The following is a 50,926-nucleotide window of genomic DNA, read 5'->3' as shown; positions in this document are numbered from 1 at the left end:
ATATTATATAGAAGCATGTAAGCTGTGGATCTTTTTCTTTTGAAAAAAAACGAATGGCCATTCATTTTACCTCTATCGCATTTGAAAACGTTAAAATTGATAGTGGAGGGATACTATGTCAGCATTTTTAGGAGAGTTAATAGGGACTGCGTTGTTAATCTTACTTGGTGGCGGTGTTTGCGCTGGTGTAAGTTTAAAGAAATCGTTTGCGAAAGATTCTGGTTGGATTGTAATTACAATGGGCTGGGGCTTAGCGGTAGCGATGGCAGCGTATGCAGTTGGATCAATTAGTGGGGCACATTTGAATCCGGCTTTAACGATAGGACTTGCTTTTAAGGGAGCGTTCCCATGGAGTGACGTACCTATGTATATCGCAGCACAAATGATTGGGGCAATTATCGGGGCAGTTCTCGTATATTTACATTACTTACCACACTGGAAAGAAACAGAAGATCCAGGAACAAAGTTAGGCGTATTTGCAACAGGTCCAGCAATTCCGAACACATTTACAAACCTTTTAAGTGAAATGATTGGAACATTCGTTTTAGTATTTGGTATATTAGCAATTGGAGCAAATAAATTTGCAGATGGTTTAAATCCATTTATCGTAGGTTTCTTAATTGTAAGTATTGGTTTATCATTAGGTGGAACAACAGGATACGCAATCAACCCGGCTCGTGATTTAGGCCCGCGTATTGCACACTTCTTCCTTCCGATTGCAGGAAAGGGCGGTTCAAACTGGAAGTATGCATGGATTCCAGTAGTTGGTCCGATTCTAGGTGGATCACTTGCAGGATTATTCCATCAAGTTGTATTTGAAGGAAAACAAAATTCAGCACTTATTTATGTGATTATTGCAACTGTGATTGTACTAGCAATCTCTTATATGACAAGTAAAAAAAGTGAAACTACTACAAATAGTAGAAAAGTAGCATAGGGGGAAACTGATATGAAAAAATATATTCTTTCATTAGACCAAGGAACAACAAGCTCACGCGCAATTCTTTTCAATAAAGAAGGAAAAATCGTTCATTCAGCTCAAAAAGAGTTTACGCAACATTTTCCAAAGCCAGGCTGGGTTGAGCATAATGCACAAGAAATTTGGGGATCTATTTTAGCAGTTATCGCAACTTGCTTAAGCGAAGCAGATGTGAAGCCAGAACAAATCGCTGGTATCGGTATTACGAACCAACGTGAAACAGCGGTTGTATGGGATAAAACGACTGGAAAACCAATTTATAACGCAATCGTATGGCAATCTCGTCAAACAGTTGAAATTTGTGATGAGTTAAAAGAAAAAGGTTATAGCGAGATGGTTCGCGAAAAAACAGGTCTTTTAATTGACGCATACTTCTCTGGTACGAAAGTAAAATGGATTTTAGACAACGTTGAAGGTGCAAGAGAAAAAGCGGAAAACGGCGAGTTATTATTCGGAACAATTGATACATGGCTTGTATGGAAATTGTCTGGCGGGAAAGCGCACGTAACAGATTACTCAAATGCATCACGTACATTAATGTTTAACATTCACGACTTACAGTGGGATGATAAACTTCTAGACATGTTAACAGTACCAAAGAGCATGCTTCCAGAAGTACGTCAATCATCTGAAATATATGGAGAAACAATTGATTACCACTTCTTCGGTCAAAATGTACCGATTGCAGGTGTAGCTGGTGACCAGCAAGCAGCATTATTTGGACAAGCTTGTTTCGGTGAAGGTATGGCGAAGAATACTTATGGGACTGGTTGCTTCATGTTAATGAACACAGGCGAAAAAGCAGTAGCTTCTGAGCATGGCCTATTAACAACAATTGCATGGGGTTTAGATGGTAAAGTGAATTACGCATTAGAAGGAAGTATTTTCGTAGCAGGTTCTGCAATTCAGTGGTTACGTGACGGAATGCGCATGTTTAAAGATGCGAGTGAGAGTGAAGTGTATGCTAGCCGTGTTGAATCAACTGAAGGTGTATACATAGTACCAGCATTCGTAGGATTAGGTACACCGTACTGGGATAGTGAAGTACGCGGCGCTATGTTTGGTGTAACGCGCGGTACGACGAAGGAGCATTTCATTCGTGCAACGCTAGAATCTTTAGCATACCAAACGAAAGATGTACTATGCGCGATGGAAGCAGATTCAGGTATTGAACTGAATACATTACGCGTTGATGGCGGGGCAGTTAAGAATAACTTCTTAATGCAGTTCCAAAGCGATATGTTAGACGTTCCTGTAGAGCGTCCAGTGATCAGTGAAACGACAGCTTTAGGTGCAGCATACTTAGCTGGTCTTGCGGTTGGGTATTGGAAAAACCAAGATGAAATTAAAGCGCAGTGGAATATGGATAAACGCTTTACACCGGCAATGGAAGCGGAAACAAGCGAAGAGCTATATGCTGGATGGAAAAAGGCAATTGAAGCAACTAAAGCTTTCAAATAATCATAAACAGTGTTATAATGATGACAAGTTAATAATTCGGTAGGAGATTTGGAGAGACCACAACACGCTATAGAGGCGAAATCTATAGCGGAGTTCGTGGTCTCTTTTTTCGTTATCAAAGGGAGGAATTACCATGAAATTTTCAAGTAAACAACGTAAAGACGTATTAAACGGAGTAAATAAACAAGAGTTAGATGTGATCGTAATTGGTGGAGGTATTACTGGTTCTGGTATTGCATTAGATGGGGCAACACGCGGTTTATCAACAATTGTGTTTGAAATGCAGGACTTTGCAGCAGGTACATCAAGTCGTTCAACGAAACTTGTACACGGCGGTTTACGTTATTTAAAACAACTTGAAGTGAAAATGGTAGCAGAGGTGGGGAAAGAGCGTGCGATCGTATATGAGAACGGTCCCCATGTAACAACACCGGAGTGGATGTTACTTCCGTTCCATACAGGCGGCACGTTCGGGTCATTTAGTACATCAATTGGTCTTCGTGTATACGACTTCTTAGCAGGTGTAAAACGAAGCGAGCGCAGAAAGATGTTTAACCGTGAAGAAACGCTAAATAAAGAGCCTCTTGTAAAACAAGAAGGATTAAAAGGCGGCGGTTACTACGTAGAATATCGTACAGACGATGCGCGTCTTACAATTGAAGTAATGAAAGAAGCGATTGAACACGGTGCGAAAGCTGTTAACTACGCAAAAGTAGACAGTTTCTTATATAAAGATGGAAAAGTATGCGGTGTACGTGTAATCGATTTACTAGACGGAGAAGTGTACGAAGTTTACGGTAAGAAAATTGTAAACGCAGCTGGTCCTTGGGTAGATACACTTCGTGAAAAAGATAACTCTAAAAAAGGGAAAGTACTTCAATTATCAAAAGGTGTGCATTTAGTAATTGACCAAAAACGTTTCCCATTAGGGCAAGCGATTTACTTTGATACACCAGATAAACGTATGGTGTTCGCGATTCCTCGCGAAGGAAAAACGTACGTAGGTACAACAGATACGTTCTATGATAAAGACGCAGCTGTACCGCACATGACAACAGAAGATCGCACATACATCATTAATGCGATTAACTACATGTTCCCAAGCGTGAAAATTACGGAAAAAGATGTGGAATCAAGCTGGGCTGGTGTACGTCCGTTAATTTACGAAGAAGGTAAAAACGCATCTGAAATTTCTCGTAAAGATGAAATTTGGACTTCTGAATCTGGTTTAATTACAATCGCAGGTGGTAAATTAACAGGATACCGCAAAATGGCTGAAATGGTAGTAGACTACGTAACGAATCTATTACAAAAAGAAGGACATAGCGCATATCCGAAGAGCGATACGAAACATATGCCAATCTCTGGTGGTCATGTAAGTGGTTCACACGGATTCTCAGCATTTATCGCGAAAAAAGCAGGAGAAGGTACGAAATATGGTTTAACGACAGCTCAAGCTGAAGAATTTGCGAAATTCTACGGCTCTAACGTTGACGTACTGTTCGACTTAGCGAAAAAACATAAAGACGAAGCGAAAGAATACAACATGCCGTTAGATGTTCTTATCCCGCTTGTATACGCAATGGATTACGAAATGACAGCAAAACCAGTTGACTTCTTCGTACGCCGCAGAGGCGCTGTATTCTTCAACATCCACTGGGTATACGAGTGGAAAGAAGCAGTAATCAACTACATGGCTGCAAAACTAGGCTGGAGCAAAGAAGAGCAAATGAAATACACAGCTGAACTAGAAAAAGCATTAACAGACGCTGTAATTCCTGTAGATCAACAAGAACAAGCAGCTGCGTTAGCATAAAATAGAAAACCACCTGAAGGGGAGCCTTTAGGTGGTTTTTTTATGGGTTATTTTTCTAACTATGTTGCATAACGACATATGTTGTTATACGATGTATATAAGGGGGTGGTATTGTTGGACAAAGAAATCTTGAAGGGAAGTATAGATATTTTATTACTTTCTATCATTGCAAAACGTGATACATATGGATATGAAATAGCTCAAAGTTTAAAGGATGCAAGTGAAGATTTGTATAGTATGGGGCAGGGAACTTTGTATCCAGCTTTAAAGCGATTAGAAAAAAAGGAATTTCTTGAATCTTATTGGAATCAATCTGAGAATGGGATGAAAAGGAAATTTTATACTATTACAAGTAAAGGGAAAAAAGAATTGCAGAAGAAAGTGAACTCTTGGGAGCGTGTAACATCATTAATTCAAGCTTGTCAGAAAGGAGTTATTTATGAGTGAATTTGATGAGTATATTAAGTCCATTTTAGCTTATTCAGAACTTAGTAATATTGAGCAGGATGAGCTATTTCTAGAAATGTATGATCACTTGAACAGCTTGAAAGAAGAATATATGGAACAAGGTATGAACGAAAAAGAAGCGGTGTATAAAGCGATTCAAAGTTTTGGTGAATCAAAAGTTATTGGTTTAGGGATTAATCAATCGGTATACGAAGTTCCTAGGCCATTAAAGGTAGTATCAAAAATTTTATGTATTCCTTATATAATGATTTGTTTTATTGTCTTTTTAGGAGCGTTTATTTCAACTTCTACATTTGACTCTATTCGTAGTTTGACAGGTGGAACTGTCTATCGTCCTATTGAATTTTGGCAGCAATTTTTACATATATCTGATTTAGAAACGCTGTTACAACTTTTTGGAATAACACTTTGGCAAATTAAAGATTTTATTGCGCATCCGGGTCTATGGGGAAACTCAACTTATTGGTTAATCGTTTTACAACATATAATATTGTTAGTTCCATTTGGATTTTTCGTTCCAGTGTTGATTAATAAAGTGACTAACTATAAGAAAGCTTGTAAGTGGTATGTTATGGCCTTTCTTGCTTGGGAGTTATTACATTTACTAACTTTATCTGATGTTTTTGATGTGTGGCGGATTGCTATAAATATGATCGGTGCATCGATAGGATATCTTTTATTTATAAGCATGATACAAATGGATAATAAATTTAGGGTTATGCGCAAGAAGATATTTGAAAATTAACTTGCTATCATGTAGTTAAAATTATATAAATTTAGTTCGGTGGTAATAGAGTATCATTGAAAACATAGGTATTATGTAGTGAGCCGATTTTTTATACTCGTAATAGGTGTTGGTAGTTGTTTATTCATACTGTTATGAAATTGTTGTATAATCTGTCTTTATTGGCGCCATAAATGATGATAGCGTCGAAATGAAATACACAGCTGAACTAGAAAAAGCATTAACAGACGCTGTAATTCCTGTAGATCAACAAGAACAAGCAGCTGCGTTAGCGTAAAATAGAGAACCACCTGAAGGAGGAGCCTTTAGGTGGTTTTTTTATGGGCTATTCAGATGTTTGTGGATTCATTATATGACGTTTCTAGGGTGGGGCGTTTGAATCATAGCCATCTTTATAAGGGTGAAATTATTAAGAACGTAGAGATTGAATTGGATGATTATATGTGGGAATGTATCAATCCTAATATGGGCGGATGAAAATCAAACAAAAGTGTTAGTTAAATTAAAAAAGCAGTTAGCTTTTGCTAGCTGCTTCACTCCCTAGAGAGTGTCCGTTATATAATTTAGATAAAGATACTAGCTATTAAAAATATAGCTCCTATCAAAATTAGAGAATCAAATAAAATCAGGAACTGGCTTCTCTGTGGCTTTCGAAATTCCTTTATTAAGCTAAAAACTGCACTCATTCCGAAACAGATGTATAACAAAATCATTATTGTTTCTGACACACTTAACACTCCTAATATATTGATAATTTAATTATACAACGAAAAACAGATGCATGTAAGTTTTTGACAAAATTCTTATTTGGAGTGATTTTATAAATAGAATTTAATAAAAAAACCCCTATCCTTAATAAGGATAGGGAAATGGTATAACAGCTTTTAGGAAGCTTATATTTAATATACTAAAAGAGTAAAAAAATGTATTTATGTAAAATTTGGTAATTATTGTTGGTGAAATGAAAACAAAATTGTTGTTTGAGAGGAAGGTAGAATAATGGGATATTCCACGAGGCAAATTCGATGTAATTGCGGAAGCGATGGCAAATGACCTGCAATTTATAGATAATCTACTTAATTTTACGGATGATCACTTTGAAACATTTGCAGACAACTACTGGGACGGATTTTAAAACAAAAATGCTATTTTAGTAGGAAGAGGAGAATATGAAGCCGAGAGTTAGACTATAATGGCGTGTATAAAACTTGAAATAAAGGTTTAACAAAACGGTATGAACATTACTATCCGTATTTTTTTATGTATTTATAAAACTTTTCCATACAGTGCGTCGTCTAATATATGGGAAGGAGGAAATGATGTGGATGAATTAACGGTAGAAGCGTTTGAAATAGAAGATAAGGAGGACCTTATCGACGAAATAATGAACAAGTATGGACAAGAAGTCTTACAGCTTGTGTACTCATATGTGAATAATAAAGAAGTTGCGGAGGATTTAACGCAAGATATATTTGTGAAATGCTATAAATCTCTGCATACATATAAAGGAAAATCGAATGTGAAAACGTGGTTGTGGAGAATCGCGATTAATCATTGTAAAGACTACATAAAAAGTTGGTATAACAAAAAGGTAATCGTGACAGAGGATGAGTCTACGTATATTGGGAGTCAAAAAGAAAGTGTTGAACAAACTGTTATTCAAAATGCAGAGGACCGTAGGCTGGCTTCTGCAGTAATGAATTTACCGATAAAATATCGAGAAGTCATTTATCTATTTTATTATGAAGAATTATCAATTAAAGAGATTGCGATTGTAATAGAAGTGAAGGAAAATACGATAAAAACTAGACTGAAAAAAGCGAAGGAGCTTTTGAAGAAAGGATTGGAGGAATAATCAAATGGAAGATCGATTAAAAGGCTTGCGAAAATCAATGGAGAACACAACTTTTAAACATTTGAGTTTTTCTGATCAGCATCGAAAGCGGGTACGTGAAAAAATCAATCAATCGTCCGAAAAGGAAGAAGATATCCTTTTAGCAGTGTTGCAACTTCTTATGAATGAAAAAACGGGTTATGAATTGATGCAGTTACTGAGGGGGAGAGGGATTCAAAAATTCGAAGGCGATGAAGGGTCTCTATACACTTTATTACATCGTCTAGAACAGAATCGCTTTATCCAATCTAGCTGGGATCACGCGGGAGCTAAATATTATCAATTAAATGATAAAGGAAACAAGATGCTGCGAAAGGCAGAGAAGAATGCTACGAAGGCACGATTTATATTAAAAGGCTTAGTACAGGAGTGAGGCGGAATTGAATAAAAAAGGGGAGCGTTTTTTAACGGAAGTTACCAATCATATTAAATCAAAAGAAGCAAAGAGCTTTGTGGCAACTGAACTAGATTTTCACATGAAACAGGCGAAGAATATGTGGATTGAAAAAGGGTTAAGTGAGGAAGTCGCTGAAAATAAAGCTGTGGAACAAATGGGAAGTCCGATTAAACTTGGCCGGGAACTTAACAAACTGCATAAGCCAAAGGTTGATTGGTTCCTTATTATTTTATTAGTAGCTGCTATGGGGCTAGGATTTTTGCCGGTTATAGCTTTTGGATATATGAATGATCTACTAATGAATAAGGTGATATCTGTTATTCTCGGTATTGCAACAGCTGTAGGGATGATGCTGATCGATTATCGGAAGTTAGAGAGATTTGGATGGTTGTTTTATACAATTGGGGTACTGATCTTGTTAATGCTATATTGTTTTCCGAACGCTTGGATAACTGGGGAACCAATAATAAAAATTGGTCCTATTGCAATTGATCGTTTAATGGCAGTACCGTTCTTTTTTCTAGCTTGGGCTTCTTTTTTCAATAACAATAGATTGAAAGTTAGGTATCTTGTAGTGCTGTATTTATTTTCTTTGTATTTATTCTTAATTGGCGCAGCTTTTTCAGTGATTTTTATTTATATCACGATGTTATTCGTTATGCTTTGGTGGAGTAAGTTAGGAAAGAAAACGGCATTAATTATTACAATTGTACCAATTTGTTTATTGATTATAAGGGCGTCTTTTTCCTGGCCCTCAGTAAAAGGATATCATTTGGATAGATTTTTAGGGTATTTGAATCCAGAGCGTGATGCACATGGCGCAGGATTTATGTATATACGTTTAAAAGAGGTAATGTCGTCAGCAGGTTGGTTTGGTACATATGGAGATGTAAAGCTCATCCCTAATCCAGATACTGATTTTGTATTTGCAAGTTTGACTTATTATTATGGATATGTGCTTGCACTGGTCCTTGTCTTAATTCTTTCTCTTTTTGTAGCAAGATTAATGGTCATATCTTATAAAATAAATGATCGATATGGTAAATTGCTTCTCGTGGGAGGAATGACTCTTTTTGTAGTTCAGTTCATTTATAACGTGGGCATGATTCTAGGCCTATTACCGATTGCTGCTATATCCTTACCTTTTATTAGTTATGGATTAACACCAACTGTATTTCATGCACTATTAATAGGAGTCGTGTTAAGTGTTTATCGACGTAAAGATCTTTCATTTAGAAGAAAAGAAACACCTTGATGATTATATAAGTTGTTTGTAAAAGAATTCAGTAGTATGTAGAGGGTTATGAAAAATAACCCTCTTTTTATGTTGAAATAAGTGAACTCGCTTCAATAGAGGTACATAATTCAGAACGAGAAAGTGTTTCGGCTAATTGTTGTAAATATAAGTGCTCTTCCGCGTCTTTTTCGGAAGTGTTAGGATCTAATAAAGGTGAAGATAGAAGTACATCAAGCGTAAGTATGTCTGCATCATGAGAAGTGATGTTATAACCCGCAAAAACAGGTCGTTTTAAGTCTTTTACTTTTTGAATCATCTTATGGAAATTCGTAACACTTATATTGATATGGGCTAATGGAAAGCATTTTTGGTTAGGATTCTCGATGGTTTTTCTAATTTTATAGTCATAAACGTAATAGTACTTTTCTTGTTCTTCTAGTTCTTGTAACTTTCTCGTTAATAAGTGGTATTCGTCTGTAAGTCCAGTTGTGAGAGCATCGTGTTCTGTGCCAACTAATAAAGTGAATGGTCTTGGTGATGAAATTGAAATGGTGCGGACGTTTAGGTCGATAAAAGTGGGATTAGATTGTAAAATGGTATGTAATTTTTGGGCAGGAAACACGCCATCATAAATAGCGATAAAATAATGATTCATCTTTTCACTCCTTAATTTTTTCTAAAATGATATATTCTATTTTTAAGTTGTAAGTCCTGCATAAAAAAGAAACACCTTGATTTATATCAAGGTGTAATAAGTTCAAAACTTTCCAAATCAGCCCCGGTTACAAAAGGACTAACCTCACCAACGCTATAAAGCTGCAATTCATGCATCGCGCGCGTACAAGCAGTGTAGAACAATCTACGAAGGCTTGCATCACTGTACACATCTTTAGAGGCATTGTAAATAATAACAGCATCAAATTCGATACCCTTCGCTAAATAAGCAGGAATAACGACAATGCCTTGCTCATACTCAGCAGAGTTACTTTTCACAAGTTTAATATTCTCGATATGGCTGAGTGCTTCGTAGGCAACGGCACTCTCGGCTGCGGATTTACATATAATTGCGATCGTATTGTGCTGTTGTTTTTGTAATTCAGCGACTTTGGCAGTAATATGTTCATGCAGTTCGTTGTAATCAGAAACTTTCGTTACTGTAGGTTTCTCGCCGTCACGTTCAAAGGCGTTAATGTTCTTTCCTTCCGGTACGAGATAGCGTGTAAATTCAATAATCGGTTTTGTTGAGCGATAGCTACGAGTTAAGTTGATGCCGTTTGTTTCGTCTGGCCCGTATAAGCTAGTAAGTGTATTGAAATTAACCGTTTCCCTCGCATGAGCGAATATCGCTTGGTTAAAGTCTCCGAGTACCGTCATTTTTGCTGCAGGGAAGAGACGTTTTAAAAACTCGAATTGAAACGGAGAATAATCTTGTGCTTCGTCTACGAGTACGTGTTTAATGGATCTGTTTGTTTGGAAGCCTTCAATTAATTCTTTTAAAAGTAAAAATGGAGTCGCATCCTCGTAATATAGCTTTCCTTCATCAAGCATGTTTACTGTTGATGAGCAAATGTCGTCCCATTCTTTAGGTTTTTCTTCAGTAACCCATGATGAATTTGTGAAGAGTTGTTTATATATTCCTGTGAAATTGATGAAGCGTAGCGTTTGAACGCCTTTACGCAATGGCTTTAATTTTTTGCGGACAATCATACGTCCGAGTACTTTCGTTTCTTTCTCATAATCATTAAAGGAATTGTCGTCAAACTCTCCTTTTTTCTGTAAGTATTTATAAGCCTTTTGATATTCATCTTTACTAAGTAATTCAATTTCTTCTTCTACCCAAGGTTTTTTCAGTTCTGTTTTTTCGATTGTATCTATTTGTTTATTTAGCCAATCCGTTAACTTCTCGATTCTATTATGGAAGCGGAGGGAGGAATCAGTATTATAAAATTGCTCTTTAATTTCTTTAGCAGAGGCAATCAGTTTTCCTCTAAATTTCATTCCTCTAAATAACATGCCTGAAGATTCAAGAGATTGTCTGTACGTTCTAATCATATCGAAAAATTGAGTAGATGCTTTAAATCGAATGCTCGCATTTCTAGTTTTATAGGCAGGGCTATTCGTTTCAGTTAGCATATATTCTAGTTGCTCATAAGGATCTTCAACGTCAAATGACTTGCTTAGTCTATGGTTTAAATATTCCTGGAATGTAACTTGCTGCATATTCTCTTCACCGAGTTCTGGCAATACGTTAGACACGTAGCTGTTGAACATGGAGTTAGGGGAGAAGAGAATGATTTGATCCGCTTTTAGCCATTCGCGATATTTATATAGTAAGTAGGCGATTCGCTGCAATGCAGCTGATGTTTTACCACTACCAGCAGCGCCTTGAACGATAAGTAGTCGCCCTTCATCGTGACGGATAATTTCATTTTGCTCGCGCTGGATAGTAGCAACAATACTTTGCATATGTTTGTTTGTACCTTTTCCGAGCGCTTGTTGCAGGATTTCATCTCCAATTGTGAGGCTCGTATCGAACATGGAATCAATCTCGCCATTTTGAATAATATATTGTAATTTTTTCTCCACATTGCCGTGGATTACGCCTCCTGGTGTACTGTACTCAGCTGGTCCTGGTGGATAATCGTAGTAGACACTTGAAATGGGTGCGCGCCAATCGTATATAAGAAAGTTTTCTCCGCTTGCATCGGTAAGGGTAGCCACCCCGATATAAATTTGTTCTGCACCAACTTCTCCTTCTTCTTTGAAATCGATTCGTCCGAAGTAAGGTGCTTTATGCATACGGCGTAGTGCGGCAAGTCGATTAAAGGTGTGCTTATGGGTAATTTGTGTTACGGCTAGTGACTGAGCTTGTTGTCTTAAGTTGATAACTGTTTCAAGATAATCGTCAAAAGTATCAGTGTTAACTTTTACATCATCCCAGAAGTGTTTGCGAATGTTGATTACTTCTGCCCGGCGTCTGCCAGTTTCGCTTTCCAGTTTATCAATTTGCTCCGTAATCGTTTCTATTACGGTATCCAAGCGTTTTTGCTCTTGATCAAGTTTTTTGTTCATACGGTAAGCACTCCTTTAAAAGTGAAAAATAGAGGTTGACTGAAAATAGATTTTGTTGTACAATTAAGATACGGATAAATACATTCTCTTATTTTTTAAGAATGCGTTTCTGTACTAATTTAACATAGTTCTTGAATTTAATCAATGATAATAAGATAAACCTTGGTTCCGCATGTGGTGGAATCGAGGTTTTTTGTTGTCTTTTAAGAGGGAAGAGCGATCATTGTCAGTTTTTGTCGGTAAGTCGATATAATTGAAAAATCGCTGATATAATTAGATCCGCAGCTGATTGATCCGGAGAACGGATCATATAATTTCATTTACCGAATCTGAACGTAATGTAACGCAAGGAGAGGGCATACAAAAAAAGCTCGGGCTTAGCCCGAGCTTTTCATTATTTCTTTTCGTCTTTTTTAGCGTCAGCTTTTGGTTCTTCGAAAAGATCTTTCAAATCTTTATCGTCAACTTTTACGTCAGCTTTTTTGATTTCTTTCATCATAAGATCGTTCATGAATTGAGCATCTTGTGCTTTCTTTTGAACTAGTTCTTTTTTGATGTCGCCTTTTACTTCATCAAATGGTTTTTGTTCTTTAATATCTGTTACTTTAATGATGTGGTAACCGAATTGTGATTTTACAGGTTCGCTTACTTCATCTTTTTTCATTTTATAAGCTGCGTCTTCGAATTCTTTAACCATTTTACCAGCTGTAAAGTAGCCAAGGTCTCCGCCTTTTTCTTTTGAACCAGTATCTTCAGAGTATTGTTTCGCTAACTCTTCGAAAGATTTACCTTGTCCAAGCTCTTCTTTAACCTTTTTCGCAGTAGCTTCATCTTTTACAAGAATGTGGCTTGCTTTAATTTCAGGCTTGTAGTTTTCTTTTAGTTCTTTATCAGTGATTGTTTTTTCAATCGCTTGTTCTTGAGCTAATGAAGCGCGAACGCCATTTTTAACTGTTTCTTCTTTAAGACCTTGTTGTTTCATTAGTGTATCGAATTGGTCACCGACTTGCTTTTTCATTTCATCGTACTTTTTGTCCACTTCTTTGTCATCGACTTTGTAGTTTTTAATAAGTACTTTTTCCATAACCATGTTATTTAGTACTTGTTTACCAGCTGTTTGTTTCATTTGAGTGTAGAACTCTTCTTTAGTGATGTCACCAGCTTTAGATGTAACAACTTTGTCTGATGATGATGTTCCACATGCTGATAATGCGATTACACTTGTTGCGGCTAAGGCAAGCATAGCTTTCTTCATTCAATAAACACTCCTACTATTATGTATTTTTAATTTATCCCGTACAAATGAAGAAACGCCTTATGATAGGTTATTTTCGTTCATAAGAACCTGATTAAGTCTCACTGATGTCCTTTGCTTTTTTAATATGTAAAAGCACGCTTAACAGGGCTTACCTAGGCTTTAGGATAAAGTTTAGATGCGTGTCGTTTATTTCATAGTATAAGCAATATGTACAAAATTTAATATATCATATTTCGACGAGTTTTCCTATTGATAAAGAAATTTTAACCAGTTTGTGTCAGATTTTGAAAGGGTACCATATTGGGCGAATGCCGCATATATAGAAAAGAGGAGGGGATGGGGGATGAATTCTCAACTTATTTTATTACTTGTACTGTTTATTTTATTGGTTATAGTAGGTATAATTTGCTTATAGAGGAAAAAAATGAGGAAGGGGCTTTCCTTCCTCACTTTCCATGAAATATAATTTCTATATAACTAGAAATTAATAGAATGGTAATACATACATTAATAACTCGAAAGACACCGGGCTGGCGGCTCGCAGATATTTGTTTTCGCTCACACAGTGTATGTGTCATGAAATTCGTGTAAAATATAACAAGAAGTGCGAATGCAACAAAAACAACGGTTATAAGAGTCATGAGGCGAGACCTCCTTTTGGCTAAAATACATATACTTTATATATTGTATCATACGATATTTTGTTCGTGTTACAAAATTCAGAAATAGAAGACTTTGTGTTAGGAAGCGAGGGAGAAAATGGACGTTGTAAGAAGACTAGAACAAGCTGAATATTACGTAGACCTACTATTTAAAATGATTGATGAAGAAAAGTGTCCATTTTATTCTTTAATCATAAAGAAAAAAGCTCGTAAAAAAGACATTGAACGTATACTAAAACTTTGTGAAAAACTGAACGAACAATATGTAGTGGAGAAAGCAGAAGGCCTTCTATTGTTTGATGCGCTATTAGATCAATTTGAAAAAGCGCTTCCACATCAGCTCGAAGTACACGAAACTGCGGAAGCGCTAGCAAAACAAGGTTTATTTAAGCCACTTATGAATGAATTCTTACGCATGATTGCGAAAAAATAAATAGATTATTTCTTAACTAACTTTTGATCGGATTCCGTAAAGTTCTCCTCGATATCTTCTAATGATTTCTCAAAAATATCGATGAAGTCTTGTCCGTAAATATTACGAAGGATTGCAATCAGTTCGATATTTTCTGGGAACTTACCGTAAAAATTACGAAGTTCAAGTGCCCCATTAAAAACAGAATTATTTTCAGGATCATACTCCTCCATTAAGCAAAGTAGTAATTCTTCCCCTTTGTCTGTAATTTCAATGTACGTATTTCGTTTATCATCTTCTTTTTTTGAGAATACAAGATAGCCGCGTTCTTCAAGTTTTTTAGAGAAGTTAAACGCTGTTGAGACGTGCATAACTCCAAATTTAGCAATCTCAGAAATAGAAGCCCCTTTTAAATGATAAGCGATGGTTAAAATGTGATGCTCATTAATGTTTAAATCGTAAGGTTTAATCCACTGTTGCCAATCTTTCTCTACGCATTTCCATAACGCTTTCGATAATTGAGCAATACGTTGGCTGAAAATCATCGCTTCTTTTACCGAGTAATTTTTTTCTCCACTTTTCATTTACTCACCCACTTTAACATTCTTTTTTCATTATTATCTATTATGCCAGTAAAATAAAAATTAATAAAGTCTTTTTGTGAGAATTGTGAAAATTTTTCGGAAAAACAACATTCTATACAAATCATGCATAACTATGGAAGCGTTTTATGAGTCAAGAATACATGTGTTTTCTTTACATGTTAAGAGATAACATATATTGTAAATGCATAAAAACACGGCATATCTATGTGATATGCCGTGTTAAGGTCAATTCGTGTGAAAAATATTTGTTATATGCAAAAAACTAAGCAGGAATATGTTTACGCTTTTTCTGGAACGGCTTCTTGTAGTTTCTCAATTGACTTTTGAATGTCTAAAATTTCTTTTTCAATATGTCGTTTGTTTTGAGAAATATCTTGTTTCCAGTTAGAAAGCGTGTCTTGCATATCGTCTTTTAGTTCTTGAAATACTTCTTTACCTTCTGAAGCAGTTTCAACGATTTGGCGCTTTAATAATTTTGTATCAGCTGTAATATCAGCTAAAGTCTTTTTAATATCAGTTCCTTTTTCTTTCAGCTTACCGCGCATAGCTTTACCAGAAGAAGGAGTTGAGAAAAGAACGGCTATTCCAGCAACTGCTCCGCCGCAAAGTACACCTGTAATAAAGGATTTAGCTTTTGACATAAAAGGAAACCTCCTTATTTTTCGTTCGTATTCATGATGTATAAAAGTGTGCATATCTTTAAGACAAGGGGAAGAAAAGTGAGTTTTCTCTCTTGTACATGCTATGCACAAAAAATCATACCTCCGGCATTCTTTGTGAAGAAACAAGCCATACAATAAATGCCAGAGGAATCGGCTTGTTATGTATTACTTCTTATTATAGTGGCACTATTTCACACTATTTGCAATTGTGCTTGCGATGTTTTGTAAATTTTCCATTGTATATTCATTTTGGTGTGATTTCCAAACAGCACCGAAACCATCGTTTTCACCGTAGCGTGGAATTAAATGAAGGTGGAAGTGGAATACAGTTTGTCCAGCTTTCTCGCCGTTATTGTTAAGTAGGTTGAAGCCAACTGGATTAAATTCTGCTTTCATTGCATTTGCGATTTTTGGAACGACAGCAAAAATATGTGATGCGATTTCTGGCGTTAACGCAAAAATGTCTTGTTTGTGAACTTTCGGAATAACAAGAGTATGTCCTTTTGTTACTTGACTAATATCTAAAAATGCAAGTACATGTTCATCTTCGTATACTTTTGAGCAAGGGATTTGCCCGTCAATGATTTTACAAAAAATACAATTGTCCGCTGTATGATTCATCGATCTCATCCTTTCAAATAGTCTTAGCCGTATTTTACCATAATTACATAGGAGAACAAACACGAAAAACAGGAAGCTGACTCAGCTTCCTGTTTTCTGAAGAGGGATTGAAAAAGCATTTTTTTATAATTTACGGTTCGCAGACACCTCATTTATATAAGAAATGCACGGTAAATCGGCTAAAGTTTCTGCCGTAGACACCCCATTTTCAAGTGAAATGAATTGCAATCTTTTTAAAAATGAAATTGTTTATTTTTTAAAACAGTATATGCTCTTTCGGAGACACCCCGTTTCGAAAATGAAACAAATTATCTGGTTATGTGTAAATTTCATTGTCCAATTTGGACACCCCATTTCATGATGACTTCACTATGTTGTTGTACTCATCAATTGGTGGTTGCTTTTTCAAGTGTGTTCCTTCTTCACTAATTATGATGTCCGCTTTCGTAAAAATATATGCGAAGAAATTTAAATTTTTTTTTAAGACATCGATACTATGTAGTACAGCGCCATTTTTGGTAAGATGAATGTAGAATGAATACTAATGAAGAAAGTGGTGTCGTATGAGCGAGTTATTGCGTGTAGAAAATGTTACAGGAGGATATACGAAACGACCTGTACTGCAAAATGTTTCGTTTTCTGTTAATAAAGGCGAACTTGTCGGCTTAATCGGTTTAAATGGAGCCGGGAAGAGTACGACAATTAAACATATCATCGGTTTAATGGAGCCGAAAAAAGGAACTGTCACAATTAACGGGAAAACAATTCGTGATGATATGACAGCGTACCGTTCTAGTTTTTCTTTCATTCCAGAAACGCCAGTATTATATGATGAGTTAACGTTAGAAGAGCATTTGAAATTAACAGCGATGGCGTACGGTGTAGATGAAAAACAGTACGAAGAACGTGTAGGACAACTATTACAAGAATTTCGCATGAAAAATCGCTTGAAATGGTTTCCGTCTCATTTCTCAAAAGGGATGAAACAAAAAGTGATGATTATGAGTGCATTTTTAGTTGAACCATCACTTTACATTGTGGACGAACCTTTCGTTGGGCTTGATCCGTTAGCGATTCAATCACTCCTTCAAATGATGGATCAAATGAAAAAGAGTGGTGCGGGCATCTTAATGAGTACACATATTTTAGCGACAGCAGAGCGCTATTGCGATTCATTCATTATTTTGCATCAAGGTGAAGTGAGAGCGAAAGGAACGTTGGCTGAATTGCAATCACAATTTAACATGCCTGGTGCAACGTTAGATGATATTTACATTGCATTAACAAAGGAAGAAGATTATGAATAGCACAGCGTTATGGAAAGAACGATTTCGGCACTTTCTAAAAGAAGTTCGTACATATAGTAAATACGTATTTAATGATCATTTGAAATTTATTTTCGTATTTATCATCGGCGCAGGAGCGTATTATTACCAGCAATGGTTACAAACGTTAACACCATCGTTTCCGACAGCGGTCGTTATGGCAGTTTTACTTGGCCTCGTATTAACAGCCGGATCCATACAAACGCTATTAAAAGAAGCGGACCTTGTGTACTTGCTGCCAGTTGAAGAAAAGTTAAAGCCTTACTTTACAAAGGCATTTCTCTTTACGTTTATGATTCAGTTATACATAATCGCAATGGTAGCCGCTGCGCTTGCCCCGTTATACTTCCAGCAAATGAAGCAAACAGGAGCGGCTTACATATGGATTGTAATCGCGTTCGTCATTGTAAAAGCGTGGAATTTATTCGTAGCGTGGGAAAAATCATTTTTAACAGATCAAAGCGTTCAAAAAGCAGATTGGTTCATTCGCTTTATCTTAAACGGCTTATTTGTGTACGTCCTTGTAGAACGTACTTCAGTCATTTTTACCGGTGTAATTGTTTTTCTTATGGCGCTATACCTTGCTGTTATGCATCAAAAGGTGAAGGGAAAGCCGCTAAACTGGGAGTATTTAATTTCTGAAGAAGGTAAAAAAATGATGCTGCTGTACCGCATTGCGAATATGTTCGTTGATGTACCAGCGTTAAAAGAGAGAGTATCACGTAGGAAATGGCTTGATTTCATTCTTTCGATAATTGGTGAGAACCGTACATATTTATACTTATATACGAGAACGTTTTTAAGATCAGGTAACTATTTCGGCTTATATATGCGTTTACTCGTTCTTGGAGGAGTCATTCTTTACTTCATCCCATTTTTATATGGACGTTTTATCGTAAGTCTTATTTTCTTATACTTAATCGGCTATCAGCTATTAACCCTTTGGAAACATCACCGCATGAAAATTTGGCTTGATTTATATCCAGTAGGGGTAGACGAGAAGAAGAACGATTTTCTTACTTTATTAAATGCGATTCTCATCATCGGTAGCGTTGTATTTACAGTTATATTTGCACTTGCGACGAAAGATTTCATAATGACCGGCATTTTATTTGTCGTAAGCATATTATTTAGTATTGGTTTCGTTTATCAATACGGTGCGAAACGCATTGAACGTTTAAACTGAAGGGAATGAACCTATGATTACATATGAAGAGAAGGTTATAAAAGAATTGGAGCAGTGGAAAGCTACATTCATGAAAGATTCTTCTATGATGACACGGTTCTCTAAAAAAGTGCAGGTAAAAGTGCAACAACTAGTGCCGGCGAAAGTGCAAAAGGTACTAACAGAAACGATTCGGATGATGGTACAAACAATTAGTGCTGGATCAAACTTCATAAAACCGAAGCTAAAAGAAACGAACTGGTCACTGCAAAGACGAGACGATGAAGTACGTAAAAAAATGGATGAGTACAAAAAAGTCGCAGCGGCAGAAGGAGCAGGAACGGGAGCAGGTGGTATTCTCCTCGGTCTTGCTGATTTTCCGCTTCTACTTACCATTAAAATAAAATTTTTATTTGATGCAGCAACATTGTACGGATTTGATACGAGTAAAAAAGAAGAGCGCCTTTTTATTCTTCACGTTTTCCAACTTGCTTTTTCGAGTGATGACCATAGAAAAGAAGTATGGAAAGCAATTGAAACGTGGGATACAGAAGAAGAAAATCATATGGACTGGGAAAAGTTCCAAACAGAATACCGAGACTATATTGATTTAGCAAAAATGCTTCAGCTTGTCCCGATCATCGGTGCCCCGGTCGGCGCGTATGCGAACTATCAATTATTGCAAAGGCTTGGGGAAGTGACGATGAATTGTTATCGTATGCGCTTGCTTAATAGAAATTAATTTGCTTTATAAAAAAGAAGGCATCCTAACTTACACATTTAGGATGCCTTCTTTTTTATTTATATTTATTATTCCCTGACGAATGAAGGAATGGAGCGCAATCCCTATAATATATTTACGGAAATCTTATTAAACCATAACAATATCTTTACCACCTCTAATCAATTACTTATAAGTGGGGTCTCGCCACATCGCCATCAACTTAAGAAATTGGCATTTCCCCATATCGAAAAAAATGAGCTGAATTATTATAAATAACTCTGGAAAGATAAAATTTTCATTTTGGGGATACTTCAAAATATTAGCTTGGTGGACATAGGTATCACCACATGTCCATGGATTAAAGAAAAGAGCCTATTATTAAACTGTACCCTACTCTTTGGGTCGGAAGAGGTGCTATAGATGAATGTAAAGACATATAGGGCTCAAGTGTTTTCTTGGTCTAAGGAGACCAAGGTAGAAATAGTAGAACTCATTTCCGCCGGCATAGGTATGGCCGGACCTGTTCTGTTCGCCACAGTTCTAGGCTATCCCGCTCTGGGTTTTGCTGCATCGGTCGGCAGTTTGGCAGTCAGTAGCGTGAAAGTCGGTTCGAGTTTTATAAATCACGGGAAAAAGTTGGCATCAGCGCTGCTATCAGTAGTGCTCGCTGCGATTGCTGCTGTTCTCTCTTTCGGACATGGCTATCTGACATTTGGAGTCTTGATCCTGCTGGTAAGCCTTGCTGCGTTAATTGGCGGATATAGTCGTACCTTGGCGGTGGCAACAACACGCTTTGTCGTATTCCTGATCATCATCCTCAACATGGTCGACCAGACGGAGTACCGGATGGAACTAATTTTTTCAATCTTAGCAGGGGCGATTTGGACCGTCAGTATCAGCTTGGTGCTAGGCATCTGGGTACACCGTTGTTATAAATCATCGCTGGATGGAGATGTGAAAGGGCCAACATCGAAAAAAATCATTCTATGGCGGAATTCTCTTGCACACCTATCCGGTTGGCAATTCCCAATCAGGCTCGCATTATGTCTAGGTATAGCTGAGGGATTGCGAATACTTTGGCCCGAGCACCACTTCTATTGGATTGCAATTACCGTAGCGATCCTTACTCAGCGGAAAATAGAACTCTTTCCAATCAAAACAACACAACGAGTGCTTGGTACAGTAATCGGCGTGATTGTTGCGAGCTTGCTTCTCGCAACTAGTCTACCAATTTGGGGGTTAGTTATAAGTATCGGGCTATTCGCAGGTGTTCGACCTCTTCTAAAGGTTCGAAATTATCTTGTATACTCTGCAACCATGATCCCGCTCATTATTTTGATCATGGAAGCCGGCAAGCCGTTCCAGTTTATCATTCTGTTCGACCGTGTATTTGCAACCCTTATCGGTGCAGTCATCGTGATTGCAGTGAACTTGATATTCAGTAGAGCGATGGCGAAATCAGTGTAAAGGTGGTTATCTAGCCAAAGATGCTTTACTTGGAATATAGTTTGATTAAATTAACTTAATAAACCTTGATAAAAGAGCAAATAAAAAAAGCGTGGTTCGAAAAAAGATTGTTCAAAACACGCTTTTTCTATATTCAATTAAATCATCCTTTTATTAAACTTTGTTTCATGGCCACAAAATGACATCTAAAAGTTAGACACGTTATTTCATTAGGAAGCTTCTTGGGCATGGGTCCGGTATTGTACGAGGGCTCATGCCTTTTAGTTTTGCCTTTGCTGTTGTGTATTTTATATTGTGGATCCATTGACAGTTCCTTTTGCGTCTATAGTAAATCCTAATCTTGCATCTACAGATGCCTACAACATTATTATCCTGCCAATATGGAGAATCATAGAAACATAGGTTGTCCACTTTAGACACAACACGTTTTCCTACATTTAAATTGTTTCGTTCCAATCGACTGCAAAATGAACGAATACGTTTCTCCTTGTCTCACCAGATTTCTTGGATTTAAAGCCATTTTCCCTTTTAGGGTGATATAGTCCTTAAGTCTTGTTAAACCTGTGCAATTACGGTTGGAATTTCATGCTGTTTGACACATATCCCCAGGCTATCTGGAAATGATAAAAGATGAGGTGACTGACATGAAGGATAAAATATTAGAATTAGTACCAGGATCGGTAAAAAAATTACTCCAGAAAAAAGTTAAAGATGAAAACCGATGCATCATTGATTTGGTTGTGGATGATGCAACTGCTTATGGATTTGAACCGGAGCAAGTAGTCCCCTGTATCATGGCGGGTTATTATGTTTATGAATCCACCACCTATCCCAGTGAAATGGAGGAAGAATGGAAGCTGAACTTGGTTTTTCATGCGGCCAATCGCTCGGCAATGAAGCTTCTGTCTTATGGGAAGTATAAAGCGAAACAATCTGAAAGTGGATGGATGAGATATACAAATCCATAAGGTTTACTTAACATACACTAACTAGCTTGGTGAGCATGAGGCACCGTCACATGCCCATCAACCTGAGATTTTGAAATAGCACCAAGTATTTTGGTGAAAAAAAGAAACATTTAAGTTCCTAATGACATTTTTCTAATGTAAGTTATAACATTGCCTAAACAACAACTACCTTGTGGATTGTTTACTTCACAACCACATCGGTTTTCTCTTATGTTTTCGCGAATAAGCTCTACTGGATTAGGAGTAAGTCCATTTTTCACATATTGTTTAATTTTTTTTAGTTCTTGAATTTTACGTTGGATGTCCTCTAATTTAAGAACAGTGAAATCATATATGTCACCGCATTTTGCTTCATTGCGATCGACCATTTGTATCGAATGGTCTCCGTGTTAACGCCACACTTTTCAGCCAGTCCTCCAATAAGATATTGCATCTATCGCACCTCATATAAAGTATAAACCCTGTACCATAGTACAGGGTCAAGGAAAGTATTATTTACTATATTATCGATCTACTTTCTTAAAATAAACTGTCATTATTCAATAAGTCTTATTCAACAATATGGTCCGATTGCGAAATTCTAAAACTACATTTAGAGCGATTAACCTTTATCACCACGTAACTCTTTACTACAACGTTTTACAAAAAACGCTGTTATTAAAATAATAATTCCTATACTCAAAACAAGTAATTGATCGAGTGCAATCACATCACGAAAAATCCAACGAGAAACAAAACCGAAGCTAGACATGCACACACATATAAAACCAAAATAATTTAACCATCTATGTACATTTTTCATTCTTTCCCCTCCTAAAACTACATTTTATCATTCCCTCCTGTTTTTGGGTGTGAGTGCTGGCTAGTCGTGTGGCGATACCCCATGCCCATCAAGATAAGGTCTTTAAGTACCCCCTAAACAAAATTTTTAATTTTTTTACAGTTATTTATGTGAATTCAACTCGTTTTAGGAACAATGCATTTTTTAAGTTGATGGCTATGCTCAAATTTGAGAGTCTTTTTTTTGCTATTTCTATTCATATTTTTTTGTTTTTTACCAATAATATACAGATAAGGTGAATTTGTTTATAAAGCTACTTGAGCTTACTTTACTGTATTTAGGGGTGCAAATATGAAAGTATCAATATTTATTACTTGTGTTGCAGATGTTTTTTATCCAGAAGTAGGAAGAGATGTTGTGGAAATTCTTGAAGATTTAGGGTGTGAAGTGGATTTTCCTAAAACTCAAACTTGCTGCGGACAACCAGCTTATAATAGCGGGTATGTTAAAGAAACAAAAACAGCTGCAAAACATATGATTGAAGCCTTTGCTAGTTCAGAATATGTTGTGGCACCATCGGGCTCTTGCGCTATGATGGTTCACGAGTTTTCTAGCTTATTTTCTGAAAGTGAAGCGGAGTGGAAGAAAAAAGCTACTGAACTTGGAAATAAAACATATGAGTTCACACAATTTCTTGTGGAAGTATTAGGGAAAGAAGACTTAGGTGCGGAGCTTCATAAAAAAGCAACGGTTCATACATCTTGTCATATGAGCCGATTAATGGGGATTAAGGAACCACCGCAAAAATTATTAAAATGTGTAAAGGGACTGGAAGTTGTTTCACTGCCGCATAATTATGATTGCTGCGGATTTGGGGGTACATTCTCAGTGAAAATGCCAGAAATTTCTGAGCAAATGGTTGAGGAAAAAGTAAAGCATATTATGGAAACCGGTGCGGAAGTGTTAATTGGGATGGATTGTAGCTGCTTAATGAATATAAAAGGACGTTTAACACGCAATGGTTATCCAATTGATGTAAAACATATTGCTCAAGTATTAAATGAAGATCGAAAACAAGGGGGGATATAGAGATGGGAATGAAAATTGGGAACGATCCCTTTCATAAGCGTACTAAAACAGGCATTGGGGATCCATTTATGCGACAGGCTGTCAGGAAAGCGCAAGATGGTCTTAGAATCAAGAAATTAAAAGCTACTGAGAGTCTTGGAAACTGGGAAGAATGGCGAGCTTTAGGAGAAGAAATTCGAAAGCATACATTAGAAAACCTTGATTATTATTTATATGAGCTGAGTGAAAATATCGAGAAAAACGGTGGTTTTGTTTATTTCGCAAAGACTGCAGAAGACGCAAGGGAATATGTAAAAGGGATTGTAAAAAAGAAAAACGCGAAAAAAATTGTGAAATCAAAATCGATGGTAACGGAAGAAATCAGTTTAAATGAAGCGATTGAAGAAGCTGGAGCGGAAGTGTTAGAAACAGATCTTGCTGAATTTATTCTACAAGTGAACGACCACGATCCGCCGTCACATATTGTTGTTCCGTGTCTTCACAAGGATAAAGAACACATTTGTGAAATATTTAAAACAAAGTTAGATTATACGGGAACATCTGATCCGACGGAAATGGCGAGGTTTGTAAGATCGTATATACGTGATGATTTTTTTGCAGCGGATATAGGGGTGACTGGATGTAACTTTGCTGTTGCAGAGTCTGGGTCAATTTCTATCGTAGCGAACGAAGGAAATGCAAGGCTTACTACGACACTTCCGAAAACGTTGATTACAGTTATGGGGATGGAACGTATTGTTCCGACATGGGAAGAGCTTGATGTTTTAGTAACACTACTCTGCCGAAGTTCTGTAGGACAAAAGTTAACAAGTTATATTACAGGGTTAACTGAGCCTGGCGGGACAGATGGACCTGAGGAATTTCATTTAGTCATTGTTGATAATGGTCGTTCCGATATTGTAGGAACAGAATTCCAAAGTGTCCTTCAGTGCATTCGTTGCGCGGCATGTATTAATGTGTGTCCTGTATACAGGCATATTGGTGGACATGCATATGGCTCTATTTATCCAGGACCAATCGGAGCTGTGTTAACACCGCTTTTAGGGGGATATGATGAATATAAGGATTTGCCTTATGCATCTAGCCTTTGTGGTGCTTGTACAGAAGCGTGTCCAGTGAAAATCCCGTTACATGACTTATTAATTAAACACCGCAGCCGCATTGTAGAAGAAAAACAATCACCTGTAGCTTGGAACGTGGCTATGAAAGGTTTTGAAAAAGCGGTGAAGAGTCCTAGACTATTTTCTTTTGCAGCGAAGAGCGCTCCGTATGCATTAAAACCTCTCGCAAAAGGAGATAAGATTGAGCGCGGCATTGGACCGTTAAAAGCTTGGACGGACGCGAGAGATTTTCCAGTTCCGAAAAAACAACCGTTTCGAGAGTGGTTTGAAAAACACGTAAAGGAGAACGATGATGGCCATCCAAAATCGTGAGGAATTTTTACTCCAATTATCAGAAAAGCTTGGTAGAAAACGTCCAGAAGCAGTGAAGAAACCGAAATGGTCTTTTTCCCCGCAGTGGAATGTTTTTGACGGACTTTCGCAAGACGAACTTGTATTAAAGTTAATAGAGCACTGCGAAGTAATTCATACAGAAGTAAAGCGAACAACAACGGAAAATCTTGTTGAAACATTGGGGTCTTGTATAAAAGAATGGAATATCAAATCTGTTATATGTTCGAATGATGAGCGCTTTAATGAGTATGGTCTTACGCCATGTTTCAGCAATGAAGGTACAACACATTTTCGTACATGGGGATTAGATCATAAAGAAGAGGACATAGAATTTGCGAAAGCTGCCGACCTTGGCATTACGTTCAGTGATATGACTCTGGCAGAATCTGGAACCGTTGTGCTATTTAATGATGGGTTAAAAGGAAGACATGTTAGTCTGCTTCCAGAGTCATATATTGCAATCGTTCCTAAAAGTACGATTGTACCAAGATTAACCCATGCTACAAAACTGATTCATGATCAAAATAAAGCGGGAGAAAAACTGCCCGCTTGTGTGAATTTCGTTTCTGGTCCGTCAAATAGCGCGGATATTGAAATGAACCTTGTCGTAGGTGTACATGGGCCAATTAGAACAGCCTATATTATTGTGGATGATCAATAATGATTTACATGTGCGACAGAGCACGAAATATAGCTGAAGCATTATAAGAATACTGAAAATAGAAAGCGCTGGCTGTTAAATATAACCGGGGCTTTTTATTTTGTGTGCCCTTATTGGTGAAGAAACCTTAAGAAGGAAAATTTTAATCTGTTTCAGTTTTCTACGCTACTATAACTAATTGAATTGTGTCTTTTCTTAGAAGCTAAGCACACTATAACTAGCTCCAATTATAATGAATACGATAAAGAGCAGAATGAGTAATAAAAGCCCACTACTACCGCTCTTACCATCTTCACCATCGCCGCTACCACCTTTACCGCCAGATCCCATATGAAAATCCTCCTTATCGTTATACATTGTTTTTACTTTATATTTTTCTAGGTTCATCAAGAAGTTCCTTTTAAAACTCTAATTAACTTGCAAATCATTCCTTTTCATTTTACAATTTACTTACCGACCGGTAAGTAAAAATAAAAGAGGTATAGTATGACAAAAAATTTACAAACATCGCAGCACATTGTAGATGCATCATTTAAACTAATGGCAGAGCACGGCATTGAGAAGATGAGTCTTTCAATGATTGCGAAAGAAGTAGGCATATCAAAGCCAGCTATTTATTATCATTTTCCGTCTAAAGAAGCGTTAGTTGATTTTTTATTTGAAAAAATTTTTTCTGGGTATCATTTCGCAAATTACTTCGTTATAGAACAATATACGAAAGAAAACTTTGCAGAAAAGTTAATTGCGGATGGTTTACATATGTTGTCGGAGTATAGAGGTCAAGAAGGTATATTACGCGTTATAAATGAATTCATCGTAACTGCGACGCGAAATGAAAAGTACCAGAAACGCTTATTTGAAATACAAGAAGATTTCTTAAATGGATTTCACGATTTATTGAAGCAAGGTGTGGAACTTGGTGTTGTGTCACAACATGCAACTGAAGAAAATGCGCATACGTTAGCGCTCGTTATTGATAATATGAGTAATTACATATTAATAGGATTTCAGTTAAAGTATAAAGAAATTTGGATTCAAAATGTGAAAAATGTAATGATAATGAAGGAGGAATAAATAATAAATTTTCAATTTTATGTAAAGTTATGTAAAATATAGATTGAGACAATTCATATATTAGATTAATAGATTTGGAGTGGTTACATGGATCCATTGAAAAATGAAATTCATCCTGACATGGTCAAGGTGTGGAAAATTCGTGCTGTAATTGAAGAAGGGATAGGTATTCTCGTCATCTTAGTATACCTTTTCCTCATGATAAAGTTTGATTGGTGGGCGTGGATTTTGTATGTGATGGTTGGGTTAACAGTTGCGCTAGCACCATTTTCGTACTTCGTATTCCCGAAACTGCGTCAACGTTATTACAGCTACCAACTAAATGAAGAAGAGCTTGAAATTCAGCACGGTCTTTTCGTTGTAAAGCGCGTATTAGTACCGATGATTCGTGTACAGCACGTTACAATTGAACAAGGGCCAATTATGAGAAAACATGGATTAGCAGAATTACATATTTCAACGGCAGCAACTTCTCATAGCATTCCCGGCTTAACGATGTATGAAGCAGAAATGCTGAAAACGAGAATCGCAGAATTAGCGAAAGTGAGTGATGAGGATGTATAAGAGGCAGCATCCAATCACGATGTTATTAGAATTAAAAATAACAGACTTTATACCATTAATTATTTTCATGTTTAGTTTAAACGGAAAGTTCCCATTTTGGTATTTAATTCCCGCTGGATTCGGTTTACTCACCGTTTTTTCAGCGTTTGAAAAATGGTATTACACAACATACTGGGTTGAAAATAACGTATTACATGTGAAACAAGGGCTCTTTGTGAAGAAGGAGAGCTACTTAAATAAAGAACGTGTCCAAACGATTAATACGAGTTCAGGCATGCTGTATCAAGTGTTAGGACTAAAGAAAATTAAAATTGAAACAGCTGGCGGAGGCGATGATGCAGAAGTTAGCTTAGCTGGTATTACAGTAGAAGAGGCGACTGAGCTTATTGCAATGCTAAATGAGCCAACGCCAGAAGTGAAAGCAGAAGAAACATCAGAAGAAGTAGTAGAAACAGAAATTATTACAGAGGAAGAACAAGCGACAGAGTACAAGTTAACGTGGAAAGAAATTTTATTAGCGTCTATTACATCTGGTCAATTTGGATTATTATTCTCTTTAATATTTGTCGTTTATAACCAAGTGGATGAGTACATTCCGAAATGGATAAAAAATAGCGTAGAGTCGTATGTAATGGATCATGATATATACGGCTGGATTTACATGGTAGCCATTTTGCTCGTCGTTTCTTGGATTATATCCACAATTGGTTACGCGTTAAAACATGGTAATTTCACAGTGAATCGAAAAAATGATGAAGTTCGTATTTCGCAAGGGTTACTTGAAAGGAAAGAACTTGTACTAAAATTGCACCGTATTCAAGGGATTACGATAAAAGAAAGTATTTTACGTCAACCATTCGGTTATTGTGCTGTGCAAGTAGAAGTCATTCAAAGTGAAGGAAAAGAAGAAAAAGTTACGCTACATCCAATTATTCGAAAAGATCGCGTGCAACAGTTACTCGCACATTTACAATTACCATACGAACTGAATACAAATATTATTTCATTACCAAAAGCAGCATTACGGCGCTATCTCATTGATAGTTTCATCTTCTTCGCAATGCTAGCAATCCCGCTGACGGGAATAAGCATATACTTTGAAAAGTATTACATCATGTGGGCGTTATTACCGCTCGCTATCCTTATCTTTACACTTGGATACGCAACATTTAAAACAAATGGTTATGGTGTAACCGGAGAGCAAATTACAATGGTACATCGTAGTATTGGGAAACATACAGGACTTGTAAGAAGAAGACACGTCCAATCAATTGAAAAAACACAATCATATTTCCAGCGCCGGGCAGATTTATGTACGTATACGTTTTCTAGTGCATCATCGAACTATAAACTAGAGCATACGAGAGTAGAAGATGCGGAGAGAATGCAGGATTGGTATAAGAAGAGAATAAGTGAGAATTAATTTGGAATGGCTTGCCTAGTATGAAAGGCAGGCCTTTTTGTTATAGAAAAATGAGTAGTTTGCAATTGGACTAGGTTTTCTTTAGTGTAATTTATATATGGGTGCAAATACAGATCACATTTCTCAATACGTATCAGAAAAAAGGTTGTATCCTTCTATTTCAGGGAAATTCGTGAAATTTTTGATATAAATGGTATACTAATATAGAAATAATAGTAGGAGGTTATATATGATAAGTCAGTTGAAAAGAGAAGCACTTGATGCATTAAAAGGAAAATGGGGATTAGCGGTAGGTGCAACCTTATTACTTGGAATCCTTATTGGAGCTGTTGAACTTCTAATCACAGGTGTTTTCTCGATGTTTTGGGGTTGGAAAGAAGCAAGTGATTCGCTTACAGTAAGTATTATTGCAATGCTTGTTATCGGTCCGTTAACAATAGGCGCCTATTATCTTGTTTTAAATGCAATCCGTGGGACTAGTGTTCGCATCGGTCATATATTTAGATGGTTTAGCGATGGAAGTAAGCTTATGAAGTCGTTTTTAACATATTTATTAATGTATGTATACTTGATTCTATGGACATTACTTCTTATTATTCCGGGTATTATTAAATCATTTTCTTATTCTATGACGTATTTTATTTTGAATGATCATCCAGAATACACAGCGAATCAAGCAATTACCGAAAGTCGCCGTATGATGAATGGACATAAAATGGATTACTTTTTACTATGCTTAAGTTTCCTTGGCTGGTTCCTTTTAAGTATTCTTACCTTAGGAATCGGTTTCTTATGGTTAGCACCTTATTTCTACGCGACATCGGCAGCATTTTATGAAGAGATTTCAAAAGAATATTATAAAAAAGAAGGTACTACCTTCTAATAAACACCTAAACCACCTATCCCCTAAAGAATATAGGGAACAGGTGGTTTAGGTGTTTTGATATGTGTTCTGTTTTCGGGTTCACTTCAGGACAAGGTATAGGTTTTTATATAGAAATTCTTCCCTCTATGTTTTATCATAGAGGGTTATTTTTTTATGTAAAAATGATAGAAAATAATGAATAATATATGTAAAGGAAAAAGTGAGGTGAATGAGAGTGAGCAAATTTTTAATTCCGTATTCATTTTCTATATTAAGTTTCTTTATTTCAGTAACGGTACTTGATTTATATGATAGGATGGGGAAAAATAATGAGATGACTTCGCCGAACATACTTGGAAAGGTAATTCAATCTACTGCGCAAATGGGAGTCCTTACATTGTATTTCGGAGTACCTATTATTTTAGGTGGATGTCTTCTTGGAGAGTTATTATTTAGAGGTATCATTTTACGATTTAAATTAAGCTATATTATATCTTTATTATTATATCTACTTTTAGCTTTTAGTATTGTTTTTATCTTTTTGTCTGTAATGGTAGGAGTTCCAGCTGCATATGAAGAAGTTCGTACTCTTCAAATGATGTATTTCATAGGGATAACTATGATTTGCGCTGTTACCTTCTTTGTGAACCGGAATATATGGGAGAAAAAACAAGTTAATAATGGAGTGACAAAATGAAAAAATACACGTGTCCATGCTGCGGATATAAAACATTAGAAGAAGAACCACCAGGCACATATGAAATTTGTAACATATGTTATTGGGAAGATGATCCTGTTCAGTTTAACGATCATGACTATGAAGGCGGAGCAAATAAGGCCTCGTTAAGGCAAGCGCAGAAAAATTTCATTGCGTTTGATGCTTGTGAGGAATGTTGTGTGGGATTAGTTAGAAAACCGACTAGCGAAGATGTGAAGGATGCTAGTTGGAGACAAATTTGTTAAGTCGTTTATAGGTAGAAAATGTTATTACTTATAGAAAGAGAAGTAATAACATTTTTTATTTAGTGATTAAAGAATTGGCACCGTTTTACAAAATAAAAAACTAAAGATGATAAAGTAATAGGAAGGCCAGTTTTAAAAAAGGCTTCTAAACTATCTATTGGAATATTTAGGGTAAAAGGTTATAATTAACATTTATCAGTTTATGATTACGATAGATTTTGTGAAATGAATCACAAAAGGTCGAGGTACTACGATTTAGTTTAATCAGAAAGAGGAGAACGTATATAAATATGAAGATTATAAAAATCGCAACAATAAGTATGATTGCAGTAGGGTCTCTTGCTATTTCTTCAAGTTCATTAGCTGAAATTGAACATGCAGCTAATAATAAAATCGATTCTACACAATACACAGTAGAAGAGGAACATGTTCTTTCGCAACAAAAAGAAAGTGAAATAAAAGCTCAGGAAGATCAAGTGAAAAAAGAAATTGAAGCGCAACAAGATCAGGTAAATAAAGAGAGCGATTCAAAAGTGAAAGTAGAGGAAAAGGCAGAAACAGTAGCTGAAATGCAACAAAATCAGCTAAAGAATGAAGTGGAAACGGAAGCTACGAAAGAACAAACAAAACAAGAGAACGTGATACAGCAAGAGCAACCATCAAAAGTACAAGCAGCTCCAAATAGTTTTCCTGATGTTCCTGGTTGGGTAAAGCCATCAGTAGACTATCTTATAAATAAAAATGTATTGTCAGGTATGCCTGATGGTACGTTTTCACCAAATTTAGAGATAGATAGAGGGGCAGCCGCAACAATTATGGCTAAAATATTGGATCTTCCTATCGATCAATCGGCAAAGCCTTCTTTTGATGACTCAAAAAAGCATTGGGCAGCTCCGTATATTGCGGCTATAGAAAAAGCGGGTGTTATTAAAGGAGATGGGAACGGGAAGTTTAATCCTACTGGAAAGCTAACCAGGGGCGCAATGGCTTCTATGTTAGTAAATGCATACAAATTACAAGAGAAAGTGACAGGGAATCCTCCAACAGTATTTAACGACTTAAAAGAGCATTGGAGCGAGAAACATGTAAACATCCTAGTTGAATTAAGTATTTCAAGTGGATACGGTGATGATAATTGGAAGCCTGATCAAACGATTACTCGTGCTGAAACTGTAAGTTTAGTTGCTCGAACAGATACTTCAAAAGATAAAGAGTTCAAACGTAAACAAATTCAGATGTCCAAATCTTTCTTTGCTTATCACGATGCATCATTATCTTCAGGAATCGCTTTTGAAGGTGCCCCGCAAACTGTAACAGTGTATGAAGAAAGAGGAGATGGCTGGGTTAAAATCCATACATATCAAGGGTTCAAATGGATCTTATTAAACGAGAAAAGAATTCATATTAATAGAGAATTTTTCACATATGATTATCCAGCGGACTCGGCGAATGTACTTGTAAAATATACAGCGCAAACGGTGACAGTAGTTGAAGAGAGAGGTACGTGGTTGCGTATAAGAACTGGTTCAGGTCTACAATGGATGAATATGAATGAATCTAGAACAGTTATTGATAACTTAAAAACGATCCAAAATAATCAACAGGTCATCTTAGTTACAACAAAAGGATATAATACAAATCAAGCTCAAGTTCGTACATTTGAAAATTCAAATGGGAAATGGAGAGAGCAAAAGAATATAAGTGGATATATTGGGAAAAAAGGTTTTGCAGTTGAGATGAGTGAAAGTGGTATGAGTTCGCCAAGAGGAAAATACACAATTGGTGCAGCTTTCGGTAGACAAGGGAATCCTGGTACGGAACTTCCCTTTATTAATTTAACGCAAAATCATGTTTGGGTAGATGATTCTACATCTCCATACTATAATACTTTACAGGAAAAGCCTGTAAGAGGTAGATGGAAATCAGCTGAAAATATGTATATTCCAGCATATGATTATGGATTCGTAATTAATTATAATACTGAATCACGTACAACATACAAAGGAAGCGCAATCTTCTTCCATGTTTCTACTTCATGGACAGAAGGGTGTACAGGTGTAGATAAACAAAATGTTATTGATATGTTGAGATGGATCGATCCAGGGAAAAATCCTGTTATTATTCAAACTCCTGAACATGAACTGACAAACTATTAATTTGATAATCTTAAAAAATCTTTAGGTGTAAAATTTATACGGCATTATTTTAAGTCTACTTTAATTAGTAGGCTTTTTTTATTAGTGTACGAAATTCTCGTTTCAGAGTACTGTTTACTTTTTGACTTGATGATAATGAGGCGAGATCCATTGCATACTCTTATGAAGAATCCTTATTTACACTAAGGATTGGAATCGTATGGACGCCTTAAAATATAGATGGGGGAAAATAATGTAAAAAAACTATTGTATGTTTTAAAACCTTATGTTACATTTATATTACAAGAGAGTTACAAAACGTAACTTATGTTACAGTTTGTTTTCTTTTGTTTTTCGGTATGTTACGAATTGTAGTTCGTAGCCAATCAACCGAGAATATGTAAAATTAAAAAAATAGCAAACTAAAAATAGTTTTTCTATGTGTATAAGAGTGTGTGTAGTAAAGAGCCTGAGTGAGAGCTTTATGCACATTATTAAAATTCCTTTCTGTCTTAAAAGAAGAAGACTACCAACTATTTAGGAATTTTAAGTAATGATAGTGAATGAAATGTACTTCTTTTCCAACACAAAATGTAGTACATAGTTTACTTTCAGTCTAATTACTACACAGACTTTTATACATATGACGTTATTGTTTTAGGCATATATAGGGGGAGAGAAAATGAGAAAGTTATTAACAGTAATTGGACTTACGTTTTTAATGCTAGCGGGATGTAGTAATGGGGATTTTGAAAAAGCGATGGATGAGGGGAAGACGGCGTTAACGAATAAAGAATATAAAAATGCTTTATCATCATTTGAAAGAGCACTAGATGAGAAAAAAGATGATTCAGATGCAAAAGTGTTTGTAGAGCAAACGAAAGCAATGATTGAAGCAGTGAAGCTAAAAGAAGAAGCAAAATTAGAAGAATCGATCAAGTCACTTGAAAAAGTAGAGAGCGTGAAGAATGGAAGTAATGCGCTTATAAAACAAGCAAAGGAAGAACGAACAGCATTAGTAGCGATCTTAGAACAAAAAAAGAAGTATGAAGAGCAGCTGGTGAAAAGTGAAGAGTTAATAAGTAAGAAAAATTATGCAGAAGCGAAAGAGATGTTAAATAAGGTAGTTTCAGAAACAAAAGATAACAAGAACCTTGAAGAATATAATAAAAAAGCTTTAGGATTAATCACTAAAATTGGTGAAGAAGAAAAAAATGCAAAGAATGTAACGGCAGCAGCGAAGGCACAAAAAAATGATGCAGTAACGAGTCAAAAGGTAGCGACAGAGAAGAACCAAAAGGTAGAGGCAGAAAAGAATCAGAAGGTAGCGACAGAAAAGAACCAAAAAGCAGAGACAGAAAAGAATCAAAAGGTAGAGACAGAAAAGAACCAAAAAGTAGAGACAGAGAAGAATCAAAAGGTAGAGACGGAAAAGAATCAAAAGGTAGAGACAGAGAAGAAGCAAGATGAATTTACTTTTGAGAAAGCTAAAGGATATATTAAAAAAGAATATAATGAAGAATATCAATACACTTTAGAGGATACACAAGTCGAAAATGGAAAGAAATATTATAAAATTAGAGTGCGTACGACATATAAAATAGAAGGCGCAGCTGGATCAGGATTTACTGGAGTATTCAAGGTATTTGAAGATGGTACAGTTATTGAAATGCACTAAATCGATGAAGAGGATACGATGAATCTTTATATTTCTAGTAAAGATTCATGTATATTTTAGAAGTGAAAACGGCCATTTAAGTATGTACGGTGAACCGTATCATAAATAACGGTAAACTTTTGTGAAAAATATTTTGGTAGTTATAATGATTTATGAAAACAGTAGATAATAAAAGAAGCTTAATGATTAATCTGTACCCTTTGTAAGGGGCATTTTGAAAAAAGTTATGCAACAACATGAAGATGATTTCTGTATTCAACAGAGGTCATCTTCTTTAATTCTTATAGAACTAACCATGCAGGTTAGCTCTATAAAAAAATTTCAATTTATTACAAAGTGTAGAAAAGCATAATTTTTCAAAGGCAAAGCAAGAATGGGTATATTATGGAATGGTAGACAATAAGTTTTGTGGAGCAAACTGTCATCTATGTTGCCATGAAAGAATCCGTTATGAGTTTACAATTATCAATCGACTAAACAAGCAAGCAATGGTAGTAGGTTCTGAATGTATCAAGAAGTTTACAGAAGGATTTACAGAAACTTTCTATGATACAAAAGGAAACGTAGTTACAGAGAAACGTCTAACAGAAGATAAGAATGATTATTTAAAACGATTCTTAAGCCGTGAATTAGATGAGAAAATTGTACCAAAGAATAATAACTTCTATAATAGTATTGTAAAACAAATAAAGGAAGATGGTAAACTATCTCCTTTACAGATTAGTTATTTAAAAAGTTTCTACAATACATTAAATGAAACAGGTCAGCAAGCCTTTAAAATGGTAGTCAAAGTAAACTTGAAAACAAATAAACAAAAACAGCAAATGAAAGAGTTTAAATGGCATGAACTACAATTTGTAGGGCAGTTTATGAGTTCACAACAAAGAGAACGCTATAATATCATATTAAAATAAGAGAGGGGTAGAACATGCCATTCCATATAGGTAGTGCAAGAGCAGGTTTCACTAAGGTAAGTGGTACAGGAGAAGACTTAGGGGTAGGTGCATTCTATAAGTATTTAGGATACAGAGAAAACGGTAAAGATGTAATGGAACGACACGAAGCTTATGTTGAGGATATTCATGTAGAAACTGTAACGAAATACGGTAAAGTATACTGGAATACGATTGATAGTGAACTAGAATATGCAAAAAAAAAAAGATTAGTGAACTAGGATATACAGAAAAGGAAACTCTTAGAGATGTATTACTTAGGGCAGATAGATGTTTGAGAGACTATGGTTACGCTATAAAATAGTAGATTTTAGGAGAAATAAATCTATTTAAAAGGGGTATCAAGGATGGGGAAATTCAAGAAAGACCAAAAAGTAGTTGCACTTACATTTGAGGGGTTAACGCCATGTACCATTGTAAGAGTTGGTTGGATTTTTATTACGGTACAGGTAGAGGAAACAAAACATCTGTATTCGATTACAAAAGGTAAGATAGTTCCTTTAGAAGAAGACAAACACTACTTATTAGAAGAGTGTATAAATGAAGAAGGTAACTTTGAAATAGGCGATGTGTTTGGTATTATTGATTCATCAAACTTAGAAAGTGTAAAGAAAGAATTTGCTAACAACGGTGAATTCGAGAAGAAAGATGGGCAATATTATACAAGACTTAAAACAGGTAGTGAGTTACTGAAACAATACTTCAACTAATATCTCACAAAGGGGTATCCAATATGATTGAGATGAAACAGGTAAAAGTAGGGAGAGACCAAAAGGAGTCTCTTTTTGTTTTAAATGGTGAAGGTGAAATTATATTAAGTACAGAGAAAAAGTCCATCTTAAACAGGTGGTGTAATCTATTAGGTATAGAGATACCGACTAATGTAAAAATAACAGAAGTAGACAATGTACATATAACTACATATCAAGTAGAGAAGACTGTCATGTGTAAGGAATTTATAGATAAGAAAGAAGTACCTTTAGGGGTATCTCCTTGTCTAACCTTTGTACCTATGAAAGACTGTGATGAATACATGGAAGTAATTGCTTACGTACATATTGACGAGAAAGTCACAACAATCTATATACCGCATGAAACTTCAAATGCATTTGTAGAGTTGTATACAGGAGAAGTAGACACTAGTGTAAAGTTACCATTTTTAAATTATAATTTCTAATTTCTAATAGGAGCGTGTGAAATTATGGCAAATAATATTGAAGCATATTGTGAAAATTGTGGAGACGAAACGCTACATTTTGCTGATGTAGATGGTTGGTATTGTGATGAATATGACTCAGAAAATAGAAGCATTTCTGCTAATCCATATGGTGGGCAAGATTACTAAATTAATGATGGCAAAAAGACCAGAACGTCTATTATTAGATGTTCTGGTCTTTTAATTGTTACTAAAAGCAACATGAGCATAGATATCCATCATTGTCTTCACATTGAGTGGCCTAAACGATTTTGTACTTCTTTTATCTTCGCTTCAAGCTTCAAATAATATGTTGATTTTCGGGTCCCTAGTAAAGTGAAAAATGATAGAATGAGAAAAATATTCATTAGCTTATTCCAGAATAGGGTGCGATTGTGGAACAACACAGGTAGAAAGTGAAGTAGTACGATGTAACGGAGATATGACATAGAAAAATTATTCTACAAAATGTAAGGTTATTTTTCTGGATCTACTATTAATCTGTAACTTTAGATAGTTATAAATCGCAAGTGTACTAGGCAGTGGGATTTTAACAGCAACAAAACAGAGATAATGAAAGTAAAAAGGTATCCTTCTTATTGGAGGATACCTTTTTAGCATAAAAAAAAGCATCTAGCAAAAGTACTAGATGCAAACAAAAACACAAGGGAAGATAAATGTCTTCCCTTTTCCCGTAAGTAATTATATCAAAAAAATTATAAAAAACTAGCTTTATTTTTTATATAATTGATGTGTGAGGCTATGATATTGTAGGATTACACTATTTTTATAGTGTTTTTTATTAAAAGGAGTGAATTATAGTGCTCAAAGTAAAGTTTTATGATTGGAAAAAACAACGTCCTAAAAAACATTATTTGCGTGTGCATGAAATTAGGATTTTCGAGTTAATTTTTTCAAAGGCAATTAGCGATTTTGAGATGGGATTAGGAGAGATTGAGCAAGTTACTGTTTACTGTTTAGCTAATGAAAACACTGATATTTCATATAACGTGAATAGATCTTTAGGGGAAATTCGTGTAGATGTTCCTTATGATTTTATGGGATTTTTAACACTTGATTCAGTTGAAGAGAAATACAACGAGTTTTGTAAACTAGTACGTCAATATGTTATCCCCGGACTTGAAGTAAACTCTACTCTCTCACCATCTATTGTTAGAGAGTATGTCGAAAAGTCTTTAGGAGAAATTGTGAAACAAAACTATGAAGGGATATTTTTAGTAGGGAAGACACCTAAAAAAAGCCCAAGCCGTAAGAAGATAGCGATATTAAAAGGGATTCATCGCGTCAAAGGTTTCCAGCTACGATGCGAGGTGTATGATGAAAAGGGTTTAAAGATTCGCGATCAGTTATTGGTGGAAGAGGTAGGTAACGAAATGGTGTATTCAAGATTTTTAGGCACATTAAAATGGGAAAATGAAAATTTAATTGTGGTCAAATCAAAATCCAGTAGTTGGAAAGAAGAAATTTATATTTAATAATAAAGTTATTATAGAAGAAATGATTTGTAGAAAGAAGAGAGGCTATTGGTTCTTCTTTATTTATGTGTATTCAATTAATGAAGGGAATTTTAAAGAAATGCTCGATATGATGTGATAACTATAATTTTACAAAATTGTATATAAAGCCTTATTTTCTGCTAATATATAATTAATAAATTCATATAATTGGAGTGATGAGATGCAGCCGTTAGAAAAGGAGATTCATTCTAATATGCTAAAAGTGTGGAGGATTCATGCTTTAATTGGGGCAGCGGTTATACTAGCAGTCGTAATTGCGTATTTCTTTTTTATGATTAACTTTAACTGGTGGGGCTGGTTGTTTGGATTGTTAGTAACAGGTGCTATTACATTTATCCCGCTTGATTATTTTGTGTTTCCAAATTTACGTCAGCGCTATTATAGTTACAGATTAAATGAAGAAGAGATTGAAATTCAAAAGGGAATGTTCGTTGTAAAGCGCGTGCTTATTCCGATGATCCGCGTGCAGCACGTTACAATTGAACAAGGGCCGATTATGAGAAAGTATAATTTAGCAGAATTACATATTTCAACAGCGGCAACTTCTCATAGTATTCCAGGTTTAACGAAAGAAGAAGCAGAGCAGTTGAAAAGACAAATTGGAGAGCTTGCGAAAGTGAGTGATGAGGGTGTATAAGAGGCAACATCCGATCACGATTTTGTTAGGTATTCGAATTGCGAGTTTGTTACCACTTATTATTCTTGTTATGTTTAAACCTGAAGAACAAGTGAAGCCTTGGTATTTATTTTATCTTTTCCTTCTGTTTGTTTTATTCATTATGGCTATTTTCTCAGCTGTAAAATGGTATTTTAAAGTGTACTGGGTTGAAAATAATATTTTACATATAAAACATGGTGTGTTCGTGAAGAAAGAAAGCTATTTAAATAAAGACCGTGTGCAAAATATTAGTACGTCTTCTAACGTTATTTATCAATTACTTGGACTTACGAAGCTAAATATTGAAGTAGCTGGCGGCGGTACTGAGCCAGAAGTGATGTTAGCGGGTATTAAAGAAGAAGAAGCGAAGGAACTAATTGCCTTATTACATAAAGAAAGAAGCGTTGTGAGTGAAGAGACGCCTGCGGAAGAAGAAAGTAAGACGATTTATCAGTTAACAGCGAAAGAAATTTTATTCGCATCTATTACATCTGGTAGATTCGGGTTAGTATTTTCTGGACTTCTTCTTATTTACTCAGAGTTTAATCAATTTCTACCAAAATGGCTCATAAATAAAGTGGAAGCGTATGTGATGGATAACGGTGTATATGAATTAATCGTTATGGCCGCGATTTTAATGGTAATTTCGTGGGTCATTTCTACAGCTGGCTATGCGTTAAAATATGCGAACTTTAAAATTGAGCGAAACAGAAATGAAATTCGTATCGTTCAAGGGCTATTTGATAAGAAAGAGTTTGTTTTAAAATTACACCGCATTCAAGCGATTACTGTGAAAGAAGGAATTCTTCGGCAGCCTTTCGGTTATTGTTCTGTCGAAGTGGAAGTCATTCAAAGTATAGAATCCGCCGGGGATGAAGTGATGTTACATCCTTTTATGAAGAAGAAAGATGTGCAGCAGTTACTCGCATATTTACAGTTGCCGTATGAAATAGAAGAAGCAATCGTTCATTTACCGAAGGCTGCATTGCGTCGTTATGTCGTAATGGGCTGGATTACAAGTGCTGTGCTCGCAATGCCGATCGCCGGTGCGAGTATATATTTTAAACAACATACTGCGCTGTTCGTTCTTATACCGTTATTTATTGTATTTACGTTACTTGCATACGCTAGATATAAAAGTGGTGGATATATGATACGAGAAAATCAGTTAGTAATGGTGTACCGAGGCCTTGCGAAATATACAGGGATCATGCGAAGAAGGCATGTTCAAGCAGTAGGATATAATCAGTCGCATTTTCAAAAGAAAGACGAGTTATGTACAGCTGCCGTATCGGTAGCGGGACATGGTTATGAAGTGAAGCATATGCGAAAAGAAGACGCGCTTCGCATATATAATTGGTACAAAGAAAAAGGAAACACCAGTGTGTAATGGTGTTTCCTTTTTTGTGTCGTCATTTGTCGATAAGTCGATATATTCAAAAAATCGCTGATATAATTTGAGTTGCGCCGATATATTTCAAAAATCGCTGATATATTTCGAGTTGCGCCGATATATTCGAAAAATCGCCGATATAATTTCACATACCGAAGGCTCCGAACTACGAAACCTAAACTAACACATCAAAAGTAGTCACGAACGACGGGCGAGAGAAAATGCTTTTTTGCTGTTCTGCATGTGGATGCGCCTGTGCTTGTCCTTCTGCTTGTGCAGGGCGTTTTTTATGAGCGTTTTCGAATGAACGTGATTCTGTCCAGTCTTTAAAGTTTTGCTCTGTTTCCCACATCGTTAAAATGACATATGTATCATTACTTAATGGGCGAAGAACGCGGATTGCTTGGAAACCAGGTTCGTTTTCGATAAGACCAGCGCGGTTTTTAAAACGGTTTTCAAATACAGGGCGACCTTCGTCTGTTACAGAAATGTTGTTACAAACGATGTAGCCAGGTTGTCCTTTAAATTCTCCAACAGCGTCTAATACGTCATATTGAAGTGAGGATTCTACAGATTCTTCAGTATTTTCTTTATAAAACATATCTTTTTCGTTATTTTTTGCAGTGAAATGCGCTTGTTCTAGAGGTGTTTCGTATGAAATAATAGCCTTCATTTTAATGCCCCCTTTATAAGTTTGTCTCTATTATATCAACTCTTGTGAAAAACTTCGAAGATTATATACATAAAGATAGTCCTTTTTCAAATAATAAATGTACCATCATTTGGAAAGAAGGCCGATGTATGAAGAAAGCAAAGTGGACTTTATTAGGCGGGTTAGCAACGTTTGTAGTAGCGATTGTACTTTATAAACTTATTGTGTTAGCTGGTGGCTATATGATGGATGAAAAGCAGCTTGTTTTCCACTCTTCATCACGTATCGTTGACCAGAAAGGAAAAGAAATTACGAAGTTATATGTGGAAAATAGAGAGCTCGTGCCGATCGAAGAAATTCCAAAGTACGTGCAGCAAGCATTTATTGCTGTGGAAGATTCGCGTTTTTATGAGCATCAAGGAATTGATTACCCTTCTATATTTCGGGCGCTTTATAAAGACGCTTTAGCTGGAGAGAAGGTAGAAGGCGGTAGTACAATTACGCAGCAACTAGCTAAAAATGTCTTTTTAACTCGCGAAAAAACATTTACGCGTAAATTGAAAGAGGTCGCAATTTCTCTTCAATTAGAGCAAAAATATACGAAGCAGCAAATTCTTGAAATGTACATGAACCATATTTATTTTGGTCACGGGGCATATGGTATTCAAGCGGCGGCTAAATTGTATTTTAATAAAAATGTAGAAGATTTAACAGTGGAAGAGGGAGCTATGCTTGCAGGGCTTCCGAAAGCGCCAAATGGCTATTCACCGTACTTATCTCCTGAGAAGAGTAAAGAGCGCCGTGATCTTGTTTTGTCACTTATGCATAAACAAGGCTATTTAACAGCGGAAGATAGTGTTCGTTACCAAGGAAAAACAATCGCTCTTTATAAAAATGCAGATGAACGTGAACTCGCATATATGCCGTATATCGATATGGTTATAGATGAAGCAGCGCGTTTATACGGTTTATCGCATCAAGAAGTACTGCGCGGAGGATATACGTTTGTCGTACCAATGGATGAAAAAGTTCAAAAGGTAGCATATAACCAGTTTCAAGATGCGAGAAATTTCCCTGGTAAAGAAAACGGGGCGCAAGGTGCATTTTTATTAATGGATAACCAGACTGGCGGAATTAAAGCCGCGATTGGTGGAAGAGAGTATGTTCCGAGAGGGCTTAATCGTGTTTTTGCAAAAAGGCAGCCGGGTTCTGTTTTAAAGCCACTTATCGTATATGGACCAGCACTTGAGACGAAGAAATATAATCCATATTCTTTATTAACGAATGAAAAAAGTTCGTTTGAAGGCTATGAACCTCGAAATTATAATCATGAGTATACGAAAGAGATGACGATGTACGATGCGGTATTAGAATCAGCAAATGTGCCAGCTGTATCTTTATTAAATGAATTAGGGGTAGATGAGGGAAAGCAATATTTAGAGAAAGGGAATGTTCATATTTCGGACTCAGGTTTAAGCACAGCACTTGGCGGGCTAAAAAACGGCGTTTCTCCATTTGATCTTGTTAAAATGTACCGCTCTTTTTTAGCAAACGGGAATATTATCGAACCGCACGTTATTGATAAAGTGTTAAATAGACACGGGGCAGTCATTGGAGAATCATCAAAAGCTGAAACGAAAGTCTTTTCAAAGCAAACGGCATGGTATATGACAAAGATGCTTGAAGGAGTTGTGAAAGAAGGTACGGCGAAAGCTGGCGTATATAATGGAGCTTTAGCTGGAAAAACAGGCACAACTTCACTGCCGAATGATGATCATGGTGCGCGCGATATGTGGTTTGTTGGATATACACCGAATTTAGTAGGTGCAGTTTGGATTGGCTATGACCGCACCGATAAAGAGCATCAATTACAAGATGGAAATGCATCGGCAACGATGTTATTTAAAAAAATTTTAACGAAAGCAAATATACAAGATAAAGCGAGTTTTCATAGGCCAAAAGGTGTTGAAACAATTGGACTGCCAATTCGTTTAGATAAGATTCAAAACGTGGAAGCAAAACTAGCATTTAGTCCTTTCGGTTTATTTGCGATGAAACTAAGCTGGACGCCGCTTCCTGATGAGAGAATTATGTACCGGATTTATAAAGTTGAAAAAGGAATTCATACTCACGTTGGGACGGTAAAAGGAACAGGAAAATATGAGGAAAAGTTTATTAATATATTCTCAAAATCAAGTTTTTACGTTGTGCCATATAACACACAAACGAACCGTGAAGGAGAAAAGTCAAAAGTAGCTAAACCGTAGTTTTTCTCTGTGCTATAATAAGAATGTTGTGAAAATAGTAAACGGTTTTACGAACGTTTGTGTCAATTTAATGAACAACGTACATAATGTTATGCATTTTGTTTTTACAAGCTGTATAGTAAAAAAAGATAAATATCGGAATAGAGCATATTTAAAGAAAAAGCATTGGTAAGGAAGGGAGCTAGGGTCTTGGTAAGAACTATAAATGAGACATTTTTAAAAGCATGTAGGGGGGAACGCACGGAGTATGTACCAGCATGGTATATGCGTCAAGCAGGTCGTTCACAGCCGGAATATAGAAAGATAAAAGAGAACTATTCTTTATTTGAAATTACACATAATCCAGAGTTGTGCGCTTACGTTACAAAGTTGCCAGTTGATCAATATAATGTAGACGCAGCAATTCTTTATAAAGATATTATGTCACCACTACCTGCAATTGGTGTTGATGTTGAAATTAAATCTGGTATTGGTCCAGTTATCGATAATCCAATCCGTTCTTTACAAGACGTAGAAAAATTAGGGGAAATCAATCCAGAAGATGATGTACCTTACATATTAGATACAATTCGTTTATTAACGACAGAAATGTTAGATGTACCGTTAATCGGTTTTTCAGGAGCTCCATTTACGTTAGCGAGCTATATGATTGAAGGCGGTCCTTCTCGTAACTATCATAATACGAAAGCGTTTATGTATGCAGAGCCGAAAGCTTGGTTCGCTTTAATGGATAAGCTTGCAGATATGGTTATTACATATTTAAAAGCGCAAATTAATGCAGGAGTAAAAGCGGTTCAAATTTTCGATTCTTGGGTTGGAACAGTAAATGTAGCGGATTACCGCATATTTATTAAACCAGCAATGGAACGTATTTTTGCAGAAGTTCGCACGATGGGTGTTCCAATGATTATGCACGGCGTTGGGGCAGGACACTTAGTGAATGAATGGCATGACTTACCTCTTGATGTAGTCGGTTTAGATTGGCGCTTATCAATTGAAGAAGCACGCACGCGTGGTGTTCATAAGGCGGTACAAGGAAATATGGACCCTTCATTCTTATTAGCACCTTGGCCTGTTATTGAAGAACATGTAAAAGGTATTTTAGATCAAGGGATGAAGCAGCCAGGTTACATCTTTAACTTAGGTCACGGCGTATTCCCAGAAGTAAATCCAGATACATTAAAACGCTTAACTACATTTATTCATGAGTACTCTAAAGAACAGTTAGCGAAGTAAAGGAGATTGTCTGTATGAAAAAGAAAATTGGTTTGCTTGTAATGGCATACGGAACGCCATATAAAGAAGAAGATATTGAACGTTACTATACACATATTCGCAGAGGAAGAAAGCCAAGTCCTGAAATGCTAGAAGATTTAACAGAGCGTTACCGTGCAATTGGTGGTATTTCTCCTTTAGCTACTATTACATTAGAGCAAGCTAAAAAGTTAGAGACGCGTTTAAATGAAATGCAAGATGAAGTAGAGTACCACATGTATCTTGGTTTAAAACATATTGAACCGTTCATTGAAGATGCAGTACAAGCTATGCATAAAGATGGAATAGAAGATGCAATTGCACTCGTTCTTGCCCCTCACTATTCTACTTTTAGTGTGAAGTCGTATGTAGGACGAGCGCAAGAAGAAGCAGAAAAACTTGGAAACTTAACAATTCACGGCATTGATAGCTGGTATAAAGAACCGAAATTTATTCAGTATTGGGTCGATGCAGTGAAAGGTATATATAACGGTATGTCAGAAGCAGAACGTGAAAAAGCTGTGTTAATCGTATCTGCACATAGCTTACCAGAAAAAATTATCGCACTCGGCGATCCATATCCAGATCAATTAAATGAAACAGCTGACTATATTGCACGCGGTGCTGAAGTAGCAAATTATGCAGTTGGCTGGCAAAGTGCCGGAAATACACCAGATCCTTGGATTGGTCCAGATGTACAAGATTTAACGAGAGAACTAAATGAAAAGTACGGATACAGTTCATTCGTATATGCACCAGTTGGATTTGTTGCGGAACATTTAGAAGTTTTATATGACAATGACTTTGAGTGTAAAGTTGTAACGGATGAAATTGGCGCGAAATATTATCGTCCAGAAATGCCAAACGCATCGGACGCATTTATCGACTGTTTAGCAGATGTTGTATTAAAGAAAAAAGAATCTGTAATGTAAGTAGAAAGGGGGAGCTTACTTGAGGGAAAAAGTTGTGATCATCGGCGGTGGCATCACAGGATTAACAACAATGTATAACTTACAAAAAGAAATTCGTGAAAAAAACTTGCCGATAGATGCATTGCTTATAGAAGCGTCCGGTAAACTTGGCGGGAAAATTCAAACCGTTCAAAAAGATGGATTTACAATTGAACGTGGCCCTGATTCTTTCTTAGCAAGAAAAGAGAGCGCAGCTAAATTAGTGAAAGAATTAGGACTTGATGCTGAACTTGTAAATAATGCGACCGGTCAATCGTTCGTTCTCGTAAACAATCGGTTACATAAAATGCCGAGCGGTTCAATGATGGGAATTCCAACGCAAATTACGCCGTTTCTATTTTCCGGATTGTTCTCCCCAATTGGTAAACTAAGAGCTGGTTTTGATCTGTTAATGCCTAGATCAAAGCCAGTATCTGACCAATCACTCGGGCAGTTTTTCAGGCATCGCCTTGGAAATGAAGTCGTTGAAAATTTAATTGAGCCATTATTATCTGGTATTTATACAGGGGATATTGATGAAATGAGTTTAATGTCAACATTCCCTCAAATTTATCAAATTGAACAGGAGCATCGTAGTATTTCACTCGGTATGCGTACGCTCGCTCCAAAGCAAGAGAAGGCTGAATTGAAAAAGGGAATCTTTAAAACTGTGAAAAACGGTTTAGAATCTATAGTAGAATCTCTTGAAGTGAAGATTCCTAATGATATGGTAATGAAGGGAACTCGTATTGAAAAAGTTGCAAAACTTGGTGATAGTTATACGATTACTCTTAGTAACGGAAAAGAAATGGAAGCAGACGCGATTGTAGTTACAGCACCGCATAAAATATTGCCGTCTATGTTTGCGCAGTACAAGCAGTTTCGTTTCTTCCGTAACATTCCGTCTACATCAGTTGCAAACGTGGCACTTGCTTTCCCGAAGTCTGCAATTCAGCGTGATATTGATGGTACGGGATTTGTCGTATCAAGAAATAGTGATTACACGATTACAGCGTGTACGTGGACACATAAAAAATGGCCACATACAACGCCAGAAGGAAAGGCACTTCTTCGTTGTTACGTTGGACGACCTGGTGATGAAGCGATTGTTGAACAAACTGACGAAGAAATTGTGCAGCTTGTATTAGAGGACTTACAAAAGACAATGGATATTACAGAGGATCCAGAGTTTACAATTGTAAGCCGCTGGAAAGAAGCGATGCCTCAATATACAGTTGGCCATAAAGAGCGAATGAAAAAGCTCACAACATTTATGGAGAATGAGTTGCCAGGTGTGTATTTGGCAGGTAGTTCTTACGCTGGTTCTGGTCTTCCGGCTTGTATTGAGCAAGGTGAGAGAGCCGCAAAGCATGTAGTATCTCATTTAGAGAAGGTAGCAGAAACGGAATTAGTAGCGTGGTAAGAAAAGCATCCTAATATTTTTAGGGTGCTTTTCTTTTTAAAGGTAAGATTAATTTTTTGTAAAACTTGTCGAAATATAGTTCTTTATAAAGAACTATTTGCTATGATAGAAATGCCGAGAAAATATGAAATAAAGAGAGGGAGATGGCTGTGAAGAAAGTCGTAAGTATTTTTTTATCATTGATACTATTGATTTCATTTACTGGTACTTTAGCACATGCAGAAGGAAATACTTCTATGTCAGTGCAAGATGCAATTCAAGTATTTAAGCAGCAAGGGAAAACGAAGGGGATAGTGGAAGGATATATCGTTGGGTATACGCAAAGTCCTTCTAAATACACGAAAAATCCGGCTAAGTTTGACGACACAAACGTGGCAATTGCCGATTCGCCAAACGAAACGAATCCAGACAAAATCATGCCTGTTCAGTTGCCAAAAGGCGATGTGAGATTGGCTGTAAACGTGAAAGACCATCCTGAAAATATCGGGAAGAAAGTTAGCTTGACAGGGACGCTTGAATTATATTTTAGTAGCCCAGGTTTAAAATCAGTAACAGCTCATAAGTTTTACGGAGAAGAACAAAACCGTGTTAGCGATGTAGTGGCTTCACCAAATGGCGGGGAAGTTGCGAAAGGAACAGCGGTAACATTAACAACGAATACAGAAGGAGCAACAATCTACTATACGTTAGATGGCTCTAATCCTACAAATAAAAGTGTTCGTTATAACGGACAAATTGTAGTGAATGAAAATAGTGTAGTGAAAGCAATCGCAGAAAAAGAAGGGCTTACTTCTTCAGCGATTTCAACATTTTCATTTATTATCGTAAACAATGAACCAGTTCGTATTCATGATATTCAAGGGAAATCACATATTTCTCCTTACAATGGGAAGAAAGTAAACAATGTGGAAGGCGTTGTAACAGCGCTTGATAAAAACGGTTTTTATATAGAAGATAATCAGCCGGATAATGATCCAGCTACTTCAGAAGGTATGTACGTATACAAAAAAGATGTGAATGTAGCGGTAGGAGACCTTGTCCAAGTTGATGGAGAAGTAGAAGAATATGTTGGGCCTGGATATGCAGAACGCTTTGAAACAGACTTAACGACGACAGAAATTAAAGCGAGTCGCATTGGTGTAATCGCAAAAGATCAGACTTTACCAGAAGCGATTGTATTAGGAGAAAACGGAGTGAAAATCCCAGATCAAATTATTGATAATGATGGATTTGGTCTATTTGATCCGAACGAAGATGCAATTGATTTTTATGAGAGTGTAGAAGGCATGCGCGTTACGATGCCAACACCAAAAATTATCGCTCCTCAGAAAAATGGTAACTTATATGTAACAGTAGAAAATGGTGGGGATAAAGTTATAACGAAGTATGGCACACCGCTATTAGATAAAGAGCAATTAAACCCAGAGCGTCTTTCTGTAAAAGTACCTCGTGATTATGTCGCGAAAGTAGGAGATACGTTCACTGGTAATATAACAGGCGTAGTAGGATATGACTACGGTGCGTTCCGCATTTCGCCAGTAACGGAATTACCATCTGTAGTGGACGGTGGATTTAAACAAGTAGGGGCAAATATTCAACCGCGTCTTGATAAGTTAACAGTTGCTACATATAATATTGAAAACTTCTCAGCGAATAAGAAAGAAACAACAGATGAAAAAGTAAAAGCGTTAGCGTATTCTATTAAATACAATTTAAAAATGCCAGATATTATCGGTGTAGAGGAAATGCAAGATAATAACGGATCGATTAATGACGGTACAACAGATGCTTCATTAAGCGCAAAACGTATCATTGATGCAGTGGTAGAAATTCGTGGTCCGAAGTATGAGTATGTAGAAATCGCTCCAAACAACAATCAAGACGGAGGAGCACCAGGAGCTAACATTCGCGTCGGTTTCTTCTATAACCCATCACGCGTGAAATTAGCAGCAGTACCGAAGTTACTTGATAAAAATGTTGTTCGTATCGGAGACGAAAATTCATTATTTGAAAGTACACGTAAACCGTTAGCGGCAGAATTTACGTTCCAAGGACAAAACGTTGTTGTCGTTGCAAATCACTTAAACTCAAAAATAGGAGATGCAACGCCATTTGGAAAAGTACAGCCGCTCGTATTAAAGAGTGAAGAAAAACGAGTTCAATTAGCACAAGAAGTGAATCATTTCGTACAAGGTATTCAGAAAAAGAATACAAATGCACCAGTTGTTGTATTAGGTGATATGAATGACTTTGAATTCTCCAAACCTTTAGAAGCACTAGAGGGAACGATATTAAAAGATATGTTAAACACAGTGCCGAAAGAGAATCGTTACACGTACATTCATGAAGGTAACGCACAAGTGCTAGATCATATTTTAGTAACAAATAACATTGTACAGCACACAATTGTAGACCCAGTACACTTAAACTCAAACATTATGAAAGAACATGGACGTGTAAGTGACCACGATCCAGTACTTGCTCAAATTGATTTGAAGAAGGCTTCTTAAAGTAGGGGAACGCTTAGGTAACTAAGCGTTCTTTTTTGTTTTTACATCGTCATATAATTATGACGATAGAATTCCTTTTTTTGTAATATGGTGATAAAATTAATTGAATATTTAGTTTTCGGAAGAGGGGCTAAAGATGCAAGCGTTAATAAGTGGGAAATTAATGAATCAAATCGCAATCTTTTTTAGTAGTATTGTCATGATTCAGTTTATAGCCGAGATAACAGGACTTACACAGAATTTAGATATTACGTATAACCTAATAAATACAGCAAGTTCTTATATAACATTTAGTTTGGCAGTCATTTTTACTTTAATAGGAGCAAGAAGAGAATTGAGTAAATATGCAATTATTTCATTATGTTTAGTTGTAGGTACTAAAGCAATTTATTTTGCGGCGGTTGTTATTTTATGGGGGGTGGCTGGTACGCCGTAAATGAATAAAAAACCTAATTTCCAAGATAAAATGTGGAAATTAGGTTTTTTATGCTTGAAACGCTTTTCTACACCGATCTCTTCTTTGCAGTCTTCTTCTATATTTTTTTCTATCGCGCTTTACTCCTTGTATATACATGAATAAGCTAACGAGGAGGAAGAAGGTACATTGTATTGTTAAAATATATGGTGACATGCCATGCAGCGGTTGCCTTGGATCATATAAATGAATAGGTGCCCCGCCTATTGTAGGGAATATCGTATTTAGCAGGATGTAAGGAATGGCGGTAGTTGTAAATGGAAATAGAAGCGCCATATAATCTTTTTGTGACCATGCAGATGCAGCAAGTCCTAAAAGAGCCATTAAACCTGCAAATAAAAAATTAATTCCGATATATACAGTAATGTAAGTGATGGGAGTATCGTAATATAAGTTTGCGAACATCCCGTTATCATTTATAATGCCTGAACCAGCCGTCGGTTCTCCGTCTGGAATGGTTAATTTGCAAAATAATAATGATAAGATGAATGGAAACGTATAAAGGGTCCCTCCGCAAAAAAATGTAACGATATATTTCATTACTGAATAAGGAAATATAGAAATTTCTTTACTGACAAACGGTTTAAAACCATCTGATTTATCCGAGTTGTAACTTGTACTAAAGGGAAGGCTCGCAATAACTGGCATTAATAACAAATAAACATCCATTTCATTGCCACGAAATCCAATCCATTTAATATCCGTTGATATAGGTCCATTCGCAGCATCTCCTAAATAACGAATTACAAAATAATAATGATAAATACAAATAAGAACGAATCCACTAAACATAATAATTAAAGAAACACGATTACAAAAAGCTTGCTTTATATTTAAACGAAGCGCACGCATCATGACTAAAAAAGCCTCCACTATTTTGATAAACTTGTCTATTTTCTATATTACTATTAATTGTAAGGATTTTCTTGTTTTTTTATTTGTTTATTAGAAAAAGAGTGATTTTGTTGTTGTTAGGTAAGGTTTAACTGTAGAAGAAGATTGTCAGAGTGAAAGGAAAAGAGAGGACATATGG

The 50,926-nt window shown here is 36.2% G+C and carries 51 protein-coding genes and 2 pseudogenes; 40 read left to right on the top strand and 13 right to left on the bottom strand.

Annotation, left to right across the window (positions count from 1 at the left end; genetic code table 11):
• Nucleotides 1-115 precede the first annotated feature (115 nt).
• The 9 genes from glpF to AB3X48_RS02230 all read left to right on the top strand — a co-directional run bounded on the left by glpF (nt 116) and on the right by AB3X48_RS02230 (nt 9,015).
• A complete protein-coding gene (glpF, locus tag AB3X48_RS02270) occupies nt 116-937 on the top strand; it encodes a glycerol uptake facilitator protein GlpF (protein WP_002159020.1) in 822 nt (273 codons plus the stop codon).
• 12 nt (nt 938-949) lie between these two features.
• Nucleotides 950-2,440, top strand: coding sequence for a glycerol kinase GlpK (gene glpK, locus AB3X48_RS02265; RefSeq protein ID WP_002159019.1), 1,491 nt, complete (start codon nt 950-952; stop codon nt 2,438-2,440).
• Nucleotides 2,441-2,573: 133 nt separating this feature from the next.
• On the top strand, nt 2,574-4,256 hold the full coding sequence (glpD, locus tag AB3X48_RS02260) for an aerobic glycerol-3-phosphate dehydrogenase (RefSeq protein WP_002202891.1): 1,683 nt from the start codon (nt 2,574-2,576) through the stop codon (nt 4,254-4,256).
• Between the two features lie 114 nt (nt 4,257-4,370).
• Complete coding sequence (locus AB3X48_RS02255) at nt 4,371-4,703, top strand: PadR family transcriptional regulator (protein ID WP_016104079.1); 333 nt, start codon at nt 4,371-4,373, stop codon at nt 4,701-4,703.
• Entirely contained in the window at nt 4,696-5,469 is a 774-nt protein-coding gene (locus tag AB3X48_RS02250; protein WP_016104080.1) for a VanZ family protein, read from the top strand. The genes AB3X48_RS02255 and AB3X48_RS02250 overlap by 8 nt, the downstream gene beginning before the upstream one ends.
• Before the next feature lie 309 nt (nt 5,470-5,778).
• Nucleotides 5,779-5,946 carry a hypothetical protein gene (locus AB3X48_RS02245; RefSeq protein ID WP_016104081.1) on the top strand — a complete coding sequence of 56 codons (168 nt, stop codon included), beginning with the start codon at nt 5,779-5,781 and terminating at the stop codon, nt 5,944-5,946.
• An 844-nt stretch (nt 5,947-6,790) separates the two neighbouring features.
• Nucleotides 6,791-7,324: a sigma-70 family RNA polymerase sigma factor gene (locus tag AB3X48_RS02240; RefSeq protein WP_016104082.1), complete on the top strand. Its 534-nt coding sequence runs from the start codon at nt 6,791-6,793 to the stop codon at nt 7,322-7,324.
• A 4-nt stretch (nt 7,325-7,328) separates the two neighbouring features.
• Nucleotides 7,329-7,736: a PadR family transcriptional regulator gene (locus AB3X48_RS02235; protein ID WP_002159014.1), complete on the top strand. Its 408-nt coding sequence runs from the start codon at nt 7,329-7,331 to the stop codon at nt 7,734-7,736.
• 7 nt (nt 7,737-7,743) lie between these two features.
• Nucleotides 7,744-9,015: an FtsW/RodA/SpoVE family cell cycle protein gene (locus tag AB3X48_RS02230; protein ID WP_016104083.1), complete on the top strand. Its 1,272-nt coding sequence runs from the start codon at nt 7,744-7,746 to the stop codon at nt 9,013-9,015.
• 67 nt (nt 9,016-9,082) lie between these two features.
• Here the strand turns inward: AB3X48_RS02230 and AB3X48_RS02225 are convergent, their stop codons facing one another.
• The 4 genes from AB3X48_RS02225 to AB3X48_RS02210 all read right to left on the bottom strand — a co-directional run bounded on the left by AB3X48_RS02225 (nt 9,083) and on the right by AB3X48_RS02210 (nt 13,968).
• Complete coding sequence (locus AB3X48_RS02225) at nt 9,083-9,652, bottom strand: hypothetical protein (RefSeq protein WP_016104084.1); 570 nt, start codon at nt 9,650-9,652, stop codon at nt 9,083-9,085.
• Nucleotides 9,653-9,738: 86 nt separating this feature from the next.
• The gene (gene helD / locus AB3X48_RS02220; RefSeq protein WP_016104085.1) at nt 9,739-12,069 is read right to left on the bottom strand and encodes an RNA polymerase recycling motor HelD; all 2,331 of its coding nucleotides are present in this window, start codon (nt 12,067-12,069) and stop codon (nt 9,739-9,741) included.
• Between the two features lie 394 nt (nt 12,070-12,463).
• The gene (gene prsA, locus AB3X48_RS02215; protein WP_088098780.1) at nt 12,464-13,324 is read right to left on the bottom strand and encodes a peptidylprolyl isomerase PrsA; all 861 of its coding nucleotides are present in this window, start codon (nt 13,322-13,324) and stop codon (nt 12,464-12,466) included.
• 449 nt (nt 13,325-13,773) lie between these two features.
• Nucleotides 13,774-13,968, bottom strand: a complete 195-nt coding sequence (locus AB3X48_RS02210; protein ID WP_000172692.1) for a hypothetical protein — start codon at nt 13,966-13,968, stop codon at nt 13,774-13,776.
• Between the two features lie 118 nt (nt 13,969-14,086).
• Here AB3X48_RS02210 and AB3X48_RS02205 point away from each other — a divergent pair, with 118 nt between their 5' ends.
• Nucleotides 14,087-14,422, top strand: coding sequence for a DUF1878 family protein (locus AB3X48_RS02205; protein WP_002150076.1), 336 nt, complete (start codon nt 14,087-14,089; stop codon nt 14,420-14,422).
• Nucleotides 14,423-14,427: 5 nt separating this feature from the next.
• On the opposite strand, the gene AB3X48_RS02200 is transcribed toward AB3X48_RS02205, so the two are convergent.
• The 3 genes from AB3X48_RS02200 to AB3X48_RS02190 form a co-directional block, all read right to left on the bottom strand.
• A complete protein-coding gene (locus AB3X48_RS02200) occupies nt 14,428-14,985 on the bottom strand; it encodes an HTH-type transcriptional regulator Hpr (RefSeq protein ID WP_002159009.1) in 558 nt (185 codons plus the stop codon).
• Between the two features lie 299 nt (nt 14,986-15,284).
• Entirely contained in the window at nt 15,285-15,647 is a 363-nt protein-coding gene (locus AB3X48_RS02195) for a YtxH domain-containing protein (RefSeq protein WP_002159008.1), read from the bottom strand.
• A 207-nt stretch (nt 15,648-15,854) separates the two neighbouring features.
• Complete coding sequence (locus AB3X48_RS02190; RefSeq protein ID WP_001016832.1) at nt 15,855-16,289, bottom strand: HIT family protein; 435 nt, start codon at nt 16,287-16,289, stop codon at nt 15,855-15,857.
• Between the two features lie 563 nt (nt 16,290-16,852).
• Between AB3X48_RS02190 and ecsA the strand changes: the two genes are divergently transcribed.
• The 4 genes from ecsA to AB3X48_RS02170 all read left to right on the top strand — a co-directional run bounded on the left by ecsA (nt 16,853) and on the right by AB3X48_RS02170 (nt 20,970).
• The gene (gene ecsA / locus AB3X48_RS02185; RefSeq protein WP_033710448.1) at nt 16,853-17,596 is read left to right on the top strand and encodes an ABC transporter ATP-binding protein EcsA; all 744 of its coding nucleotides are present in this window, start codon (nt 16,853-16,855) and stop codon (nt 17,594-17,596) included.
• On the top strand, nt 17,589-18,800 hold the full coding sequence (locus tag AB3X48_RS02180) for an ABC transporter permease (RefSeq protein WP_070128071.1): 1,212 nt from the start codon (nt 17,589-17,591) through the stop codon (nt 18,798-18,800). Before ecsA ends, AB3X48_RS02180 begins: the two co-directional genes overlap by 8 nt.
• A 13-nt stretch (nt 18,801-18,813) precedes the next feature.
• Nucleotides 18,814-19,521, top strand: a complete 708-nt coding sequence (gene ecsC / locus AB3X48_RS02175; RefSeq protein ID WP_002030211.1) for an ecs operon protein EcsC — start codon at nt 18,814-18,816, stop codon at nt 19,519-19,521.
• Nucleotides 19,522-19,923: 402 nt separating this feature from the next.
• The gene (locus tag AB3X48_RS02170; RefSeq protein ID WP_016104088.1) at nt 19,924-20,970 is read left to right on the top strand and encodes an FUSC family protein; all 1,047 of its coding nucleotides are present in this window, start codon (nt 19,924-19,926) and stop codon (nt 20,968-20,970) included.
• A gap of 142 nt (nt 20,971-21,112) precedes the next feature.
• Here the strand turns inward: AB3X48_RS02170 and AB3X48_RS02165 are convergent.
• Nucleotides 21,113-21,405, bottom strand: a pseudogene (locus tag AB3X48_RS02165) (hypothetical protein); the annotation flags it as partial.
• Nucleotides 21,406-21,614: 209 nt separating this feature from the next.
• Between AB3X48_RS02165 and AB3X48_RS02160 the strand changes: the two are divergent.
• Nucleotides 21,615-21,938 carry a hypothetical protein gene (locus AB3X48_RS02160; protein ID WP_088098781.1) on the top strand — a complete coding sequence of 108 codons (324 nt, stop codon included), beginning with the start codon at nt 21,615-21,617 and terminating at the stop codon, nt 21,936-21,938.
• Nucleotides 21,939-22,048: 110 nt separating this feature from the next.
• Here AB3X48_RS02160 and AB3X48_RS02155 read toward each other — a convergent pair.
• Together AB3X48_RS02155 and AB3X48_RS02150 are read right to left on the bottom strand one after the other, a co-directional pair.
• Nucleotides 22,049-22,216: pseudogene (locus AB3X48_RS02155) on the bottom strand (bacterioferritin-associated ferredoxin); the annotation flags it as partial.
• Between the two features lie 323 nt (nt 22,217-22,539).
• A complete protein-coding gene (locus tag AB3X48_RS02150) occupies nt 22,540-22,740 on the bottom strand; it encodes a hypothetical protein (protein ID WP_002158997.1) in 201 nt (66 codons plus the stop codon).
• Nucleotides 22,741-23,070: 330 nt separating this feature from the next.
• On the opposite strand from AB3X48_RS02150, the gene AB3X48_RS02145 reads away from it, so the two are divergent.
• The 3 genes from AB3X48_RS02145 to AB3X48_RS02135 are packed head-to-tail and all read left to right on the top strand — an operon-like array spanning nt 23,071 to nt 25,923.
• Nucleotides 23,071-23,808 (top strand): (Fe-S)-binding protein, encoded by a 738-nt coding sequence (locus AB3X48_RS02145; RefSeq protein ID WP_002158996.1) that lies wholly within the window; start codon nt 23,071-23,073, stop codon nt 23,806-23,808.
• Between the two features lie 2 nt (nt 23,809-23,810).
• The gene (locus AB3X48_RS02140) at nt 23,811-25,241 is read left to right on the top strand and encodes a LutB/LldF family L-lactate oxidation iron-sulfur protein (RefSeq protein ID WP_016104090.1); all 1,431 of its coding nucleotides are present in this window, start codon (nt 23,811-23,813) and stop codon (nt 25,239-25,241) included.
• Nucleotides 25,222-25,923 carry a LutC/YkgG family protein gene (locus tag AB3X48_RS02135; RefSeq protein ID WP_088098783.1) on the top strand — a complete coding sequence of 234 codons (702 nt, stop codon included), beginning with the start codon at nt 25,222-25,224 and terminating at the stop codon, nt 25,921-25,923. Before AB3X48_RS02140 ends, AB3X48_RS02135 begins: the two co-directional genes overlap by 20 nt.
• Before the next feature lie 195 nt (nt 25,924-26,118).
• Here the strand turns inward: AB3X48_RS02135 and AB3X48_RS02130 are convergent, their stop codons facing one another.
• Entirely contained in the window at nt 26,119-26,253 is a 135-nt protein-coding gene (locus tag AB3X48_RS02130) for a sporulation protein YjcZ (RefSeq protein ID WP_106408173.1), read from the bottom strand.
• Nucleotides 26,254-26,409: 156 nt separating this feature from the next.
• Between AB3X48_RS02130 and AB3X48_RS02125 the strand changes: the two genes are divergently transcribed.
• The 16 genes from AB3X48_RS02125 to AB3X48_RS02050 all read left to right on the top strand — a co-directional run bounded on the left by AB3X48_RS02125 (nt 26,410) and on the right by AB3X48_RS02050 (nt 40,359).
• Nucleotides 26,410-26,997 carry a TetR/AcrR family transcriptional regulator gene (locus AB3X48_RS02125; protein WP_016104093.1) on the top strand — a complete coding sequence of 196 codons (588 nt, stop codon included), beginning with the start codon at nt 26,410-26,412 and terminating at the stop codon, nt 26,995-26,997.
• Nucleotides 26,998-27,084: 87 nt separating this feature from the next.
• The gene (locus tag AB3X48_RS02120; protein WP_000371347.1) at nt 27,085-27,561 is read left to right on the top strand and encodes a PH domain-containing protein; all 477 of its coding nucleotides are present in this window, start codon (nt 27,085-27,087) and stop codon (nt 27,559-27,561) included.
• Entirely contained in the window at nt 27,554-28,984 is a 1,431-nt protein-coding gene (locus tag AB3X48_RS02115) for a PH domain-containing protein (protein ID WP_088098784.1), read from the top strand. Before AB3X48_RS02120 ends, AB3X48_RS02115 begins: the two co-directional genes overlap by 8 nt.
• A 229-nt stretch (nt 28,985-29,213) precedes the next feature.
• A complete protein-coding gene (locus AB3X48_RS02110; protein WP_002158990.1) occupies nt 29,214-29,867 on the top strand; it encodes a DUF975 family protein in 654 nt (217 codons plus the stop codon).
• A gap of 217 nt (nt 29,868-30,084) precedes the next feature.
• Nucleotides 30,085-30,546, top strand: coding sequence for a hypothetical protein (locus AB3X48_RS02105; protein ID WP_016104096.1), 462 nt, complete (start codon nt 30,085-30,087; stop codon nt 30,544-30,546).
• Complete coding sequence (locus AB3X48_RS02100; RefSeq protein ID WP_016104097.1) at nt 30,543-30,812, top strand: CPCC family cysteine-rich protein; 270 nt, start codon at nt 30,543-30,545, stop codon at nt 30,810-30,812. Before AB3X48_RS02105 ends, AB3X48_RS02100 begins: the two co-directional genes overlap by 4 nt.
• 569 nt (nt 30,813-31,381) lie before the next feature.
• Nucleotides 31,382-32,968, top strand: a complete 1,587-nt coding sequence (locus AB3X48_RS02095) for an S-layer homology domain-containing protein (protein WP_483298821.1) — start codon at nt 31,382-31,384, stop codon at nt 32,966-32,968.
• 661 nt (nt 32,969-33,629) lie between these two features.
• The gene (locus AB3X48_RS02090; protein WP_367958676.1) at nt 33,630-34,625 is read left to right on the top strand and encodes a hypothetical protein; all 996 of its coding nucleotides are present in this window, start codon (nt 33,630-33,632) and stop codon (nt 34,623-34,625) included.
• A gap of 389 nt (nt 34,626-35,014) precedes the next feature.
• Nucleotides 35,015-35,539, top strand: a complete 525-nt coding sequence (locus AB3X48_RS02085) for a hypothetical protein (protein WP_016104100.1) — start codon at nt 35,015-35,017, stop codon at nt 35,537-35,539.
• A gap of 14 nt (nt 35,540-35,553) precedes the next feature.
• Nucleotides 35,554-35,799 (top strand): hypothetical protein, encoded by a 246-nt coding sequence (locus AB3X48_RS02080; protein ID WP_016104101.1) that lies wholly within the window; start codon nt 35,554-35,556, stop codon nt 35,797-35,799.
• A 126-nt stretch (nt 35,800-35,925) separates the two neighbouring features.
• Nucleotides 35,926-36,288 carry a hypothetical protein gene (locus AB3X48_RS02075; RefSeq protein ID WP_016104102.1) on the top strand — a complete coding sequence of 121 codons (363 nt, stop codon included), beginning with the start codon at nt 35,926-35,928 and terminating at the stop codon, nt 36,286-36,288.
• A gap of 23 nt (nt 36,289-36,311) precedes the next feature.
• A complete protein-coding gene (locus tag AB3X48_RS02070) occupies nt 36,312-36,755 on the top strand; it encodes a hypothetical protein (protein ID WP_016104103.1) in 444 nt (147 codons plus the stop codon).
• Nucleotides 36,756-36,779: 24 nt separating this feature from the next.
• Nucleotides 36,780-36,923 (top strand): hypothetical protein, encoded by a 144-nt coding sequence (locus tag AB3X48_RS02065; RefSeq protein WP_016104104.1) that lies wholly within the window; start codon nt 36,780-36,782, stop codon nt 36,921-36,923.
• Nucleotides 36,924-37,594: 671 nt separating this feature from the next.
• Nucleotides 37,595-38,269: a hypothetical protein gene (locus AB3X48_RS02060; protein ID WP_133059473.1), complete on the top strand. Its 675-nt coding sequence runs from the start codon at nt 37,595-37,597 to the stop codon at nt 38,267-38,269.
• Nucleotides 38,270-38,471: 202 nt separating this feature from the next.
• Nucleotides 38,472-38,948, top strand: coding sequence for a PH domain-containing protein (locus AB3X48_RS02055; protein ID WP_002158981.1), 477 nt, complete (start codon nt 38,472-38,474; stop codon nt 38,946-38,948).
• Nucleotides 38,941-40,359: a PH domain-containing protein gene (locus AB3X48_RS02050; protein WP_016104106.1), complete on the top strand. Its 1,419-nt coding sequence runs from the start codon at nt 38,941-38,943 to the stop codon at nt 40,357-40,359. The genes AB3X48_RS02055 and AB3X48_RS02050 overlap by 8 nt, the downstream gene beginning before the upstream one ends.
• Nucleotides 40,360-40,537: 178 nt before the next feature.
• Here the strand turns inward: AB3X48_RS02050 and hmoB are convergent, their stop codons facing one another.
• A complete protein-coding gene (hmoB, locus tag AB3X48_RS02045) occupies nt 40,538-41,035 on the bottom strand; it encodes a heme-degrading monooxygenase HmoB (RefSeq protein WP_016104107.1) in 498 nt (165 codons plus the stop codon).
• 128 nt (nt 41,036-41,163) lie between these two features.
• Here hmoB and AB3X48_RS02040 point away from each other — a divergent pair, with 128 nt between their 5' ends.
• The 6 genes from AB3X48_RS02040 (at nt 41,164) to AB3X48_RS02015 (ending at nt 49,854) form a co-directional block, all read left to right on the top strand.
• Nucleotides 41,164-43,281 carry a transglycosylase domain-containing protein gene (locus tag AB3X48_RS02040; RefSeq protein ID WP_016104108.1) on the top strand — a complete coding sequence of 706 codons (2,118 nt, stop codon included), beginning with the start codon at nt 41,164-41,166 and terminating at the stop codon, nt 43,279-43,281.
• Nucleotides 43,282-43,470: 189 nt separating this feature from the next.
• On the top strand, nt 43,471-44,517 hold the full coding sequence (gene hemE, locus AB3X48_RS02035; RefSeq protein ID WP_016104109.1) for a uroporphyrinogen decarboxylase: 1,047 nt from the start codon (nt 43,471-43,473) through the stop codon (nt 44,515-44,517).
• Between the two features lie 14 nt (nt 44,518-44,531).
• Nucleotides 44,532-45,467: a ferrochelatase gene (gene hemH, locus AB3X48_RS02030; protein ID WP_002158974.1), complete on the top strand. Its 936-nt coding sequence runs from the start codon at nt 44,532-44,534 to the stop codon at nt 45,465-45,467.
• 19 nt (nt 45,468-45,486) lie between these two features.
• Nucleotides 45,487-46,908, top strand: a complete 1,422-nt coding sequence (gene hemY / locus AB3X48_RS02025; RefSeq protein WP_367958669.1) for a protoporphyrinogen oxidase — start codon at nt 45,487-45,489, stop codon at nt 46,906-46,908.
• Nucleotides 46,909-47,051: 143 nt separating this feature from the next.
• Nucleotides 47,052-49,418 (top strand): DUF6359 domain-containing protein, encoded by a 2,367-nt coding sequence (locus AB3X48_RS02020; RefSeq protein ID WP_246907688.1) that lies wholly within the window; start codon nt 47,052-47,054, stop codon nt 49,416-49,418.
• Between the two features lie 136 nt (nt 49,419-49,554).
• Entirely contained in the window at nt 49,555-49,854 is a 300-nt protein-coding gene (locus AB3X48_RS02015; RefSeq protein WP_002158971.1) for a hypothetical protein, read from the top strand.
• Nucleotides 49,855-49,902: 48 nt separating this feature from the next.
• Here AB3X48_RS02015 and AB3X48_RS02010 read toward each other — a convergent pair whose 3' ends face one another.
• The gene (locus AB3X48_RS02010) at nt 49,903-50,748 is read right to left on the bottom strand and encodes a hypothetical protein (RefSeq protein ID WP_367958666.1); all 846 of its coding nucleotides are present in this window, start codon (nt 50,746-50,748) and stop codon (nt 49,903-49,905) included.
• Between the last annotated feature and the right edge of the window lie 178 nt (nt 50,749-50,926).

The sequence above is a fragment of the Bacillus sp. S4 genome, assembly GCF_040838205.1.
GTDB lineage: Bacteria > Bacillota > Bacilli > Bacillales > Bacillaceae_G > Bacillus_A > Bacillus_A cereus_U.
This window is presented reverse-complemented; position numbering and strand designations above follow the sequence as displayed.

What these genes read in the sequence shown, in the direction of transcription:
- AB3X48_RS02125 (WP_016104093.1), top strand. Translation starts at nt 26,410, where the DNA reads ATGACAAAAAATTTACAAACATCGCAGCACATTGTAGATGCATCATTT.
- AB3X48_RS02110 (WP_002158990.1), top strand. Translation starts at nt 29,214, where the DNA reads ATGATAAGTCAGTTGAAAAGAGAAGCACTTGATGCATTAAAAGGAAAA.
- AB3X48_RS02010 (WP_367958666.1), bottom strand. Translation starts at nt 50,748, where the DNA reads ATGATGCGTGCGCTTCGTTTAAATATAAAGCAAGCTTTTTGTAATCGT.
- AB3X48_RS02065 (WP_016104104.1), top strand. Translation starts at nt 36,780, where the DNA reads ATGGCAAATAATATTGAAGCATATTGTGAAAATTGTGGAGACGAAACG.
- AB3X48_RS02250 (WP_016104080.1), top strand. Translation starts at nt 4,696, where the DNA reads ATGAGTGAATTTGATGAGTATATTAAGTCCATTTTAGCTTATTCAGAA.
- AB3X48_RS02120 (WP_000371347.1), top strand. Translation starts at nt 27,085, where the DNA reads ATGGATCCATTGAAAAATGAAATTCATCCTGACATGGTCAAGGTGTGG.
- AB3X48_RS02115 (WP_088098784.1), top strand. Translation starts at nt 27,554, where the DNA reads ATGTATAAGAGGCAGCATCCAATCACGATGTTATTAGAATTAAAAATA.
- AB3X48_RS02020 (WP_246907688.1), top strand. Translation starts at nt 47,052, where the DNA reads ATGGCTGTGAAGAAAGTCGTAAGTATTTTTTTATCATTGATACTATTG.
- AB3X48_RS02180 (WP_070128071.1), top strand. Translation starts at nt 17,589, where the DNA reads ATGAATAGCACAGCGTTATGGAAAGAACGATTTCGGCACTTTCTAAAA.
- AB3X48_RS02140 (WP_016104090.1), top strand. Translation starts at nt 23,811, where the DNA reads ATGGGAATGAAAATTGGGAACGATCCCTTTCATAAGCGTACTAAAACA.
- AB3X48_RS02080 (WP_016104101.1), top strand. Translation starts at nt 35,554, where the DNA reads ATGCCATTCCATATAGGTAGTGCAAGAGCAGGTTTCACTAAGGTAAGT.
- AB3X48_RS02205 (WP_002150076.1), top strand. Translation starts at nt 14,087, where the DNA reads ATGGACGTTGTAAGAAGACTAGAACAAGCTGAATATTACGTAGACCTA.
- AB3X48_RS02015 (WP_002158971.1), top strand. Translation starts at nt 49,555, where the DNA reads ATGCAAGCGTTAATAAGTGGGAAATTAATGAATCAAATCGCAATCTTT.
- AB3X48_RS02070 (WP_016104103.1), top strand. Translation starts at nt 36,312, where the DNA reads ATGATTGAGATGAAACAGGTAAAAGTAGGGAGAGACCAAAAGGAGTCT.
- hmoB (WP_016104107.1), bottom strand. Translation starts at nt 41,035, where the DNA reads ATGAAGGCTATTATTTCATACGAAACACCTCTAGAACAAGCGCATTTC.
- AB3X48_RS02210 (WP_000172692.1), bottom strand. Translation starts at nt 13,968, where the DNA reads ATGACTCTTATAACCGTTGTTTTTGTTGCATTCGCACTTCTTGTTATA.
- ecsA (WP_033710448.1), top strand. Translation starts at nt 16,853, where the DNA reads ATGAGCGAGTTATTGCGTGTAGAAAATGTTACAGGAGGATATACGAAA.
- AB3X48_RS02135 (WP_088098783.1), top strand. Translation starts at nt 25,222, where the DNA reads ATGGCCATCCAAAATCGTGAGGAATTTTTACTCCAATTATCAGAAAAG.
- glpD (WP_002202891.1), top strand. Translation starts at nt 2,574, where the DNA reads ATGAAATTTTCAAGTAAACAACGTAAAGACGTATTAAACGGAGTAAAT.
- hemH (WP_002158974.1), top strand. Translation starts at nt 44,532, where the DNA reads ATGAAAAAGAAAATTGGTTTGCTTGTAATGGCATACGGAACGCCATAT.
- AB3X48_RS02090 (WP_367958676.1), top strand. Translation starts at nt 33,630, where the DNA reads ATGAGAAAGTTATTAACAGTAATTGGACTTACGTTTTTAATGCTAGCG.
- AB3X48_RS02190 (WP_001016832.1), bottom strand. Translation starts at nt 16,289, where the DNA reads ATGAATCATACAGCGGACAATTGTATTTTTTGTAAAATCATTGACGGG.
- ecsC (WP_002030211.1), top strand. Translation starts at nt 18,814, where the DNA reads ATGATTACATATGAAGAGAAGGTTATAAAAGAATTGGAGCAGTGGAAA.
- AB3X48_RS02040 (WP_016104108.1), top strand. Translation starts at nt 41,164, where the DNA reads ATGAAGAAAGCAAAGTGGACTTTATTAGGCGGGTTAGCAACGTTTGTA.
- AB3X48_RS02160 (WP_088098781.1), top strand. Translation starts at nt 21,615, where the DNA reads ATGAAGGATAAAATATTAGAATTAGTACCAGGATCGGTAAAAAAATTA.
- AB3X48_RS02085 (WP_016104100.1), top strand. Translation starts at nt 35,015, where the DNA reads ATGGTAGACAATAAGTTTTGTGGAGCAAACTGTCATCTATGTTGCCAT.
- AB3X48_RS02150 (WP_002158997.1), bottom strand. Translation starts at nt 22,740, where the DNA reads ATGAAAAATGTACATAGATGGTTAAATTATTTTGGTTTTATATGTGTG.
- glpF (WP_002159020.1), top strand. Translation starts at nt 116, where the DNA reads ATGTCAGCATTTTTAGGAGAGTTAATAGGGACTGCGTTGTTAATCTTA.
- helD (WP_016104085.1), bottom strand. Translation starts at nt 12,069, where the DNA reads ATGAACAAAAAACTTGATCAAGAGCAAAAACGCTTGGATACCGTAATA.
- AB3X48_RS02095 (WP_483298821.1), top strand. Translation starts at nt 31,382, where the DNA reads ATGCAACAAAATCAGCTAAAGAATGAAGTGGAAACGGAAGCTACGAAA.
- AB3X48_RS02195 (WP_002159008.1), bottom strand. Translation starts at nt 15,647, where the DNA reads ATGTCAAAAGCTAAATCCTTTATTACAGGTGTACTTTGCGGCGGAGCA.
- AB3X48_RS02100 (WP_016104097.1), top strand. Translation starts at nt 30,543, where the DNA reads ATGAAAAAATACACGTGTCCATGCTGCGGATATAAAACATTAGAAGAA.
- AB3X48_RS02145 (WP_002158996.1), top strand. Translation starts at nt 23,071, where the DNA reads ATGAAAGTATCAATATTTATTACTTGTGTTGCAGATGTTTTTTATCCA.
- AB3X48_RS02130 (WP_106408173.1), bottom strand. Translation starts at nt 26,253, where the DNA reads ATGGGATCTGGCGGTAAAGGTGGTAGCGGCGATGGTGAAGATGGTAAG.
- AB3X48_RS02075 (WP_016104102.1), top strand. Translation starts at nt 35,926, where the DNA reads ATGGGGAAATTCAAGAAAGACCAAAAAGTAGTTGCACTTACATTTGAG.
- AB3X48_RS02170 (WP_016104088.1), top strand. Translation starts at nt 19,924, where the DNA reads ATGAATGTAAAGACATATAGGGCTCAAGTGTTTTCTTGGTCTAAGGAG.
- AB3X48_RS02235 (WP_002159014.1), top strand. Translation starts at nt 7,329, where the DNA reads ATGGAAGATCGATTAAAAGGCTTGCGAAAATCAATGGAGAACACAACT.
- glpK (WP_002159019.1), top strand. Translation starts at nt 950, where the DNA reads ATGAAAAAATATATTCTTTCATTAGACCAAGGAACAACAAGCTCACGC.
- prsA (WP_088098780.1), bottom strand. Translation starts at nt 13,324, where the DNA reads ATGAAGAAAGCTATGCTTGCCTTAGCCGCAACAAGTGTAATCGCATTA.
- AB3X48_RS02200 (WP_002159009.1), bottom strand. Translation starts at nt 14,985, where the DNA reads ATGAAAAGTGGAGAAAAAAATTACTCGGTAAAAGAAGCGATGATTTTC.
- AB3X48_RS02225 (WP_016104084.1), bottom strand. Translation starts at nt 9,652, where the DNA reads ATGAATCATTATTTTATCGCTATTTATGATGGCGTGTTTCCTGCCCAA.
- AB3X48_RS02055 (WP_002158981.1), top strand. Translation starts at nt 38,472, where the DNA reads ATGCAGCCGTTAGAAAAGGAGATTCATTCTAATATGCTAAAAGTGTGG.